This is a genomic window from Terriglobales bacterium, assembly GCA_035561515.1.
Taxonomy (GTDB): domain Bacteria; phylum Acidobacteriota; class Terriglobia; order Terriglobales; family Acidobacteriaceae; genus DATMXP01.
Genome location: DATMXP010000031.1, coordinates 1 through 57671 on the forward strand (window position 1 = coordinate 1; position 57671 = coordinate 57671).

The following is a 57671-nucleotide window of genomic DNA, read 5'->3' on the forward strand; positions in this document are numbered from 1 at the left end:
GATTCTCTGCGCGCCGGACGATTCCCGATCCCTCGCTGCCCACTCCGATTCAATCTCCACCACTCCCACTTGTCGAAACGCGTAATGGCGGAAGCTGCTCCACTTCCAATCGTCCGCGGCCTTCACCAATCCACGCTTTACTGGGTTGTTGTGAATGTATCCTAACTTGACCGCGAACTCTTCGGCATTGCGCACATTGCGGTCGTATCCGCGATCCTGCCAGAACCTTCCTTCCCGCAGCCGCTTGGTGAATGATAACTTCAGGTAGTGCATGGCGTCGGCCAGCGTTTGCCGTTCCGGTTCGCTGACCAGAAGGTGCACGTGCTCTGGCATCACCACATAGCCATAGACACACACGCCAAAGTTAACGCGCATATTCTCAAGACAGGTGAGGAAAAGGTCGTAAGTCGCGGCGGTATTGAATCGCTGCTCTCGGCGATAACAACTAAAAGTAAGAAAGTGCGATTGACCGGAGTAATGGTATCGCCGCAATCCGCTGGGCATACAGGAAAACCTAAACCCTGTTGGGTGCGGGCGTCTGTGATGCCCGGGTTAGCCCAAAAGCAGGGCGAACCCGGGGCACCCAATGACTGTTGGTAGGTGAATAAGAAACGCCAACTGCCGAGCTGCGCTCGCGCACACAGACAAGAATGTCTGTGCCACATTTTTGCGCACACAGACAAGAGTGGCTGTGCGCGTAACCCAGGGCTTCCGCCCTGGGCTAAGTTCGAGAGACAGAGCGGGACCGAGCGTTGCACCTGAAGGTGTGCCCTTTCAAAGATGCAACGTGCCCGATACGAGTCGGGCTATGGAATGTCGCGCCATCGGCGCTCAAACGGCATCGTCATTACATCAATACTCAAGTGGATCAACGAATAGAGGTCGCTCGGGGTGAGCGACCTCTACGTTCGTTTGCTGATCTATTTTGCAGTGGCGGATTGGGCGAGGATTGGGGCTGGTGAGCCGAGCGGCACGAAGGTCGCCTTGAAGTCCGGCTTACGCGTTGCGTACATGACCCAGGCTGCGCCGACGAGTCCGAAGAGGATGGATAGAAGGCCGCCCTTCGCATCGCTTTCAATCGCCCAGAAGTTTGACACGACGAAACTGAGCGATGTGGTGAACGGCAGCGCTTCCTCCTTGGCGAAAGAGAGGGCGTAGAAGAGGGCGTCGCCGAATGCGACGCTGGCAATGGTGAGTACGCCGATGATCGCGCGCGCGGGCCAGGTGACCTTGCCGACGCCGTACACGACTGCCTTACCGATGACGAAACCGATGAGGATCGCGCCGTAGAGGAAGATGTAGTGGATGGCGTAGGCGACGCCGCCCCAGAGGATGCTGCCGATGAGAGCGGCGACGATGCCGTAGATGAGGCCGAGGCCGAGGTTGGTATCGAGCTTGTCGTATTCGGTAGCGGCGGCGTTGAGTTCGTCGTTCACGCGGGACTGGCATCCGGAGCAGTAGTGAACGGGGATGCCGTTCATGAGGCTGACGTTAGGCTCGCTGGTCTGGCATTTCTCGCATCGTCCGGCGATGGGGGACGCGGTGTTCTTCAGAGCGGCGAAGAGGTTGTCGAAGTCTTCCTTGATGGAATCGGGCTTCGGTTTGCCCAGGGAGTAAGTACGCACGAGGCGTGCGGTGGATTCATCGGCTTTGGGCTTGGCGAACTTTCCTTTCGCGGCGCCGAGGGCCTCTTCGACCTGCTTGGGCGCGGCGTTGTTGGCGTAGCGGAAAATGATCTGGACGGCGTTGGCATTGCCTTCAGCTTTGCCGCTACCGAGGGCGACGATATAGCCGTCGCGGTTGCCGACGAGTGCGCCGGCTTTGTCTCCAAATATGTTGTGCTCCGGGTAATAAGGGATTCCTGTGAGCCGGGAAAGTTCCTGAAGCCACTCCTGTGAGTTCATTGGTGCGTCCTTGTATCAAAGGTGATTCGGGGGTATGCGGGAGGACTGTACCTTATTTTGGGCGATTCGAACGAGAAATAACGTTCATGTTCCTTGTGTGGAACGGGCATTGTCCAGAAGTCACCGTGGTATTTGGAGGCAGACCGTATAATCGTCGGTCTACTTCGAGGTTCTTATGCGCCAACTGCTGCTCGTTTTTCTATTTCTTGCACCCATGATGATTGCACAGGACCAGACGAAACAAGGCCCGCCACCGACACGCCGTGAAGACGTGAAAGATGTGATCCACGGAGTGACGGTAGAAGATCCGTATCGTTGGCTGGAAGACCAGAACTCTCCGGAGACGCGCAAATGGATCGATGCGCAAAACAAGTACACGATGTCGCTGATCGGGGATTTGCCATCGCGTCCTTACCTGAAGAAGCGACTGGGTGAGTTGCTGAAGGTGGATGCGACGAAGACGCCGGTGGAGGCGAACGGTCGCGTGTTCTTCCTGCGGCGTGCGGCGAACCAGGATCAGTATGTGCTTTACATGCAGGCGTCGGCGAAGGCGAAGCCGAAGGTGCTGGTGGATCCGCATCCGATGTCGGCGGACCACAGCACGAGCGTGGTCCTGGAGGATGTGATCAAGGACGGATCGCTGGTGTCGTATGGGATCCGGTTGGGCGGCGCGGACGAGGTGGAGGTCCGTTTCCTGGATGTGAATACCGGGAAGGAGTTGAAAGATGTGCTTCCGGCAGCGCGGTACTTCAACATCGCCATGACGCCGGATCGATCGGGGCTCTATTACGACATCTTCACGGACGCGGGGCCGCGGGTGCGCTGGCACAAGTTCGGCACGGACGTGAAAGATGACGTGCAGATCTTTGGCGAGGGACTGGGCCGGGAACTGGGCACCAGCACGGTAGTCAACGACGACGGTCGGTATGCGTTTACGACGGTGTTTTACGGGTCGTCGGCGGACAAGACAGAGGTGTATTACCTGGACCGCAAGTCGGGCGCGAAAGAGATGACGCCGCTGATCAAGGCGCAGCCAGGGCAGGACATGAACGCGCGGTTTATCATCGCGCCGGCCGGGGATCGGGTCTTCGTACATACGAATTGGCGGTCGCCGAATGGGCGTGTGTTGTTGATCGACATGAAGCATCCGCTGCGTCCGCACTGGCAGTTCGTGATTCCGGAAGATGCGAATGCGACGATTGAGTCGATTGCGGTGACGGGTGGGAAGCTGGCGGTTGCGTATCTGAGGAATGTTGTGTCGGAGATGAAGTTCTTCACGCCGGATGGGCGTCCGGCGGGAGAGGTGAGCTTTCCGACGATGGGAACGGTGAACAGCTTCTCGGGCCGCTGGGATGGAACGACGGCGTTCTTCCAGTTCAGTTCGTTCCATGTGCCGGCGACGATTTACCGGTTCAACTCGGCGACAAACACGAAGACGGTGTTCGCGCAGTCGAAGGCACCGGTGAATTCGTCGGCGCTGGAACTGAAGCAGGTCTGGTATACGTCGAAGGACGGGACGAAGGTGCCGATGTTCCTGCTGTACAAAAAGGGACTGAAGCTGGATGGGGCGGCCCCGGTGTTCCTGACGGGGTACGGCGGCTTTAACGTAAGCGAGACGCCGGAGTTCCGCGCGACGGCAGTAGTCTGGGCGGAGAATGGCGGCGTATATGCGTTGCCGAACCTGCGTGGAGGTGGCGAGTTCGGTGAGGCGTGGCATAAGGCCGGCATGATGGAGAACAAGCAGAATGTGTTCGATGACTTCATCGCGGCGGCGGAGTGGCTGGTGGCGAACAAGTATACGAATCCGCAGAGACTGGCGGCGTCGGGTGGGTCGAATGGCGGATTGCTGATGGGCGCGATGATGACACAGAGGCCGGATCTGTTCCGGGCGCTGGTGTGCTCGTATCCGCTGCTGGATATGATCCGGTACCAGGATTTCCTGATCGCGAAGTTCTGGGTGCCGGAGTACGGGTCGTCGGTGGATGCGAAGCAGTTTGAGTCGATCCTGAAGTACTCGCCGTATCACAACGTGAAGAAGGGAACGGAGTATCCGGCGGTGATGTTTGTGACCGGGGATTCCGATACGCGGGTTGCGCCGCTACATGCGCGGAAGATGGCGGCGTTGATGCAGTGGGCGCAGGGTGGGAAGAACCCGATCCTGCTGCATTACGACACCAAGGCTGGACACTCGGAAGGGAGGTCGGTGACAAAGTACATCGAGGACTACACCGACCAGATCAGCTTCCTGTGGTGGCAGCTTGGCGTGGACGTGAAGGAGCAGCCGGCGAAGGCAAAGAAGTAAGAAGCCTGGGAAATGAGAAGGGCGGGTCCAAGTGGCCCGCCCTTTCCTTATCGATAAAGTGAGCTGCTATTTCTTCGCGGTGGTTGATTTCTTGGCGGAGGGCGCGGACTTTGTCTGGGCGATCATGTCGTCGATCATCGCGAACAGGTTGCGGCGGTCCACGACTTCCACGAAGGGAGTGCCGGTCTGCTTGGTGCTGACGACATAGATGGTCGGCGTGTGCTGGATGTTGACGGAGATTCCCTTGTCCTTGTCTTTGCGAACCGCTGCCGCGAACTTGCCCTGGGGATCGACGACGAAAGGAATCGCGACGCCGTTCGCCTTGCCGAACTTCTCAATATAGGAGCGAAGGTTCTGCGGCGTAATGGCGGACTGGTTCTCGTAGATGAAGAGCCGGAACTTTCTTTCGATCGGGTTCTTCGGGGTGCTCTTGGTGCGCAGGTAATGCGCCATCACCGCAGCTTCAAACGACCAGTTGTGCTGAGGGAGCGGGAAGTCGTAAACGACCAAGGGGATGTTGTAGGTCTTGGAGGCTTCCTCGAGCAGCGGCGCGGCGTTGGCGCAGTCGGGACACTGAAGATCAGCGAACTCGACGAGCGCAACCTTGGCGCCAGCGGGCGGACGAAGGATGGAACTCTTCGTCAGCGGGGCCGAGGAGTCGGGAACGTTTTGAGCATGACCACGAGCGCGAAGTGCCATAGTTGCGATCAACGCCATGAGCAGCAGGACTGCAATCCTGAGAGCTTTGTTCTTCATCGTAAAAAGGGTGTTTCCTTATCTGATGCAGCTACCCGGACCAGAGATGCTGGGAAGCAGTGCTCCTGAACATCTTACCCGAAATGAACGATACCGCCATTCGGCAGCTTACATTGGCACGGCAGGGTTAGGGAAAGCGGCGGGGATTAAGGCTGTCGTCCCAGGCGGACGGCGGTGAAGGCAAAGCTCATGTAAAATTGGAGAAGCCACCCAGGTCCCAGGTTTTAAGTATCTATGCGAAAGTCTCTCGCTTCTATTCTGCTTTTCTTTGCTTTAGCGCTGACACTCCAGGCGGCGGACACCGTTGTGGAGGAGATTGTTGCGCGCGTTAACAACTCGATCATCACGCGGACGGATTTGGCGCGCTCGAAGGAGCAGATGACCAACGAAGCGCACCAGAAGAATGTCCCGCAGGATGAGATCGACAAGCGGCAGAGCGACATTCTGCGTGACCTGATCGACCAGCAATTGCTGGTGCAGAAGGCGGCCGACCTGGGGATTACGGGCGATAACGAGCTCATCAAGCGGCTGGACGAGATCCGCAAGTCGATGAACCTGAACAGCATGGAAGAGCTGGAGCAGGAAGCGGAGAAGAGCGGCGTATCGTACGAAGATTTCAAGCAGAACCTGCGAAACAGCATCCTCACGCAGTCGGTAATCGGACGCGAGGTGGGATCGCACATACAGATCACGCCGGAAGAAGTGCAGAAGTTCTACGAGGAACACCAGAAAGAGCTGGAGCGTCCGGAGCAGGTGGCGTTGAGCGAGATCCTGATCGCACCGGTGAAGCCGGCTCCGAATGCGAAGGAAGGCGATCCGTTGCCGGATCCGACACCGGAGCAATTGGCTGCCGCCGAACAGAAGGCGCAGCAGGCGCTGGATGAGATCAAGAAGGGTACGAAGTTCGAGGATGTGGCAAAGAAGTACTCCGACGGGCCGACGGCATCGCAGGGTGGCGCGCTGGGCGAGTTTGGACGCGGCATGCTGGCGAAGGAATTGGAAGAAAAGACGTTCGCGATGAAGCCGGGCGAGGTCACCGACCCGATCCGCACGCGGCAAGGGTTCGTGCTGCTCAAAGTGATCGACCACACGCAGCCCGGAATTCCTCCGTTGAAGCAGGTGGAGCCGAATATCCAAGAGGCAATTTACCTTCGGAAGCTACAGCCGGCTTTGCGCGAGTACCTGACGAAGCTGCGGGAAGATGCCTACATCGACATCAAGCCGGGATTCGTGGATACGGGCGCGAGTCCGAACCAGAAGAACCCCATCATGGTGGCACAGGACAGCAAGAGCGGCGACGAACAAGGCGAGAAGAAGAAAAAGAAGAGATTTCTGCTGTTCTAAGTCTCAAGCGGGCTTGACGCAGGAGCGGTAGAGTCCGCTCCCTTATTTGAAAAGGACGCGTGATGGAAGTTCCGTTACTTGTCCATTCTTTGTGATCAACAGGCTTCGCTCTTCAACGGTCGGAACGCCCGAAATTTTTGTCCGAGGGACAGTCAGACGGAAACCCTTAAAAGTGGTGGCGCCCACGATCCATCCCTCGTTTGATGCATGACTCCAGATGTCGAAGTTTGGTTTGTGGCCCTTTTTGAATCGGCTCCACCACACCTGAAATCTGTTATTCCATTCGCGAGAATATGCGGCGTAAAAGGTCTTCTGGGCTGATTGCAGAAGGTCAAATTCGCTATGAAGTGGAACTCCATCGCTCGGGCCCCAAACAAGAATTTGGTAAAGCATGGCGATGTTCCGAGCTTCCCAAGCGACAGTGGTTTTCGCTCCAGCATCAAGCATTAGCCTATTGAACTCGGATCCAGCATTATCGCCCGACCACAAACGGTAAGTTCCTTCATTTTGCGTGTTGACTACAACGTAGCCATAGGAGCCGGGATGACTTTCCGACTGGACGAACAGCGAGTTGCCCTCGACCTCGTAACATTTGTTCGCCATGACTTCGTAAACAAAGAATCTCTGGTTGAGTTTCCCATCTACAATCTTCGGGTTTACGGTCTCGAATAGTCGTGCCTCGATGTTTTCCTGTCTGCGTGTATCAAGGCAGCCCACTACCCCCACCGCCCTTATGGCGCTAACGGCACGCAGGCGAGCTACCTGATCAGTGATCGTCGACTGATTGTCGCCTGCCAAAGAAGGGATAGCCGTAATCACACTGAGGACAAGAGACAGAATCTTCATTAAGCGTCGCACTCCCGGAACGAAGTGCGAGTAGCATAGTCTTCCATTGCCGAAATTTGTAGTTACCTCTTGTTCAGTGCGCTGAGGCGAAAATGTGCCGTATAATCCGGCTGCTCTCATGACATTCAAAATGAACCGCCGCGCGTTTGTCGCGAGCGCCGCCAAGGTGAGCGGAGCCGCGGCTGTGTTTCCACTGCTGTTAGCTGAAGTCGCCGAAGCGAAAGCGGAGATCACGAAAGCGAACATCGCTTCCGCGGCCGCCCTTGCCGGACTGGAGTTCGACGACCAGCAGCAGGAGATGATGCTCGAAAACCTGCAAAACAGGTTGAAAGCATACGAGGAGTTGCACAACCTCAAACTGCCGAACAGTGTGCCTCCGGCGCTGGATTTCAATCCGGTGCTGCCGGGTATGAAGTTCGAGACTGCGCGAACGCCGATGGTGATGAGCCGTCCGCTGCAAATATCCGCGCCGAGAGATATTGAGGATGTGGCGTTCTGGTCAGTGCGAGACTTGGGCGAGTTGATCAGGCGGAGAAAGGTTTCGTCGCTGAACCTGACGGAGATGTACCTGGAACGCCTGAAGCGTTACGACCCGTTACTTCATTTCGTGATTACGCTGACAGAAGATCGCGCTACGGCGCAGGCGAAGGAAGCAGATGGGGATATCGCGCGTGGAAAATATCGCGGGCCACTGCACGGGATTCCGTGGGGTGCGAAGGACCTGCTGGCAGTGAAGGGGTATCCGACGACATGGGGCGCGGGCGGATTTGAGAAGCAGAGTTTCGAGGAAGACGCGGAGGTTGTGAAGCGATTGGATCGGGCCGGCGCTGTGTTGGTGGCGAAGACCACGCTGGGCGCGCTGGCCATGGGCGACAAATGGTTTGGGGGCATGACGCGAAATCCGTGGAAGCCGGACCAGGGATCGAGCGGATCGTCGGCGGGTTCGTCGTCGGCGGTGGCAGCGGGGTGTTTGGGATTTGCAATCGGATCAGAGACGCTGGGGTCAATCTCGTCTCCGTGTACGCGTTGCGGCGCAACGGGACTGCGTCCGACTTTTGGTCGGGTGCCGAGAACCGGCGCGATGGCGTTGTCGTGGAGCATGGATAAACTCGGTCCGATCGGAAGGTACGTGGAGGACTGCGCGATTGTGTTTTCGGCGATCCACGGACCGGATGGGAAGGACAGGACGGTCCACGACTATGCATTTAACTGGAATGCGAACGTCGACATAAAGAAGCTGCGGATCGGGTATCTGAAAGAAGACTTCGAATACAAAGCAGACGAAAAGGAAACGGCGGAACAAACAGAACGGCGGCTGCTGCTGAAGAAGTTCGATGAGGCCGCGGTGGACGTGCTGCGTTCGAAGTTGAAGGTGGATTTAATCCCGCTGGAATTGCCGAACATGCCATGGGGCGCGATGAGGCCGATCCTGGTAGCGGAAGCGGCGGCTGCCTTTGACGAACTCACGCGTAGCGGGAAAGACAAGCTATTAACCGAACAGGGAAAAGACGACTGGCCGAATACGTTTCGCGCGTCGCGATTGATTCCGGCGGTGGAGTACATCAACGGAAACCGCGCGCGTATGATCGCCATGCAGAAGGCGGCGGAGATGTTCAGCAAAGCCGACGTGGTGGTGGCGCCGACATTCAGTTCGCAGTTGCTGATGACGAACTTGACGGGGCATCCGGCGGTGATTCTGCCGAGCGGTTTTAGACCGAGTGATGGTACTCCGGTGAGCCTAACGTTTCTCGGGGACCTCTTCGGCGAGGCAAAGTTGTTAGCGGTCGCCCGCGCATGGGAGCAGGCGACCGAGTTCCACAAGAAGCATTCGACGCTCGAGGTCGGAAAGAAAGCTTAATCGCTACTGCTGCTTCTTCTTTCCGAATATTCCCTGGAGCAGTCCGCCGACGGGATTGGCAGGCTGCTGCTGCGTGCCTGTGCCGGACGAGCCTGCCAAGGCTGAGCCGACATCGGGCACAAACACCGGTTTGGCGGTGGTGCCTTTGACCGCGACGGGGATGGTCTTCAATCCACCTTTGATACCAGCCATTTGAGTCAACGACCCGACCACGCCTCCAGAGCCCGCAAGCTTCGCGACGAGATGGAAGTCGAGCGCGCCGTTCGCAGAGATGGTGCCATTGCCGGTAATGGTGCCGAGTTCGGGAGCGACGAGGTTCAGGTTGTCTGAGCGCGTGCCATCGGGCGAAATCCGAAGGTTCGAAGAGAAGGTTTGGATGGTGGTATCGCCGGTTGCGGGAAGTCCCGCGAGCGTGGCGACGCTAGAGAGGTTCTTATTCAGACTGAAGCCGGTGAGCTTCGTGTTCGCGATGTTGACGGTTCCGGTGGTGACCAGTTGTTCGAGAGGTCCGCGGAGGTTGAAGTTCGCCGCAATCGTTCCGCCCTGGAGCGTGGACCCGGTAGGCAGGATCACGCCGACGGCCGGGAGCAGACCTTTTATGTCTTCGACACCCAGGCTATTGCCGGTGAACTTGAGGTCGACATCGGTGCTTGCGCCACGAGACGCGTAAGAGCCGGCAAGTTGGGCGACGCTTTTGCCGGTGCGGATCTTGGTGCGTTCGATGGTGCCCTGTTCGCGGACGAGATCGTATTCAGAGTGGTAGTCAATCTCAACCGGCTGGGCGGCGGCAGAACCCGCTTTTACCAGACGCAGCTTGGTGGCTTTGGCGGTACCTTCGGAGATGACGCGACGACCGTCAGAGGAAATGGTGCCGTTGTAATCGAGAATGCCCGCAAGTCCGGAATCGCTGCCCATCATGCCGGTGGCGGTGAGATCGAGATTGCTAACGTTGACCTTACCGTTGAACGGCGTCCGCGACATATCGGTACGGTCGATTGGCCCGGCCTTGCCGTCGAGACTGAGCTTGCCCTGGCCGGCCGCCTTGGCACTGACAGTGAACGGAAACGCGGTGGTGTAAGAGAGGTCGCGGATGCTGACCTGAACGTCGGTGTATGCCTGCTGCTTGCCGGCGGTGCCGAGTTCGATGCGTCCGTTGGTGATGTCGATACGCCGGGCCTGGAAGTCACGGTTGGCACTGGTGGGCGTGGTTTCTTTCTTCGAGCCGAGGGTGGAGAAGTTCCACTTGCCATTGGCGCTTTGAAGCAACCGGACCAGAGGCTCGTCGAGTTGAACGGACTCGATGATCAGTTGCTTTTGAAAGACCAGTGGAACGAGTTGCACGCCAACGGCCAGCGATTTCGCCTGGATGAATGGCTTGTTGCCAAAGGCAGGATCATCGGCGATGGAGATCTGGTCGGCCTTGACGCCGCCGGAGAAGATGGAGAGTTTGAGGTCGCCGATCTTAACCTGTCGAGCAAGAGATTGGGACAGCCCCGCTTCGATGTCAGGCCGGAAGCGGTTGGCGTCGAACAACAGCGGAAGTAAAAGAACAGCCAGGAGAATGACTCCGACGACGATGCCGAGAGCCCAGAGGAGCTTGCGCCGCATAATCACCTCGCATTCGCAGCTATTGATTTTTGCTCAAAACGGACGAGAGCGACAGTAGTGATGTCGTTTTCACCGAGCGAATCACCTTCCACAGTAGCCTGAGGGCCGATCAGGCCCAGGAACCGACGACGTTTCTGTTGTTCCACGAATTCGCTCACGTGACGGAGGATGTCCGCGCAGAGATCGTGCGCGGAAGTTGTACGTGCCTGCTGGAATGCCTGTTTCAGGCGCTCGATCCCATACTCCTCACTTCCCGCGCGAACTTCAATGAGGCCGCGGGAAGCCAGGAGCAGCGCACCGCCACCGCCAAGCACGCACATCTGCGCGTCGTGAGTGGCGTGGGAGAAAAGACCGAGCGGAAGACCACCGGCTTCGAGAGAAGTGATCTGGTCGCCATCACGCACAAGCGCGGGAACGAATCCGGCATTGATGTAGGAAAGAAGCCCGAGCGTTTCGTTATAGCAACCGACGAACCCCGGAGCACAGCGGACGCCATCCGCCGCAGAGAGAATGAGGTCGTTGAGCTGGTGAACGAGCTCGGTAACGGCGTCGGCTTCGTTGAGGTCGGAGGCGGCAAATAACTTCGGCGTGATATTCCGCAGGTTTTCCTGAACGGAGGCGGCTATCGTAAGAGCCTGCTCGCGACGGCCCGCGATATCCAGCAGGACGAACACGAGGCGGTGATCGTTGATCTGGAAGAACTCGAAGAAATCCCCACCTACACGTGCCGCACGGTAAAGTGCAGCCAGCTCAGATTCCTTCAATTTAGGCGCCTTACACGGAGCCGGTTTGCGCGGCGGACTGGGTTTCGCAGTTTTGAAAAATGGCCAACGCATGGGAACGGGTGGGGGAACACAACGTTAGCACAACAAGGCGCAGATGCGTGGGACGAAATGAGGTGGGAGCTTAAGAACCGTAGCGAGTGGCAAGAAACTGGGTGAGGTCCTGTTCGAAGCGGCTGTAATCGGTATTCAATACGTCGCGAAGGGCATCTTCCATGGAGCCACCTTGAGCGAGGTGCTCGAGCAGGCGGCGAATGTCGTCGATACCGTAGGTGTCGCGGATGAAAACGGTGGCGGCCAGTGACTGCTCATAAGCGAGTGTCGCCTGGCTGGTGGTGAAGCCCATAAACGAGCGCTCGAGGGACTTCAGCGGGACTTGTGATTCCGATTTGTAGATACGGGCGAGCTGCGCTCCGCGGAAGGTGCGATTTTCAACGAGTTGTGCGATCCCTTCGTTGAGCCATTGCGGACAGCGTCCGGCAGAAGCCTGGTTGATAAACGAGTGTGCCAATTCGTGTTTCAGTACGCGCGCCATTTCCGGATTGATGAAGTCCACGCCCTGCACGGGGATGCGGAGCTTGCCGTCATTGAGGGCGCCGGTCCAGGACGGAGCCTGGGTCACGTCGAAAAACGCCTGCTCGGTGTAAAGGATGACAGGGATGTTCTGGTACGGGGTGATCCCGAGTTGCGAGGAGAGCTCGTCGTAATCCTTTTCAAGTGCGCCCACGATCTGCTGGCGGAGGGTGGTCTTGGTGGCCGATCCTTCGAAACGCAGGGTGAAACGACCGGTATCGTGCTCGGAGAAATTGGCTTCGGCAGAAAGTTCCCGGCGAGCCTTGGCGAGATAGGTCTGGATTCGCTTGTCGGGCCGCAGTTCGAGAGAGCGCTCCCACGCGGGGATGGCATCGCGAGTGCGATCGGAACTGAAATAGGCGTAGCCGAGGATGTTGAAGGCGTCGGCCGAGTCCGGTGCGGCGATGGTGGCGCGATGAGCGTAATTGATGGCTTCGCGGGCGCGGCCCATCTGAACCAGAAGCGACGCGTAAAACGACAGGATGACGGGATTATCGGGGACATTGCTCAGGGCGCGTTCAAGATAGCGGCGAGCAGTGTCGCGGTCTCCCCGTTCGAATTCGAAGCGCCCGGCGACAAAGTATCCGGCGGCGACGAGGTCGGAGTTGCCGGTTGTTTCGAGCGAGTTGAGCGCGTCGAGATCGACGCGGCCGTTGCGGATGACGTTGTTCAGGGCATCTTTGAAGCCGGGAACTTTGAGCGCTTCGTCGGAAGGAACCGGGAGGGTCGCATCCGGGTTGGGACGAGCAGACATCGTGCCGGGGCCGAACTCTGGATCGGGGAGGTTGGGGGTGGAGGTCTCGATTCTCTCCACGACCGATTTAGGGATACGATATAGATCGTCACCAATTTCGTATTCGATCCTGCCGTCCTTTTCACGGACGTTTTCCGCGACGATGGTTCGCCCATTCTTCAGGCGAATGGTATCGCCGGAGCAGATCCCGACCGAAACGAACAGGAAACTGATGAGTACCCGACGCACAGGCGCGAATTCTAGCAGAATCTTGCGAAATTCCGGCGTAACCGCCGTCATATGCACCTTATTACTAATCTTCGTATTACCGGGATTTGGGCAGGAAATCGGGCGTGAGGAAACGCAGTATCACAATGCAACACCGCCTGTCAGCCCACCCGGGCCGCTGCCTGAGCCGTTCCGGATCGGCAGCCCGCGCAACCAAAGTGGAACGCCATCCGCACCGAGCGCGTCGGCGGTGCTGTACCGGCAACTGCGGGAGATCCAGCTTGATCCGGACGCGGTATACAAGATTCGTGAGGCGTCGGTGGAGCGCGAGGACATCCACATCGTGCTGGAAGACGGCACCATCGGGTTCACGCACGCCGTGGATGGGCGTATCACAGGAGCATTCTTCGAAGGCGAAGGGGAGATTTTGCTGATCCCGCCCGACCGCGTGGAGAAGCGCTCGCTGGGCTTGTTCACCAACACCGGCATTCTGGAAGAGAAGTTTTCGTCGATCTACCTGCGGTTTAACGACGACCTGGCGAGTGAGTTGATCACGTACACGCGCGGGAAGGTGGAGGATCCGCAGGAATTCGTGAATCGTTGGAGTAGCGTGGTGACCAGCCTCTCGGAGGCGGATGCACTCCGGCTGATGACGTCGTTCCTGAATGGACACAAGACTGCCGATGGCAAGATCGTGACCCCGGAAGGCGATCACATGCTGCGGGCCAGGATCAACGGCGTGAATATGGGCGTCTTTGACCTGTTCTTCGATACCGATGCACGCGAGCAGATCAGCGTGGGGCAGTTATCGCGCGACAAGTACGGCCGCGGTTTCTTCAACGTGTGGACAGCGTTTCCCATGCGATCGATGCGAATGCGCGCGATTCCGCACCGGACGATGAAAGGACGGACTTCCCAGACACCGGCAGCATTGGGGTCAACGACCGACGAAGAGCCGGAAGACCGACTTCAGATCGCCGACTACAAGATCAAAGTGAACGTAAAGCCGCCGACCGATCTGGAAGTGGAATGCACGATGAACGCCGTGGTGGCGCAGGGCGGGCAGCGGGTGATCCTGCTGGAGTTGTCGCGTTTCCTGAAAGTAAGTTCGGTGGAATACAACGGTCAAGCCCTGGAGTACCTGCAAAACGAAGCGCTGGAAGGGACCGCGCTGGAGCGTCGCGGCAATGACCTGGTGGCGCTGGTATTTCCGCAATCATTACAGACTGGGCAGAAACTGGAATTACGTTTCGTGTACGGCGGATCGGTGATGTCGGACGCGGGCGGAGGACTGCTGTACGTGGGCGCGCGCGGTATCTGGTATCCGAACCGCGGTGTGGCACTGGCGAACTTCGATCTTGAGTTCACGTATCCGAAGGAATGGACGCTGGTGGCGACTGGGCACAGGGTTTCTTCGGATTCGACGGAGACATCGGTGGTGTCGCGGTGGGTTTCGGAGAGGCCGATCCCGATTGCCGGATTCAATCTCGGCAACTATCAACTTGCCGAGGCGAAGCTGGGCGATGTGCCGATCATGGTGTACGCGTCGGAAGGCGTGGAGAACACGATGCCTGTGGCGAAGGAGCAGGTGATGCTTCCGCCGCTGAATCCGACGTCGCGCATCGGAGCACCGGTGAGCACGATGGTTCCTTCGGCACAGCCGGCTCCGGCGGGAAATGCCAAGCTGGTTGCCGAGAGAGTGCAGACAGGATTGGAATCACTGGAGCATCAACTGGGACCGTATCCGTATAAATCGCTGGTGTTTTCGCAGATGCCGGGACGGACGAGCCAGGGGTGGCCAGGATTGATCTTCCTGTCGAGCTATTCGTTCCTGCATAAGGAGGAATTGGAGCGGCTGAAGATCTCTCCGGTGGACGCGTTCATGTTCAACCTGGTGATCCCGATTCACGAGTCGGCACACCAGTGGTGGGGCGACCTGATCACGTGGAAGAGCTATCGCGACCAGTGGCTGGTGGAAGCGCTGGCGAATTATTGCGCGCTGGTGACGCTGGAAAAATCGCATCCAGTGGAAGTGCAGGCGGTCCTGGATGAGTATCGCAGGCAGTTGCTGCAGGAGAATGACAGCAAGAAGATAGGCGCGGATGCGGGCCCCGTGACGCTGGGCGTGCGGTTATTCTCGTCGGCATTCCCGAACGGATATCTTTCCATCAGCTATGGCCGCGGCACCTGGCTGCTGCACATGCTGCGTCATATGTTGCGCGATGCCGAGGAGAGGGATGGGAAGACCGATCCGAAAGCGGCAAAGCGGATCTCGACCGGCGACGAGCCGTTCTTCCGGGTGCTGAGGAAACTGCGCGAACGTTACGAGGGCAAGTCGATCAACAACAAGATCGTGCAACAGATCTTCGAAGAAGAGGTCCCGGAATCGTTGCGGTTCGAGGGCCGGAAGTCGCTCGACTGGTTCTTTGACGAGTGGGTGAACGGAACGTCCATCCCGAAGATCGACGCGTCAGGCGTGAAGGTTACGGCGAGCGCGGGTGGAACGACCATTACAGGGAAACTGACGCAAAAGGATGCGCCCGCGGAACTGATCACGTCCGTGCCGATTTACGGCGTTAAGGCAAACAAGGACATGGTGCTGCTCGGGCGGGTATTCGCCGATGGGCCTGAATCGACGTTCCGGCTGAAGGCGCCTGCGGGTGTCCGCAAGATCGAAGTGGATCCGTACGAGACGGTGCTGCGCCGCAAGAATTAGCGAGGCAGCTCGGTTTCCTTCGCGGAAATCACCTGGTGAACGTGCCAACTGGTTTTGCGGACCTGATCGATGGTCTTGCGAAATTCGCGCAGAACCAACGGATCGACCATTCCTGCCGCGAGCATGAGCTCGAGTTTCTGAAGTTCCTGCGTCACGCGAGCTACCTGGCTGGTCACCAGGCGTTCAAACGCCTTTTCGGCTTCGTCCACGTGCTCAATCTGTATTCCTGTAGCCATGCTGTCCTCTGACATCGACGGGTTCGAGTCCGCCCGACGAGCCCTGCCGTATGCCGCCGATTATTCCGCTGTATTTCATCGAAGTCGAATGAACTTCGGTGTTTTGGCAAACGAAGGTAATGAGTTTGTTAGCCGTGCCCTTGACCGTGGTTCAAAAGGACCGAACCATCCCGAAATGGGACCGGGAGGGCGTCCCAAACTGGCACTTTGTTCCGGAAATGGAACAAATCTGACAATTTTTGTACCGCTGACGGTAGGTGCGGGTAAGATTCTGGCGCCCCGACAGGTGACTCAACCCTGGCGCGTCCGGGGAAGGAGAATGTATGCCGTATTACGCGAAATTGTGGGCCGAGAAAGACAAGGGGATTCGGGTTCGAACAGCGGAGAGCCTGCTGCGTTTGCGGAAGCAGCTAGGCGAGGAGATCCCTCTGCGCGCAGATGGGAAACTTCTGCTGGCAACCTGGAATATCCGGGAGTTCGATTCGGGGAAGTTTGGGGAGCGTTGCGCGGAATGCTTTTACTACATCGCCGAGATCATCAGCCGTTTCGACCTGGTGGCCGTGCAGGAGGTGAACGAGGACCTGCGCGCCCTGCGGAAAGTGCAGGGGATTCTGGGGGGCTGGTGGAATTACCTGGTGACAGATGTGACGGCCGGATCGAGCGGCAATCGCGAGCGATTGGCATTCCTGTATGACAGCCGCAAGGTGAAGTTCTCGGGACTGGCCGGCGAACTGGTGCTGCCGGAGGCAAAGAATCTGAAAGCGGTGCAGTTTGCGAGGACGCCGTTCGTGTGCGGCTTCCAGGCAGGGTGGACGAAGTTCAACCTGTGCACCGTGCACATCTACTATGGCACAGCGAAGAAGGATGATCCGCGCAGGGTGAAAGAGATCAACGACGTCGCGGAGTTCCTGGAAAAGCGGGCGAAGAGTTACGGCTCGCAACCGTTGCATCCGGGCGAGTCGGAAAAGGGTGAGCCGGAAAACCTGGTGTTGCTGGGCGACTTCAACATCTTTTCGCCGGAAGACGTGACGATGCAGGCGATCCTGAAACACGGATTCCAGGTGCCGGAGGAGATCCAGACACTGGAAGGCACCAGCGCCGACAGGAAGAAGCATTACGACCAGATTGCGTTCATTACGCGGAAGCACCGGTTCCAAAGCGCGGGGCACGCGGGAGTGTTCGACTATTACAAGTCGGTCTTCCGCGACGAGGACGAAGACGAGTACAAGAAGTCGCTGATGGGCGACTACAAGCAGTACAAGGCGTGGCGCACGCACCAGATGTCGGACCATCTTCCGATGTGGGTACAGTTGCAGACGGATTTCGCGCGCGAGTATCTGGAGGAACTGGCAAAAGGAGAGGCGCGAGGAGCAGTGGTTTAACTCAGCATACGCAGTTGCGATGCGTATCTATGCATCGACAATGAGGCAGGCCCTGCTCCGTCGCAAGGGCCTGCCTCTTGCGCAAGTACGACTCATCATCCCCCCAAACTCAACCGGTCTGAACGTGACGAGCAAAGCAACGGAACTCACCAGCAGTCGCCTGGCGCTGTGATTCGGGTCACTTCCTTTGTCCTTTTCTGGGAAAAGAATTAGGGGTTCCCAGAAAAGCGAGGCAGTGTTGTGAAGGTAGTTTCGTTCGTCGCCGCCCTTATCCTGTGCATTGCTCTGCCAACCTCCGCCCAGACCTCCTCGTTTGCGGTACAGCCGAAGATCGTCATCATGGAATCTGAAGACGTGAAAGGTCAGCTTTCGCTCAAACGCATGAACAACTGTTTGCTCAGGCTGGCGCGAGAGTGGAAGGTGAAGTACGAATTACTGCCGACGATCTTTGTGTTTCACGTGTCGGAAGAGATCGCCTCGGCGGCTCTGATCTCGGACGAACTGGCGGTCAGGGAAAATCGTTCTCCCCGGAAGGGCGATTCGTATTACGAGGTGTGGATAGTCGGGAAACCGAAGTTGAACTCCGACATGGTTGCATTTGAAAACATTCTTGAGGACTTCTTTCAGCTTCAGGTCACCAAGGAACAGCGGGAGCAAGTGATGACGAAAGTTGGCCGGCTCCAGAATGCAACTGTCGATGCGTATCAAGGCAACTAGAGCGAACGTCTGAGGGTGATGCGCCAGGACCCTCTGGGCTGCAAAGGTCTACGGGGACTGTTACCGAGTGCAAACTCGTATCTAACTTTCAGGCTGAGCGGCGGTTGCTGCGAGTTCACGAGCGCCACGGATGATTTCTTCCGCTATTGTTTTGCGGTCGTCTTCTGGCTGTTCGCTGTAGAACTCAGAGTCCTCGTACTCGGATGCGTTCCCCACGAAGCACAGCAGTTCCTCAGGCGGGTTCGGCCACAGTTCGACTTCGATTTCCCGCCAGATAAACCGTGCGCCGTCGTACGGCTTCACGCGACCGTCAACGATGGCCTGAGCAACGAGTCTCGCAAGTGCCATTCCTGCATTCCGCTGGGAAAGCTTCGACGTTACACCCAGTTCCGCTAAGAACCCCGGCATGAGCGGCTGCAAGTCGAAGCTGTCGGGCGACTCCAGACCCGCGATGCGCCTCGTGTACTTGCCGTCATAGCCGAGTTCCAATGCGTCCTGCGCGAGGCGAGGCAGTTCTTCGCTCGGCAGTTTCCCGAACTCCCATCGGGCTTGGATAAGCTGCGGCGAAAATGGCAGAAGGTCGAAGCGCATAAAAGTCGTGCGGGAACACTATACCCGCTGAGGGATTGGAGACACGTGAAATTGTTGTTCAGTAATGGTAAAGCGGATAGTAAAGCGGCAGGTAAGTCGCTGAAAGGAAGTTTCTGGCGGAGAGGGGGGGATTCGAACCCCCGATACAGCTTTTGACCGTATAACGGTTTAGCAAACCGCCGCCTTCAGCCACTCGGCCACCTCTCCGGCGGGGAACCAAACCTCGTATCGGAGGTCTGATCGCTTTGGCCATTATAGCTGAGCTTCGGGACTTTTGCCGGAAATAGCGAAACGCTCTAAATAACTCGTTCGGCGGCGGGTTGCTGCGTGCTCATGTCGCGCAGTTGGGTGTGGAAGGACGTGAGCGAGAAGCCAGCCTGGAGCGTTGCCAAAACACCGATGAGAAGAACCGGGAACGTGAGTATCGCGAAGGCGATCACCGACACGGCTGCGGCCGTTGATTTTTCCACGCCGAAGAACGTCAGGCCCAGCACGCAAAAGAGTTGGAAGGTGCCGACGTTTGCCGGGGCGTTGGGAATGGCGATGCCGAGGTGTACCACCAGAAAGACGGCGATCGATGCGAGCAGCGGGAGGTCAACTCCGCAGGCCTTCAGAATCGACAGGAACGCCAGCGCCTGTACGACGTGGAGCAGTCCGGAGACAAGACCGGAGGTCCAGAAGCGGCGTCCGAGGCCGATCTGCTTGAGTTCGACGCGGATCTCAAACAGCGCGAATCTCAGCTTCTCAACCAGGTTTTTCGGTTCGGCGTTGAGGTCGACTACGTTCTCGGCATAGTGTGTCTTCTTCACTACGTACACGAAGACGATGATGCCGAGTATGGCGGCAGCGGCCATGACATTGGTGCCGACGCGAATCTGCGGCGGAACATCGATAAGGAGCGCGGTGGCGATCATGGCTCCGGAGAACCAGAAGGCGTCAAACATACGCTCGACGGCCATGGAGGGAAGGACATCGTGGAACTTACGGCCGAGCCAGCGAGCAACGAGGATTCCGCGAATGATTTCGCCGGCGCGCAGCGGGAGGATTTCGCTGGTGAGTAGTCCGACGTAGATGGCTTGCGTGGTCCGCCAGTAGGAAAGTTTGCCCAGTGGTTGAAGAAGAATCTGCCAGCGGATGCCCTGCACGTAGAAGCTGAGCACATCCCAGAAGACAATGACGCTGACCCATCCCCAGGAGAGTTGCTTGAACTGGTCGACGAGGGCGCCCCAGTGAACGTCGTGGAATACCCAATAGAGAGCCAGCGCGGCGATGACGTAAGTCAGCCAGACCTTCGCTCGATGCTTCGACAAAACGCTGGGCTCTTTGGCCGTCATGATTCCTTAGATGCTACTCAAGGTGAGGCTCCGCCGAGAAAGACGAATGTCCTCACCCGATTACCAAGGTATCAGAGGGCGGCACCTTGTGCGAGCGAGGGCCGAACCTGAGTAGCGCGAAGCCGCCGACTCCGGCGATAAGCGAAGCGCAGAGTACCCCGATCTTTCCTGTTTCCACAATGGTCGGGTCAGTGAACGCCAAGTCGGTAATGAAAATCGAGACTGTAAAGCCGATGCCCGCCAGAGTACTTACACCGAGCATCTGGGACCAGCGAACATCCCGCACCATGGTGGCCAGACCGAATTTGACCGCCAGATAAGCAGCGAGCGTAATACCCAGCGATTTTCCGAGGATCAGTCCAAAGGCGATGCCTTGAGCTACGTGACTGCCGATGGCGTCGCGGAGGACAGTGGCGTTCAAATGTACACCGGCGTTGGCTAGCGCGAAGAGCGGGAGCACGACGTATCCGGACCACGGATGCAAGATGCGAATGAGGCGGTCGGCAGTGGCTTCGGTTTCGACGGAGAGCTGTTCCATGCTGCCGAGCAACGCTTCCGATGTTGCATTGTCATCGACGTCGACTGCTTTGCGGATATCGGAGACGATGCACTCAGCCTCATCGGCGAATTCCTTCTTAGGCAGAACGGCCTTCGTAGGGGTGAGGAGACCGAGTATGACTCCGGCGATGGTGGCGTGAACGCCAGAAGCGAGCACAGCCAACCAGAAGAACACACCAAGAGGGACGTACGAGGCGACGGATTGAACGCCGAGTCGTTGCATTACAACAATAACGGCGACGAGTACGACTGCCCAGACCAGTGCCATCCAGGAAAGTTGACTGGTGTAAAAGACGGCGATGACGAGAATAGCGCCGATGTCGTCGACGGTGGCGAGTGCCAGTAGGAACACTCGCGCGGCGCTGGGAATGCGGTCTCCGACGAGAGCGAGAACACCAAGAGCGAACGCAATGTCGGTCGCCATGGGGATGCCCCATCCCGACGAGGCGGGAGTGCCGGCATTGAACAGAGCATAAATTGTCGCGGGTACTACCATGCCACCAAACGCGCAGATGACTGGCAAGGCAGAACGTTTCCATCCGGAAAGCTCGCCATGTGCGAACTCGCGCTTGATCTCCAGTCCGACGACAAAGAAAAAGATCACCATGAGCGCGTCGTTGATCCAGTGGTGCAGGGAGTGCGACAACACAAAAGCACCAATCTGGAGAGCGATTTTCGTTTCCCAGAAATGCTCGTACGAGTCCGGGGCGAAGTTAGCCCAGACGAGTGCGGCGGCGGTGGCAGCCAACAGCATCAGCCCGCTGGTGGTCTCGGTATGAAAAAACCTTTGCAGCGGCAGAACGATCTTCTTCGCCGCATAAGACGTTTGCGCCTTTGCCAGGGTGGTGCCGCGGCTCCGCGGTGGGACGTGCATTTGGGTTCAACTCCAATTTTGTTGAGTGTATCAACAGAGTATGAATGTGAGGTTCACAATCGGGCAGAACTCGAATGCTGTTGTTGTGATCTGGAGTGACTTCCCACAATGCAGGGGCAGTCAATATCATCGACGTGAACGATTGGTTCTACATGGCAGATCAAAAAGTACTTTCGGCGCAGGGTTTGCGCAAACTCTACGGCCAAACGGTGGCCGTGGATGATATTTCGTTCGAGGTCAGACAGAACGAGATCGTCGGCCTGCTCGGTCCGAACGGAGCAGGGAAGACGACAACCATCAACATGGTACTGGGAGTGCTGGAGCCGACGTCGGGCAAGATTTCGATCGATGGCGTGGACCTGGCGCAACACCGGTCACGTGCGCTGGGGTGCACGAACTTTGCGGCGGTTTACGCGCCGCTGCCCGGCAATCTCACGGTGTACCAGAACCTGCGCATCTTCGGCATGATCTACGGGGTGAAGCATATCCAGGAGCGAATTGATTCTTTGCTGGAGCAGTTCGACCTGACGAAGTTCCGCAACACGAAGTGCGGTGTGCTGTCGTCAGGCGAGCAGACGCGAGTGGCACTGGCGAAATCGATGCTGAACCGTCCGAAGCTGCTGTTGCTGGATGAGCCGACGGCGTCACTGGACCCGTCGGTCGCGAGAGAAATCCGGATGAAGATTCGAGACTTCGCGACAAGCGGGACGGGCGGTGTGCTGTGGACGTCGCACAACATGTATGAAGTGCAGGAAGTGTGCGATCGCGTGCTGTTCCTGTCGCACGGGAAGATCCTGCTGGAAGGGAATCCGAAATCGCTTCCCGGCGAGCATGGGAAGACGTCGCTGGAAGAGTTGTTCATCACCGTAGCGCGCGAACCGCTTACGCTGGAGGTGGGATAGATGCGCACCTTGGCCATTGTGCTGCGGCAGTTTTATCTTGTGCGCGGGAGCGCGTCGCGGTTGACCCCGATGTTCATCTGGGTCGCGATCGACATGGTGTTGTGGGGCTTCATGACGAAGTTCCTGAACGCATTGTCGGCGAGCCGTTTTGATTTTGTCCCGGCATTGCTGGGGGCCGTGCTGCTGTGGGACTTCTTCACGCGCGTGATGCAGGGCGTGACAATGGCATTCTTCGAAGACGTCTGGTCGAGGAATTTCCTGAACATGTTTGCCACGCCGATTCGGATTTCCGAATACGTCGGCGGACTGGTGCTGTCGAGCATCGGGACGAGCGCGATTGGTTTGGTGATCATGCTGGTGGTGGCGACGTTTGGATTTGGACTGTCGTTCCTTAGCTACGGACTGCTCCTGATTCCGTTCCTGATGGTGCTGTTCCTCTTCGGGATTGCGCTGGGAATTGTAGGGATTTCGCTGGTGCTGCGGCTTGGGCCGGCATCGGAATGGTTCGTGTGGCCGATCCCGGCGGTCTTGTCACCATTCGTCGGCGTGTTCTATCCGCTTTCGACGTTGCCGGGGTGGATGCAGGCTTTTTCGCGGATCCTGCCGCCGGCTTATGTGTTCGAAGGAGTGCGGGCGATCGTGGCGGGAAAAGAGGTGCCGCTGGCGCCGCTGTTCTTCGGCATTGCTCTGTCGTTGGTGTATGTGCTGCTGGCGTCGTTGCTCTTTGCACGAATGTACAAGCACTCTGTTCGGACCGGATTGATCGCGCGTTACAGCGCCGAGTCGGTCAGTTAATCAGAGCGACTTGGACATTTTGATAACGTGGCATTCGTATCCGGGTTTGAGCGGCCGCGAGGGGCGGAACTCGTCGGTACCGGATTCGACGTATCCGAACTTGCGGTAGAGGGGCGGTAACTCGGGGCGAAGGCTGAGCACGGCGATGTCCATGAACTTGCAGCCTTTCGAACGACAGTGATTTTCCGCGGCCTCGATCATCACACGCCCGAGGCCCTGGCCTTTTCTGGAAGGGTCCACCGCCAGCATTCCGAAGTAGCCGCGTTCGCCGTGGAGTTCGATGTAGATGGAGGCGACGATTTCCCCATCTTTTTCGGCAACAAGGAATTCGCCGGTCTGGAGATATCCGGCCATGCGCTGGTCGTCCGTGCGTGTGCCGTCGAGGAATGACTCGACCGCAAACGCCGCGTTTACGATGCGGATAATTTCTGGTGTGTCTTTGGGACTGGCATGGCGAACCTGGGCTGGTGCTTGCTTCACGAAGAAATTCTAACAAGACGAAGAAAGGCGTCCCGCGTGAGGACGCCTTTGGCTCTTTGTGCAATCTATTTGGTTGCGATTTTCTCCGCCGTCCACTCGGTGTGGAATGTACCTTCGCGGTCGGTGCGGCGGTAGGTGTGAGCGCCAAAGTAATCGCGCTGAGCCTGCGTGAGGTTCGCCGGCAGGCGCTCGGTGCGATAGGCATCGAAGTATGCCAGCGAAGAACTCATGGCCAGCACCGGGATGCCCATGCCGACGGCTGTTTGAACGACGGTGCGCCACGCAGCTTGACGGCTTTCAACCGCTTGCTTGAAGTTCGGGTCGAGCATGAGGTTCACGAGATCGGGGTTGCGGTCGTACGCGTGCATGATCTCCTGGAGGAGGGTGGCACGGATGATGCATCCGGCGCGCCAGATCTTCGCAATTTTGCCGGGCTTCAGGTCGTACTTGTATTCGTTCGACGCGAGACGCATCAGCGCGATGCCCTGTGCGTAAGAGGTGATCTTGCTGGCGTAGAGTGCCTGTTCGACGGCGCTGATCAGTTTGTTCTTGTCACCGGAGAACGAGGGTTTCGGTCCGCTGAGGACTTTGCTGGCGGCGACGCGTTCTTTTTTCAGTGCCGACAAAATGCGGCTCTCGACGGCGGCATTGATCGTGGGAATGGGTGCGCCGATGTCGAGCGCGTTCTGGCTGGCCCACTTGCCGGTGCCTTTCTGCTGTGCTTCGTCGAGGATCACGTCGACGATCGGCTTGCCGGTGAGGTCGTCGGTTTTGGCAAAGATGTTGGCCGTGATTTCGATGAGATAAGACTTAAGTTCGCGGGAGTTCCATTCGTTGAAGATGGCGTGCAGTTCACTGGGCGGGATCCCGAGTCCGCGATGAAGGATGTCGTAGGCCTCGGCGATCAACTGCATGTCACCGTACTCGATACCGTTGTGAACCATCTTCACGTAGTGGCCGGCTCCACGCGGACCCATGTATTCGACACAGGGTTGGCCATCTTCGGCGCGAGCGGCCATGGCACGCAGGATGGGCGCCACGGCCTCCCAGGCTTCAATCTGTCCGCCGGGCATGATGGCCGGACCCCAGAGTGCGCCCTCTTCACCACCGGAAACGCCGGTGCCGATGAAGCGAAAGTTCTCGGCTTCGAGTTCTTTGTTGCGGCGTTCGGTATCGAGGAAGAAGGAGTTGCCGCCGTCCATGAGGATATCGCCGGGCTCGAGATGTGGCTTGAGGTGGGCGATGGCGGAATCGACGGGTGCGCCGGCGGGAACCATGATGAGGATGCGACGCGGTTTTTCCAGAGCAGCCATGAGAGCAGCAGGGGAATCGACGCCAATGACTTTCTTCCCCTTGGCGGGACCGTTGACCCAAGCCTGGGTTTTAGCCTTGTCGAGATCGTAACCGGCGACGGGGAACCCGTTGCGTTCCATGTTCAGCGCGAGGTTGGAACCCATCACGCCCAAACCCACCACACCCATCTTGTATTGCATGTCCGCTCCTAACTGTTGAGGCAACTGTCTATTTCTTCAGGCGATAGAGAACTTCTCCGGCGCGAGGCACGACGAGAATGCCCTCCGCTTCACGGCCCATCCACTCGGAAATGTTAATTGACTTCGGATCCATGTAGCCGAGATTCACCAGCCGGCAGCGCTCTTCCGGCACCGACGTTGCCAATGTGACGGTAATGCGCGGCTTTTCGATGCCGGTCTTCTCGTCGTAGGTGCCGAGTCCTTTTACATGAGTTGAATGTGCGAGCACGCCGCCGGGGAAGTCTTTGAACTTGTCCCACTGCTTCATGAAGTAGTCACGGCAGTGATAGCCAACCTGGTCGATGATCTTGCCGTGCGTGTAGCTAATCTCGTCGATGTTCGGGCTGTAGATGATGACCTCGCCGCCGTCTGCGACGATCGGCTCGATCTTGTACATGCCCTTGCCGGCGGTCCAGACGTCGTCGTACATCTCGGGCATCACGGAAAGCACGCGCCGGAATGGCTTGTCGAGATAAACGATGTGCTTCCTGGCCGAGAGTTGTGAGGCTGAGACCCAGGCCTGAGCGGGCTTGTCGAAAAAGAGTCCGCTGGTGCCTTCATGCGTGACCACCCAGGCGAAACACCAGGAAGGGGTGGGGATCATGGTGGCGGCGCGGTCGATGACGGCGCGAACCGGGGTGTATCCGGAGCCGATCACTTCGTAGTTGGTGATGACGGCGCCGAGCCAGTGAGTGAAATTGATGATCTCCGAACCGGCGATGCCGGGGAAGAAATACTTGTTGCCGCCAGAGAAGCCGACGACCTCGTGAGGGAATACCGGTCCGCAGATGATGATGTGGTCGTACTCAAGAACGATTTTGTTCAAGCGGACGGGGACGTCGCGGCTGAGAAGACCGTTGGTGATCTTCTCGATCTCGGCGGCGGGAATGGTGCCGAGAGAGACGAAGGTCTCTGGGGATTCCCAATGGTGATTGAAGATATTTGTCTCGCCGACTCTGCCGTTCACGACCGGCTTACCGACGAGCTTAGTAAGCTGCGCATCGGTCATCGGAGGATGGGTGCCGAGGGCGACAAGGTAGTCGAGTTTCGCGACCTTGGGACGCAGCAGTTCCTGGAGCAAGTCGAACATCTGCGGCATGGGCATGGTGCGCGTGCCGTCGGGGATGATCACAAGGACGCGCTTCCCCTGGAACGGAGCGGAAGCGATGGCTTCGCGAACGATGTCGCGAACTTCGTCAGACGTGAGGTACCGGTCGGTGTAGCCGGTACCGATGGTGGTGAGCTCTGCTACTTCTGCCATGGCGCTTTTTCCGGCAGGTACTTCTGGAAGTCAGCGATAAGGCGGGCTTCGTAGTCGCCTGCGAATTCTCCGGCGAGGAACTTGTGGATGCCCTCTTTATAGAAGAGCTCCCACGATGCTTCTTCGTGTCCGGGATTAATAGGGAAGAATAGGGCGTTGTTGCCGCGCGCGGCTTCGAGGTCGCCGTTGGCGTCGCCGATCATGAGGATGTTCTTTTCCGGATACTTCCCTCCCGCGGCCATGTGGAGGTGCTGCTTCTTGGTGCCAAGCTCCTGTCCGGCGATGGCGCGCACGTACTTGTCGATACCATGCTCTTCCCACTCACGGACGAGCGCCTCGGTGGGCGTTTGCGAAACGACGGCACAGTCGGCGAATTTCTGGAGAAGTTCCAGGCTTTCGCGAACGTAAGGGAAGGGCGGCAGGTCGAAAACAACGTCGGCGATGGACTTGTTCACCGCGACGCTCCACTGCATGGCCAGGTCGAGTTCGGGGTCCGGGTGCTCAGCCATATATTGCTTGAGGCCGTCGTTGCTCAGCGGCTTGCCGGAGGCGATGAATTCGCGTACCCGGTTCGCCATCGGGATGTTGCATTTGCGGGCGATGACTTCGGGCCGGTCGCGCAACAGATCGAGGACCCTGATCAGCGCAGGCCAGCGATTTACGCCGCGCCACTTGGAGTAGAGGTTCACGAACTCAATGGCTTCGCGGGCGTACTTGGCGACGGGCTGGAGATGCCAGTACTTAATGATGTTCGGACAGAAGCACTCTTTGTGCTTGATCTCCATACTGTCGAACGCGCAGCCATCGGAATCGATGCCGATAAAGAACTTGAACTGCGGCTTAAGGTCCACTAATACCTGTGCCGGCGAAGCGGTCACGCTCATCGGACTACCTCCAGTCCACTGCAACTTGATTATTCTAAACTCCGGCGAAGGCCGAAAACCCGCCATCAATGGGAATTACCGCGCCGGTCACGAACGAAGAGGCCGGCGACAGCAGCCACAGGACGGCGCCGAGCAGGTCTTCCGGTTGCCCAAACTTCGCCATTGGCGTGTGGGCGATGATGCTCTTACCGCGCGCGGTGAGTTCACCGGTTTCGCGATCGGTGAGCAGATAGCGGTTCTGGTTGGTGAGGAAGAATCCGGGGGCAATAGCATTCACGCGGATGTTGGTGGAGTATTCCTGGGCCATGTGAACCGCGAGCCAGCGGGTGAAATTGCTGACACCGGCCTTCGCGGCCGAGTACATGGGAACGCGGGTGAGCGGGCGGTCGGCAGACATGGATGTGATGTTGAGTATGCGTCCGAAGCCCTGGTTGGCCATGATTCTGCCGAAGACCTGGGTTGGCAGCACGGTCCCGACCAGGTTGAGGTCGAACACCCAGCGCACGGCATCGACGGGCAAGTCGAAGAATCGCAGGTCGTTGCTGGTCGTAGCTTTGGCGTCGTTGCCACCGGCGGCGTTGATCAGGTGGTCCACGGTGCCGAACCGTGTCCTGATATCGGTGGCGACCCGTTCGACATTCACGCGGTCGAGGACATCGCAGGGCACGACCGCGGCACGATAAGCGTGTTCGCCCATGCGATCCAGCAGGGCTTCTCCGGCCGCGACATTCTTGTCAACCAGGGCGACATTGGCACCGCAACCGACGAGAGCGAGAGCCATGGTGCCGGCAAGAACTCCGGTGCCCCCGGTTAACACTACTGTTTGCCCGGTAAAGTCATAAAGGGAGGTGAGAGCCTTCAAATCGAATAGTTCGAGACCCGTACTTTCGATAGCTGACATGGAATAACTCCTTGAAACACAGCTGCGGGGAAGCCTCTGAACGAAGAACGAGGCTAGTAATAACACCGGACGGCTACAGCCTTCGGTGACACAAATCACGAGGTGTGTGGTCATGCCGAAAGGACGGTTTGTAAACTGGGTGGATGAGTACCGTTCGAATTGCCCTTGCCAACCTGAGATTTCCGTCTACTCCACAGGAGTCTGTCGTACTGGCCGAGGCGGCCATTCATGAAGCAGGTGATCAGGCTGCGGACATCATCTGCTTTCCGGAATGCTTTGTTCCGGGTTATCGCGGCACGGGGCACCCGATTCCGCCGCCGGATCAGGTCTTCCTCGCCGATGCGTGGGCCGCAGTCGCGGCAGCAGCGAACAAGGCGAATGTAGCGGTGATTCTTGGCACAGAGCGGATCGTGAACGGGGAGTTGCTGGCGACCGCACTGGTCGTTGGGCGCGACGGCAGCATCGTGGGTCTTCAGGACAAAGTGCAGATGGACCCTTCCGAAGACGGCACCTACGCCGCAGGAACGCAAAGGCGGGTGTTCCAATCGGGTCCGATGACGTTCGGTGTTGCGATCTGTCACGAGGGCTGGCGATATCCGGAGACGGTTCGCTGGGCAGTGCGGAATGGCGCGCAGGTTGTATTTCATCCGCATTTCCATCCGGCCGAGCCAGGCGGCTTTGCGCCGGCGACGTTTGCCGATCCGCGAAATACGTTTCACGAGAAAGCTGCATTGTGCCGGGCCGCTGAGAATACCTGTTGGTTTGCAACCGTCAATTTCGCGAGCGAGGGTGCACCCACGACATCGGCGGTGGTACGACCTGACGGAACGTTGTTGTGTTATCACCCTTATGGGCAACACGGGCTTCTCCTGGCCGATATCGAACTGGCGGAGGCCACCCGGTTGCTGGCGATGCGTTGCAAAGCAGGCTACTAGCCTTCCGATTGTGACCTGCGACACAGTCATGTGCGTTTTCCGCGGCTATGATCGCGGGCCATGTTACGGCTCTCTACAACGTTAAGACGCGTCGTTTGGGTACAACTGTTGCTGTTTGGCGTGGCGGCGGCCGTGAGCGGGTTGCTGTGGGGAGTGGGGCAACAGGTGAACTTTCTGATGGTGTTCATCTGTTCGTTCTTCATCGGGAATACCGGGTTCCTGTTCCTGGTGCAGTTTTCCTCCCTGTTCTGCCGTTACAAATTCCCTTACGACTGGCTTGCCTTTCTCGCGCTGCTGATTGCAATTACTCCGTTCACTGTGGCCGGAGCAATCCTCATTGCGTTCTGGCTCGATGCGCCTTCGGGAACGAACTACTGGATGTACCTGTCGCAGGGCTGGAAGCTGCCATCGCTCGTCACGATCGTGTTTGGCGTTGTCTACAACCTGTTCTGCGACATGCGATCTCGGCTGGAGCGCCATAACCGCGAACTACAGGAAACCGTCGAAAAGCGTGAGGCGGAATGGCAGAAGCAGGAAGAAGACCTGCAACGCGCACGCGAGATACAGGAATCGTTGCTGCCGAAGAAAATCCCACAGATAAACGGGTTTGACATAGCTGGAGCGTGGGAACCGGCGCGGGTGGTGGGCGGCGACTACTTCGACGTAATCAAGCTGAGCGAAACGAAGGTGGCGATCTGTATTGCGGATGTGGTGGGTAAAGGAACATCCGCGGCGCTGCTGATGGCGAACGTGCAGGCATCGGTGCGTGCGTTTGCTTCGGAGTCGATGTCGCCGGCCTCGCTTTGTTCACGGATCAACGGCGTGTTGTGCAACAACATCGGCAGCGACAAGTTTGTGACCTTCTTCTACGGTGTGCTCGACGTTGCCCAACGCAGCCTTACCTATTGCAATGCGGGGCATCTGCGGCCGATTGCGATTCAACCTTCGCGCGCGCCGCTGCAACTGGACAGCAGCGGCGTGGTGCTTGGGGTGGTTCAGGACGGAAGCTACGAAGACTCGGTTCTGCCACTGGGCTCAGGCGACCGTCTGCTGCTGTTCACAGACGGAATCACGGAAGCCATGCGGGAAGACGGCGAAGAGTTCGGGGAAGAGCGACTGGTCGCGTCGGCGCGGAACTCCAGCCGTCACCAGGCCGATCAGATGAAAAGCTTTGTGATGGAAGATGTGCGTGCCTTTTGCCGGTCGCAATTTCACGATGATGCCACGCTGCTGGCAGTCGCTGTGAACTAGGTTAAGTTTTCACCGACGTTCGCCACTTCACGATGTTGTAGCCGTACAACGCAAGGCAGAAGAGGTTCGCCGGTATGAATCCGGTCTGCGACGTTTGGACGGCGATCCAGCAGATGATCACGCTGTTGATGCCGGCGACGATCCATCCGTGCCACATGCGGCGTCCAACCATGACCGTTGAGATCACGGTAAGCAGACAAGAAATGTAGTCGAGTCGAAAGAAGTTCAAAGCGCAACTTACCAAACAGGCTTGCCAGTGCGCCTTTTCATTGGTCACAGAACGAACGTGCTCGTCGTCACAAAATAGAGCACGGAAGGATTAGACCTCAGCCAACTTCCACTAATCCGTATCGTCGTTGCCAGCTGGCGCGAAGGTGTACCAAGGTGCGGCTCTTGTCCTCGGCCGGAATGTCGAGCTTGTCGTCGAGAAGGGCGCAGGCTTCCTTCTTGGCGACTTCGAGCAGATCGCGATCGCGAAGCAAGTTGGCGACACGGAAGCTGGGCATGCCGGCCTGCTTGGTCCCGAAGAATTCGCCCGGACCGCGGAGTTGAAGGTCCATTTCGGCGATCTCGAAACCGTCGTTGGTTTCGACCATTTTGTTCAGGCGCTGCTCGCCTTCGTCGGAAATCTTGTTGCCGGTCATAAGGATGCAGTAGGACTTGGCCGCACCGCGGCCGATGCGTCCGCGTAACTGGTGGAGCTGCGATAGACCAAAGCGCTCGGCGTGTTCGATGACCATGACGGTGGCATTCGGGACATCGACGCCGACCTCGATGACGGTGGTGGAAACGAGGACGTCGATTTTGCCGTCCTTGAACTGTGCCATGACGGAGTCTTTTTCGTCGGCGGACATGCGGCCGTGCAGGAGGCCTATACGCAAGTCCGGTAGGACGGTTTTGCGGATGGCCTCGTACATCTTGATGGCGGCCTTGAGCTCGCTCTCTTCGTTTTCTTCGATCACCGGGTAGACGACGTAGGCCTGGTGCCCGGCCTTTACTTGCTTGCGGACGAAGTCGAATACTTCGTCGGCGCGTTCATCGGAAACGCGGCGGGTGACGATGGGCGTGCGTCCGGGAGGCAGTTCGTCGATGACGCTGACGTCGAGTTCGCCGTATAGGGTGAGAGCGAGCGTGCGAGGAATTGGGGTGGCGGTCATGACCAGCACATCGGGCGTGAGAGCCTGCGGGTCGGCTGATTTCCGCATCAGCTTCAGGCGCTGCATCACGCCGAAACGATGTTGCTCGTCAACGATGACGAGGCCGAGGTTATCGAACTCGACTTTGTCCTGAATGAGCGCGTGGGTGCCGATTACGAGCTGGGCGTCGCCGCGAGCGATGTGGCGGCGGACGTCGCGCTTGCGATCCTGTTCGAGCGAGCCGGTAAGCAGAACGATGCGGTACCCGGCTTTCTCGAGGATGCGTCGCGCAGAAAGATAGTGCTGCGTGGCGAGAATTTCCGTCGGCGCCATGAGCGCGACCTGGAATCCGTTTTCGATCGCGATGATGGCAGCTTCAAACGCGACGATGGTTTTGCCTGCGCCGACATCGCCTTGGAGCAAACGCCGCATCGGCGTGGCACGCGCCATGTCTTCGGCGATGTCTTTCAATACGCGCTTTTGAGCGGCGGTCGGGCGGAACGGCAGAATTCGCTTAATTGCTTCGCGCACGCTGTCCGAGAGCTCGAACGAGATACCCGGCTGCCGTCGTAGCTTTCGACGCTTGATCTCGAGTCCAAGCTCGAGGAAGAAGAGTTCCTCGAAGATGAGTCGAATGTGCGCGGGGGTCCGCCAGCTTTGCAGTTGCAAGAGAGAAACGTCATCTTCCGGCCAGTGGACTTTCCAAAAAGCCTCCTGGCGCGGGATGAGACCGAGCTTCCTTTGAAGCGACTTCGGCAATATGTCCGGGGTATCGGAGGTCATCGCCTCGAGGGCGTTACGAATGATCTTGCGGAACCAACGGGCATTCAGTTTTTGCGGACCCTGGCCAGTGCCTTCATAGATGGGCACGATGTGGCCGGTCTCCATCGAGGCGGGCAGTTCGTCTTCATCGGATTCGCCGAGCACTTCAACTTGAGGTTGCACGATCTGCAACCCGCCGCGGTAGGAATCTTCTTCGACCTTGCCGTACAGGGCGAGGACCTGCCCGGCCTTGAAGCGGCCCTCCATGTAGCGGGCGTTAAACCAGATGCACTTGATGGTGTTGCGAACGCGTTTGCCGAAAACGGGGGGTGCCTGATCGCCGATGTCGCCGACGGTCATTTCGAAAATCGGCATGCGCTTGGTGCGCAGCAGGGCCGAACCGCGGACCTCGCAGATGAGGACGGCCATTTCGCCGGGCATTAATTCGGAGATTTTGCGGGGATTCGTGCGGTCTTCGTAGCGAAATGGCAGGTAATAAAGGAGATCTTCGAGGGACTCGAGTCCTTTCGCGCTAAGGGCTTCGGCGCGCTTGGGGCCAATGCCCTTTATGTATTGCACGGGACTGTCCATCTGGAGCATGAATGCCTGATGTTATCAGGCGGGATTTCGCAATTTCCATGCACCCGATTTGCGTTTTCCGGTGTCAAAACATATAGGCATGAATCTTTATACCTTTCAGAGGTCACTGGCGGCAGTGCTACTGGGGAACCTGATCTACTTTGCCCTACTCATGCCAATACTTCCGCCGGTCGCGAGACATGGGATTTACCGCATCGACCTCGGGTTACTGATCGATTTTGCGATCTGTGCGGCCTTGTACATCCTGTTTGGGCGTCTGTGGCCGGAAAAGAAGCGAACCCAGAGACGCACCCCTCTGTAGCAAAACAGGACAAAACCATCTAAATCAAGCGCTTAGACCTGCATTAGAATAGTTGTGCCACTGTTCTCGGGCGAAAGGACTTCGATGCCACACCTGCTGGACCGTTTGCCGGCGATGTCCAGGCTGGATTTTCTGGATATCCTGCTGGTGGCGGTATTGATCTACCAATTTCTGTTGCTGATCCGCGGAACTCGCGCGGTACCAGTATTGGTAGGTGTGGCCAGTCTTGGGGTGGCGTTCTATCTGGCCCACGTGGCTGAACTCCGGACCGTTAACTTCATCTTTGGCACGCTGCTGCCGTACGCGATCTTCGCCCTCATCGTTGTCTTCCAGAATGAGATCAGGCATGCGCTTGCCCGAATAGGACGAAGGTTTACGTTCTCACGCGCGGTACAGGGAATGCAGGAGGCGTACGACGACATCGTGCTGGCCGCGAACCTCTTTTCGCAGAGCCAGACCGGCGCCTTGATTGTCATTGAGCGCGAGATCGGGTTGCGTACGTACATTGAGAGCGGAGTCCCCCTCGACGCGAACCTTTCCTACGACCTGCTGGCAACGATCTTTCGTCCGAGCGCCCCTCTGCATGATGGCGCAGTTATTGTGCAGAAGGACCGCATTGCCGCCGCGGCATGCTTCCTGCCGCTATCGATGAATCCGGTGTTGTCCACGCAATTGGGAACACGGCATCGCGCCGGCATTGGCATCACCGAGGAGACGGATGCGATTGCGGTGATTGTCTCGGAAGAGACCGGCTACATCAGCCTCGCGGTCGGCGGAAATGTGGAGCGCGACATCACTGTCGAGTATCTGCGCGAGCGACTTAGCGAACTGTTACGGCGCTACGTGCCGCCTTCCGCGTTGCCCACGGTAACGCCGGAAGACGAAACTTCGCCGCGCGTGAAGCATGCCGGTGAAGAGCCGATGAGGGGAGACTGACATGGACTTTTTCCGGCGCCATGTTTTCAACCATCTCGGGCTGAAGATCACGTCGCTGGTGATCGCATTCGCCTTGTGGATGGCGATTGCGCGGGAACCGATGGCAGAAGTCGCAATCAACGTTCCCATCGAATTTCATAATGCTCCCGACAACCTGGAGTTGAATTCCGAGACCATCCCGCAGATACAGGTGCGTGCGCGGGGTCCGGTGGGGGTGATTCGGTCCTTGAGCACCGGGGATGTGCACGCCGTCATCGACCTGAACGGTTCCAACCCGCACGAGAAGACATTCGATATGGAGCCAAAGCGAATCCGAGTGCCACGGAATGTGGAAATCATTCAGGTGATTCCGAGCCAGGTGCGGATCAGCTTTGACCTTCGCGCCACGAAGCGGGTGGAAGTCCGGCCCAGGGTAGTGGGGGCATCGGCGCCGGGGTTCCGGATGCAGAACGTGAAGGTGGAGCCCAGTACGGTGGTGATTGCCGGTCCGCAGAAACGGGTGGATGTGGTGGATTCGGTGATCACCGATCCGGTGGATGCCTCGGGCGTTATGGGTACGGCGACGTTCACCACGCGTGTGTATGTTTCCGATCCGCTGATTCGGCTGGTCAATCCGTTACCCGTACATGTCACAGTAGTAACGGATTCGAAACCCAAAGCGAATCCTTCCGAAGGACAATAGGCGATAATAGTTTTTTCATTCCAGACAAATTGTGGGGCGGCGCATTGTCGCCGGGGGAAGGAATTTATCCATGGCACGAATGTTGTTCGGCACCGACGGGATCCGCGGAGTTGCCGGTGATCCGCCACTCGACCATTCCACCGTATTCGCTGTCGGCGTAGCACTCGGTCGATATCTGGCGAAGGGGCATTCGAATCCCAAGGTCGTGATCGGGCAGGACACGCGTGAATCGAGCGGGTGGATCTCTGATTCCATTACTGCGGGGCTCGAGTCAGCCGGAGTACAGGTGCGTAGCGCAGGCGTGATCACGACGCCCGCCGTGGCGTTCCTTGCACGGCAGGCCTTTGACGCGGGGATCGTTATTTCCGCCTCGCACAATCCCTGGACGGACAACGGCATCAAGGTCTTCGGTCACGACGGATACAAGCTTTCCGACGATGTTGAAGAGCAGATCGAGACCGTCATCTTCGATCTGCTTCACGGGCGCGTTGCCGGCTTTGACCCGAAATCGATTCCCGAGCAGAAAACAACAGAAGCGGCAGTTGCGGCCACGGATCCTGAACTGCTGAAGGATTATGTGAACTGGCTCGCGTCGCAGATCGCGGGCACGAAGTTGTCGCATCTGACTGTGCTGGTGGACTGCGCCAACGGAGCCTCGACTCCAGTAGCGCACGAAGTGTTTCGCGCTTGCGGCCTGAAAGCCGACTTCATGCACGACCGGCCGACGGGAAGGAACATCAACGAAAACTGCGGCGCGTTACATCCTGAGATTGTTGCTTCGCAGATTCGCTCCCACGTGGGCAAATACGATATGGGCATCACGTTCGACGGCGATGCCGACCGTGCGTTGTTCTCCGACCGGAACGGTCATGTAGTGAATGGAGATGCGGTACTGTTGCTCGCGGCGCGCGACATGAAATCCCGCGGCAAACTGAAGGCCGACACTGTTGTTGCCACCACGATGTCGAACATGGGCCTGGAACTCGCACTGCGCCAGTCTGGAGTCAAGATGCTGCGAGCCCCTGTCGGCGACAAGTACGTCCTCGAGGAAATGAACAAGAGCGGTTCCACGCTGGGCGGCGAGCAGTCCGGACACATCATCTTCCGTGACGGCGATGCAACAACCGGCGACGGGATACTCACCGCGCTACGCGTGATTGAAGCCATGACACATGCCGGAAAGGCGCTTCATGAACTGGTCGCAGACCTGAAGGTATTTCCGCAGACCATCAAGAATGTGCGCGTGAAAGAGAAGAAGCCGCTGGACACGATTTCCGAAGTGGTGACGGCGATGAAGCAGGGCGAGTCTGAACTCGACGGCAACGGGCGCATTGTAGTCCGCTATTCGGGGACGGAAGCGCTGGCTCGCGTGATGGTGGAAGCGGAGTCGGAAGAGAAGATGAAGCGCATTACCGAGTCCATTTCCGGGGCGATTCAGAAAGCTATTGGAGTTTAGTGGCGGCGCACATGCGTCGAAACCGGCGAAAATTTCCAAAACTTGCGTGGACAACGTACGCCATCATCGCCGGCTTGGCGGTCCTGTATTTCCTGCTACAAGAAAAGCTGTGGACGGCCGCCTACGCGGCGCTTTCCACGGTGCTCGCCATCCTGGTCGTCCTGGCGATATTCATTCCGCTGCTGTGGTACCTGGTAAATGTGGTGGGAGTGGCATTGTGGCGTGCGCGACGGTTGCGAATGCTCCGCTACCGTCGCGCACTTCGTGACATCAATTACCGAAACGACTGACTACTTCTTTTCTTCCACGAAGAACGGCATGTTTGTGGTTGCCACACTGCCCTTGCCGTCGCGCACCAGAACGAACAAGCGATACGGACCGGGCTTCGCCGGAGCCTTGAACTTTACCGTGTTACCGTTGACGGAAACGACGGCGTCCGAAACAGCCGGTGGAGCTTTCTCGGCGTCGCCGCCCTCGCGAGCGTCACTGGTTTCCTCACGGACTTCCCACGAGTACGCAAGCGGATCGTTGTCAGGATCTTCGGACTTTACCGTTGCCGTGTATTCGGTACCCGGGGCAATTCGCTTTTCCGAAGCATCTGACTGAATTCTCGCGATCGAAGGAGTGCGGTTCGACGGCCATTTACCCGTCCACTCGTAGCTCAGCATATCTACGGCTTCGGTCTTACTGACTTTCGAGTCGGTGCCGCGAACAGGGAAGTCAAGCTGCGGATTGTCGGGAAGCAGAAGGTTGAACCAGGTGTGCGTGCGCTCCTGCTTGGCGCCCCAGAGAAACGCGTAACTGCCGAATGAGAGAGGGCCGGCATCACGAACGGAATGCCGATAGCTGTCGCGGTAAGTCGCGGCTTTCTCGGAACTGGTCTGCTCAACGGGGACGTCCCAGCTCGTCTTGCGGATCTCCCACCAGCCAATCGGACCGAACTCGGTGGCGATGTAAGGGCGATCGAGTTTCGTGGCCTTCACTTCTTCAAGCAGGTTGGCCATGCCGCCATAGGAATTAATCCCGAGAATGTCCACGTCCGGGCAGTACTTCATAAAGTTGATCAGCTTGATGGAGTTCTTCCCGGACCCGGCGATGACGGTCATGGTGGGATGGTTCGGATCGCGCCGATGAATTTCGCGGGCGATATCGTTCACAGCCTTCCATATCGCCGGGTTATTGCCGTCGCCTTCCATCTCGTTGCCGATACCCCATACCAGGATGGGCGATTCGTTCTTGTACTTCTCGACCTCGGCAATGGCCCTGTCGAACTGCTTCTTTACAGCTGCGGCATCGTCATACTTGAAGCCATGCCGCTCGTGCTCGAGGCCAAGTCCGGCAGCTACGGTGAGGCCAAGATCTTTGGCCTGCTGCAATATCGGACCTTCCTCAAACGACTGCACACTCCAGGTGCGGAATGAGTTTCCGCCGAGTTGTTTCAGGAGATCGAGATGCCCGTCGCCGCCCACGCCTTTGACGTAATACGGCTTGCCGTTGCGCAGCAGTTGCCAGCCATTTTTGGCTTTCATTACCTGTACACGCACGGCTTGTGCGAATGAGAGTGACGAAAAGGAACAGATGAGCAAAAGAATGGTGAGCCGAATGAACATGCGGATATCATCCCACACGCGGCTATGAAATGTAGCTAAACTGTTGCGGTTGAAGATCGAGATAAAACCAAACGATCGCGTTTTTGTGTTGACCGGCGCCGGTGTGAGTGCCGAAAGCGGCATTCCGACGTTCCGCGGCGTCGGCGGTTTGTGGCGCGGATATCGCATCGAACAAGTTGCTTCTCCCGAGGCATGGGCGGCCGACCGTCGCCTGGTATGGGATTTCTACTCCATGCGCCGACAGGTAGCGGCGCAGGCGAAGCCTAACCCGGCGCACATGGCGCTAGCGGAACTTGAGAGGCGAATCGGTGACCGGTTCACGCTCGTAACGCAGAACGTCGACAATCTGCACGAGCAGGCAGGATCGCAGCGGGTAATCCACATGCACGGAGAGCTTTTCAAAAGCCGCTGTGACCGCTGTAGCAGAGAACCGTTCCCTGACACGAATCTTTACGAACAACCCGTCGAACTGCCGCGATGCGATTGCGGCGGATACGTGCGCCCGCATATCTGCTGGTTCGGCGAAATGCCGTTCGATATGGACCAGATCTATGCCGAACTGGCTACGGCCAGTGTGTTCGTTTGCATTGGCAGTTCGGGAGTGGTCTATCCCGCGGCAGGATTCGTGAAGGCGGTTCCCACGAGCACGCGCACTTACTACATCGGCCCTGAAGCTCCGGAGAACGTCGGTTTGTTTGATGAGGTGCTGGAAGGAAAGGCGGGAGAGGTCGTCCCGCTGGCCTTGCGGTAATCAAACGCTTCCTCCGGTGGCCCCTGCGTTTCGGTGGGAATCATCGCCGTGCTGCCATAAGGTCACGGGGAGGCCTAACAGGACAGGCGTTCCGGTTGCGGGCCTGGATTTTCTTGGCCGCCGACTCTGCCTCGTGTTCGTCTTTGGTGCCGCACACGATGTGCCCGAGTTCGTGTGCCACCACCCACCTTAAGCGATCGATCCCCGTGCGCGACGAGTAGGACTGCAGATGCTCATCGAGGCGGGTGTCGAACAGGACAAACCCGCAATGAATGTAAGTTGACTGAATGCCCAGGCTTGAGAAAGCCGGCGTAGTCGGGCTGATGCCAAACGACGTGGCAACCGCCTCCCATTTTTCGGCCGGAACAATTACCCAGCGCCAGCCGGGAAGTCCCGGAGAGAGTTGCTGGATTGCAACAGTCAGTGAACCCTTCGCGAGCTCACATGCGGTGGGCGTAAAGCCGTCGCCGCAACGGATCTCAAGCTCTTGCGCGTGACCGGAACCCGCCAGGCAAACCAATGTGGTCAAAATGAGCAGTAAGGAACGCATGCACCCCACCTGCCTCGTGTCGAGGTGGGGCGAAGATGAGGCGCGCGGGACGACATAGAAATGGAGCGGCCATTAACCGCCACGAAAATCCAAATATCGGTGCAAGTTGTAGAAAAGTAAGGGACGGCAACAATTTGTGAATTAACGTTTCTCGTGCTCGCCCGTCTGAAGTGTGAGAGGATGCGTTCAACGTGGGGTGATTTGTGGCTTCGTCAGAGTTAATGTATGGGTCGCGTCGGGTGCGATTCGGGATCTTCGAGTTGGACCTGCAAACGGGCGAACTTCGCAAAGCGGGCGTCCGCCTTCCTTTACAAGAGCAGCCGTTCAAGGTGTTGGCGATGTTGCTGGAGCGTCCGGGTGAACTTGTGACCCGGGACGAACTGAAGCAGCAGCTCTGGCCTGAGGCCGAGTTCGGTGACTTCGACCAGGGACTGAACGTTGCCATAAAGAAGATACGCACTGCACTGGGGGACTCCGCTGACAGCCCCCGGTTCGTCGAGACCCTGTCGCGCCGAGGGTACAGGTTCATAGCGCCCGTCACTGCCGACCACGTTGGACCGACTTTAGCTCCGCCACTTCCCGCGAGTCCGAAGGTCCTCAGGCGATTGCCGACCAAGGCCATCGTGGCAGGGGTTGTGCTTATGGTGATTGCGCTTGGCGCATGGTCGGTTAAAAGAAAGCCGCGAGAGTATTCGCTGGGAATTTTCGGTGTTGCGCCGAATTTCCGACTGACGCCGCTTACGAGCTCGATGGGCTGCGAGTTCGATCCGCAGTTTTCCCCCGACGGTAAGCAGATTGCTTACGTCTGGTCGCCCAGCCCGACTGTGCCTCCCGGCATTTACCTGAAGGTAGTAGGGGCGGGGAGTCCCGTAGCGTTGTTGCCTTCCAAGAAGGGTGTGGTGCACATCTTACCGGCGTGGTCCCCGGACGGAAGATACATCGCTTGTGTGCGCGGAGTGAAACAAGAGGGCTCCGAACTCCGTAACGTAAAGCGGACCATCACGGAACAGCTACTTGATGAAGAGGAAAATCGTAAGCCGGATGTAGGGGTGTATGTAATTCCGGCGATCGGTGGGGAAGAGAGAAAGCTGTTTGATGCTCCTCTGATCCTGGATCTGAAGTGGGCCCCGGACGGCCAATGGTTTCTGATCGGTCGCCGCCTGGTGAAAGAGGGGCCGGCCAGCCTCTGGCGTTACTCAATGGACGGAACGCCACAGAAGCAACTTACTTTTCCGCCGGAGGGATTCAACGGCGATACGCTGCCTACGTTCTCACCAGACGGTAAGCTGATCGCGTTTTCGCGGAACTTCAGTTCGGGCGGCTCCGACGTTTTCGTCATACCCGCGAGCGGAGGCGAGGCGCGGCGCATTACCCACGACGGCCAGCATGTTCGCGGACTGAGCTTCAGCGACGACGGCAAGGAAATCATCTATTCCTCGGCGCGTGAAGGAAGTGCGCGCACCGCGCTTTGGCGAATTGCGGTCGAGGGCGGCACGCCGAAGCGACTTCCGTTTGGTAACGACAACGTCGTCAGCCCAATCATGGCGGGGACTGGCGATCACCTGGCGTATGTGCATATTTCACAGTCGGCGAAGATATATGCCTTCGAAATCGACAAGCCGGGAATCGCTCACAGAGAGGATGCGACGGATGGCGTGCCCGTGATCTCGTCGCGGCTTATGCAAGTGGGGCCGCAGTACTCACCCGATGGCACTCGAGTCGCCTTTGCGTCTACACGGTCTGGGCCGTGGGAGATCTGGGTGTCGAACCCCGATGGCAGTAACGCGATCCAGTTGACTAACTTTGGCGACAGGCAGACGGGCACTCCTCGCTGGTCCCCTGATGGGAAGTTCATCGCATTCGATGCACGACCGGAACAGCACTCGGACATTTACGTGATCGATAGCCAGGGAGGTACTCCGAGAAGAATCACGGCGAGCAACTTCGATAATGTCGTGCCGAGCTTCTCCCGCGACGGCCAATGGATTTACTACAGTTCGAACGCAAGCCGCAGGTGGGAGCTTTGGAAGACGCGTGTGGATGGAACCGGACAGCCGATCCAACTGACAAAAAACGGCGGATTTTCCGGCTTTGAGTCAGTGGACGGGAGTACCGTTTACTACGTGAAGTGGGATAAACTCGGAATCTTCTCCATGCCGGCAGCGGGCGGGCCGGAAACGCTGGTGACGATCGAACTGTTCGCCAAATTGTGGGGATGCTGGTCGTTGCAGAAGAACGGGATTTACTTCATTCGTCCGGAACTTAAGAATGATGATGAGCGTGTGTTCCCGGCGCTGGCTTTCTACGACTTCGCGACCAAAGAGATCAGGAACGTGCGCGCACTGCCGGACGCGCCGAATCCGGGGCCAAGTCTCGCCATTTCCCCAGATCAGAAAACTATGCTGTACACCATGGCGGACGTCGGTGGTAGCGAGATTATGCTGGTGGAGAATTTCCGGTAGCTACTTTTTAGTGCGCTGAAGTTCGCGGTAGGCTTCGCTTTTCGAGACGCCCATCTCGCGCGCGACGCGTTTCAGCGCATCTTTTTCGTCCAGGGATTCGTCGCGCATGTAACGCTCCACCAACTGGCTGACCGACTCTTTTTTCGGCGCTTCGGGTTCGTTCTCATCTGCCTTGGCGATGAGCAACGTGATCTCGCCCTTCAGTTCGCCTCGCTCTTCGGCGATCCGCAACACATCTTCAACATGTCCGCGAAGGAACTCCTCATGCAGTTTCGTGACTTCGCGAGCGATCACGACGTGCCGCGTGGGTCCCATCACGTCCACGATGTCTTTCAAAGTCTCGATGATCCTATGCGGCGCCTCATAGAAGATGAGAGTGCGTGGCGCATGCTGCATCTCTTCGAGCAACTTTCTCCGTTGGCCCGATTTAGCCGGGAGGAAACCGCTGAACTTGAAACTGTCGCCGGGAAATCCGCTCGCAACGAGCGCCGAAAGGAACGCCGATGCTCCCGGTACCGGCACGACCTTTAGATGATGCCGGATTGCCAAGGTGATCAGGCGATATCCGGGGTCGGAGATCGCCGGCATTCCAGCATCGGTGACGAGCGCAATGCTTTCACCATCTTCGAGGTGGACGATCAGCTCCGGCGCGCGGGTCATCTCGTTGTGCTCGTGATAGCTGACGGTGGGGGTGTGAATCTCGTAATGATTCAGCAGTTTTTGTGTCTGGCGGGTGTCTTCGCAGGCAATGCGGTCCACGTTGCGAAGCACGCGTAGCGCGCGCAGGGTGATGTCTTCCAGATTACCGATGGGAGTGCCGACAATGTATAGCGCGGGATCCAGTCGCTCCTCATTCCGGGAGTTCATGGGCGCAGTGTAGCAGGAAAGCTGTGCGAAAGCTGCGACTCAGAAGTCGCTTGGGACCTCCTTGAATCCCATGAAAGCCGCGTCGTTCTCCGAGATTGTCAGGTTACGGATGGTGGCATTCCGGTGGTCACGAAGATCGGCAAGCGCCTGGTCAAGAAGATCGGGGCGGAGAGCGATGTCCTGCGATAGAAACTGGATAAGACTAGTTTCATCGAAGGTACGGCCATACGACTTGCCGCCATCATTAAAAGTGAACTGATACTGCGGTACGCGGATTCCGGCGGAGTCGCTTACAACGCCGAGCGAGATGATGTGAGCAAATCCAGTGGGCATACTGGATTCGATGAGAAGCGCAAAGGGGCGGTTTACTCGCCCAGCAGCCCACCGACAGGCCGGAGCACCTCGATATGGTCGCAGATGATCTTGATAGCAGCCGTAAGCGGAATCGCCAGTACCAGTCCGACCGCGCCCCAAATCCAGCCCCAGAAAAGCAGGGCAACGGTTACGGCGAGCGGGTTCAATTGCAGGCGGCTGCCGAGGAATTTCGGATAGAGCACATTCAGTGCAAACAAATGCAGTCCCACCACGGTGAGCACAATGATGAGAAAGCCGGTGGAGTGGATCTCGCCGACTCCCGCCAGCAGGGGAGGCACGGCCGCGAGCGGAACACCGAGATACGGCACCAGGCTGAGGAATCCACTGATGAACCCGACGAAATAGAAGTAGGGCAGGCCCATCAAACCGAAGACTGCCGTACTGATGGCCCCGATGAATATTCCGACCAGGAAATTGCCGACTATGAACCCGCGAATCATTTCTGTGATCGCGCCGAGAGTGGCATACGCGGTACTTCGGTTCTCAGTCGCAAACAGCAGCACCGTGTGCTTGCGGGAGTGCTCCTTCCAGGTCAGCATAAAGTACGCGAGAAAAGGAATGAACGAAGCTGCGAACACCATTTCCGTGGCAGTGCCGAGATTCGAAAACAGCTTATCGGTCCAGCTTGACTGCTGTTGGACTTTGATTGTTCCTTTTTCAGCGTTGTCCTTCGGCAGCACTTCCTCGGTACTCTTCTGAATCGTCTGCGCCTGTTGACGGTACTTGCCGACGACCCGGCCGATTTCCGATGAATACCGCGGCATTTGCTGTGCAAAGTCGACTGCCTTGTTGTATGAGAAGTAGCCAATCACGTAAAGAGCGGCACAGAAAATCGTGACGGCGATCAGGGCCGAAACGCTCCGCGGAAGGCGCATGCGCTCGAAGAGTCGGGTGAGCGGTTCCAGCACGAATGCCAGCAGCAACGCAATGGATATGGTGATGAAGACAATCTGCGCGAAATACATCGCTGCAAGCACTGCGATGACGACCATCGTGGTGTTTGCGGCCGAATTTTGGCGAATCAGTCCCGGCAGCGTTGTGGGCTTCGCCTCGGAGTTGGGAGCTTCTTTGGGAGCACGCGGTTCGAAGTCGAGAGGGTTCGCTGCCATAGATTCGTCCCATATAGGATGAGCGCCCCCTATAATTGCGCTGTGTCAGAGCGGAACAACCAGCAAGAGAATTCCCAGACAACCCGTATCATGGGGCTGGACGTGGGCACCAGGCGGATCGGGATCGCCGTTTCGGACCTGCTGGGTATTACCGCACAAGGCATTGAGACGCTGGAGCGCCGGAATAAGCGCTTTGACCTTCAGTACCTTCGCCGGGTGATCCGCGATTACAACGTTGCCGAGATCGTCGTTGGACTTCCGCGCCGCCTCAGCGGATCCGACAGTGCCCAGACGGAGAAGGTGCAGGCATTCGCTGAGGAATTGCGCCAGAAATTCGAGTTACCCGTGCATATGTGGGATGAGCGGCTCACGTCCGCTGAAGCAAATCGGTTGCTCCGCGAAACTGAGTTGAGCATCGAAAAAAGAGCCGCCGCCGTGGACAGGATGGCAGCGGTCCTCATCCTGCAGGGATTTATGGATGCAAGAGGAAACGCGACATAAAGAAAGAAACAGGAAAGAAATACAGCAAGCGGGATGAAAAGACTCTTCAAGTTCGTTTTTGTGGTGGTTCTGATCGCCGGCGTGTGGCTAGGGTGGACCTTGCTGGTGCCGACGCGTCCAGCGCAGCCGAAATTCGTGATGCTCATGCCAGGTTGGTCCACCCGGCACATCGCGCGTGAACTCAAAGCAAACGGTGTCATCCGGAGCGAGACAGCGTTTCTGCTGTATCACTTCGGCGTAAAACCGAAATCGCTAAAGGCGGGAGAGTACAAGTTCGAGAACTCCGCATCGGCGATGCAGGTGCATGAGCGACTGGTGCGCGGCGAGATCTTTGTCCATACGGTGACGGTCCCGGAAGGCTTCAACATGTTCGAGATCGGCCGAGTGATACAAGCGGCCGGCTTGGGAAAAGAAAGCGACTTCGTCGATGCTGCGAAGAAACAAGTGTCATTGATTCGCGACCTGGATCCAGAGGCAACATCGCTCGAGGGTTATCTGTTCCCGGATACCTACGGGTTTACTCGCACCCAAAGCATGCAGGACATGGTTGCGATTATGGTCCGGCGCTTCAAGCAGGAAGCGAAAGCGATTGGACTCAGCTCCGACGTGCATCGGGTTGTGACGCTGGCGTCCATCGTGGAGAAAGAAACAGCGGCGCCTGACGAGCGTCCGATGGTGGCAAGCGTCTACCAGAACCGGCTGAAACTCGGCATGCCGCTGGCAGCGGACCCGAGCGTCATCTACGCGGCACTGCTCGCGGGACGCTATCGTGGAACCATCTACCAGTCGGATCTGCAATTCGATTCGCCATACAATACGTATCGCAGAGCGGGACTTCCACCAGGGCCGATCGCAAATCCGGGTCGGGCATCGCTCGAAGCGGCCATGAAGCCCGCCGAGAGCAACTATCTTTTCTTTGTCAGCGACAACAACGGACGGCACCGGTTTGCCCGTAACTTCGAGGAGCATTCCCGTAATGTCGTGTCGTACCGCCGGGCCGTAGCTGCTGCAAACCGTTAGCCCCGAGTGGACATATACTAGACGTTTGGAATCTAACTGCTGGACTTACTTTTCATGCTCATGAATTTGCGGAAGACATATTGGCTCGCACTCATACTGTTCGTGATATCCGTCTCCAGCGGCTGTCTTTTCCGGTCTCACAAGGTGCCTGTCCGGACCACAGTTACATCTGTCCGCACAGCTACTCTGGACGAACTCGTCGACACCATTAACGCCCAGGGCAAAGCCGTGCAGACGCTGAACGCGACAGTGGATATCGACACGTCAGTCGGTGGCGCTAAGAAAGGCAAAGTCACCGAATACAAAGAAATCCGCGGCTACATCCTTATGCGGAAGCCTGCGCAGTTACGCATGATCGGTTTATTCCCGGTGGTGCGGAACCGTGCGTTCGACATGGTTAGCAACGCGCAGGGCTTCAAACTCTCGATTCCGCCGAAGGATAAGTTCATTGTCGGGCCGCCGGATGTGACCACGCCTTCCAAGAATGCGCTGGAGAACTTGCGTCCGAACGTGATCTACGACGCCTTAATGCAGCACGAACTCGATCCGCAGCAGGACATCGCGGTGCTTGAGCACAGTGCGGAAACCATGACGGATACCAACACCAAGAACGAAGTGGCGTTCCCGACTTATGTTGTGGACGTCATTAGCAAGGGTGACAAGGGTTGGTATCTTTCCCGGAAGGTTATCTTCAGCCGGCTCGATCTTTTGCCCAAACGCCAGTTGATCTACGACAAAACGGGGAACCTCGCAACCGAAGCAAGATACGATGATTATCAGGACTTTAACGGAACAAAGTTCCCAACCTCGATTACGATCGTCCGCCCGGCAGAGGAGTATACGATCGGCCTCAAGTTGCTGAAGCTCACCTTGAACGAGCCGCTCAAGGACGACCAGTTCGTGCTGACCCAGCCACCGGGCTCGCAACTGGTGCAGCTTGGAACGAATCGCAACACAGCCAGCGCGGTTACAGCAGGGGATTCCGAAAAGAAGTAGAGCAGCAGCTCTGATTTCCTCAGAACTGTGGAAAAACCTGTGGAGAAAAAGTCGCCTATTTCCGAATTAGCCTCTTTTTCTTAGAGCTTGGAGCACATTGCACCACGATTAAGCATCACCGATCTACTTCAATCACAATGGCTTGTGAGCTATTAACCAGAGTTGCAATTCTGCGGGGATCACTGCACGGCTGTTTACCGTCAGTTTGACGTTTTGCACACCTAGACACTCTTAGCCCCTATGGATTGCACAACTTTAGGGCATTGGATCGGGTGATTTACCTATGGTGTAATTTCACAGCTGGGGGAGAATTAACTAAGGTCCAAAAACAGTGTCTTCCACTCCCAAGGAAATCATTCTGGTCTGGGACGACGATCCCAGCGGTGCCCCCATCCGGATTGCGGTACTTGAGCACTCCGGCTATCAGGTCCTCAGTGCTTTCGACGCTGCCGATGTAAAGGCGGCGCTTAGTGCTCGCAACGACATACGCGCCATCATCGTAGCTACTTCGAAAACGGTCGAGAAGACCTACGAGACCTGCGCCGAGATCAAGGCCGCGGGCGGTCCGCCCATCATGTTGCTGGGTCACTCCAACTGGCATCCGAACTGGGGCCGCAAGTTCTTCGACGTACACGTCCAGAAGCTGGACGGACCGCCTCATTGGACTCGGGAACTACGGCACATGATCGAAAACCACGCGGCTTACTTGCGGGCTTCTTCGCGGAACATTCTCAACGTGGACGACAACGAAGTGCAGCGTTACGCCGTGTCCAGAATCCTCCAGAACGGCGGATATAAAGTCATGGAAGCCGGCACGGGACGGCAGACGATCGAGCTGGCGGCAAGAAAGCCGGATCTGATTCTGCTCGACATTAATCTTCCAGATATGAGCGGATTCGACGTATGCCGGGTGCTGAAGACGAACCCGAAAACGTCCACGATTCCGGTCGTTCACCTCTCGGCGACTTTCACCAAGCCTGAGGCTCGCGACAGAGGACTTAAGAACGGCGCCGACGAGTACCTGTTCCAGCCCATCGGCCCGGAAAAACTCCTGAAGACTCTGGATTCGGTACTCGAGCGTCCGCGCGCTTAACTCTCTTCGCCAACCTTCAAGAGGGCGAGGAAGGCTTCCTGTGGGATGTCCACTTTGCCGATGCGCTTCATGCGCTTCTTGCCCTCTTTCTGCTTTTCCAGCAGCTTACGCTTACGCGAGATGTCGCCGCCGTAGCACTTGGCAAGAACGTTTTTGCGAATGGCCGCGACGGTTTCTCGCGAAATGATCTTTGCTCCGACAGCCGCCTGGATTGGTACCTCAAACATCTGACGCGGAATGAGTTCGCGCATTTTGGATACCAAGGCACGCCCGCGTTCGTAGGCGAAATCCTTGTGAACGATCAGTGAAAGCGCATCCACCGGATCGCCGGCGACAAGAATGTCCATCTTCACCATCGGCGACTCCCACGTGCCGGCAAGGTGATAGTCCAGCGAGGCGTATCCGCGCGAAACAGTCTTCAGCCGATCGTAGAAGTCGAGCACGACTTCATTGAGAGGAAGTTCGTAGCTCAGCATCACCCGCGTCGGGCTCACATATTCGAAATTCTTCTGCCGTCCGCGCTTGTCTTCCACCAGTTTCAGGATGCCGCCGACGTACTCCTCATTCGTCAAAATCGTTGCCAGGATCACCGGCTCCTCGATTTTGGCGATTTCACCCGTTGGCGGCCATTTCGACGGGTTGTCGACGTCCAAAACCTCACCGTCGGTCTTGGTGATGTGATAGCGGACGCTGGGCGCGGTGGTGATCAAGTCGAGGTTGTACTCGCGCTCCAGCCGCTCCTGGATGATCTCCATGTGAAGCAGGCCGAGGAAGCCGCATCGGAAGCCAAACCCCAGGGCAGCCGAACTTTCAGGTTCGAAGAAGAACGACGAATCGTTAAGCCGAAGCTTTTCGAGCGCGTCGCGTAGGATGGTGTGCTCGTGCGCGTCCACCGTGTATAGGCCCGCAAACACCATCGGCTTCAGTTCTTCAAAGCCGGGCAGTGCCTCAATCGCCGGGCGCTCATCGTCCGTGATCGTGTCGCCGATCTGGGTATCGGAAACCGTCTTGATGTTGGCGATCAGGAACCCGACCTCACCGGCCTCGAGTTTGTCGATGGGAACGGGCTTCGGCGTCAGCACGCCAAGCGCCTCCACTTGAAAGACCTTGCCGTTCGACCACAGGCGGATCTTCTGTCCCATCTCGAGCGTGCCTTGCATGACGCGAGTCAGCACGATCACGCCACGGTAGGGGTCGAACCAGGAGTCGAAGATGAGTGCCTGTAACTGATTTTCAGGCTCGCCTTTTGGCGGAGGCACGCGCTTTACGATCGCCTCCAGAACCTCCGGCACGCCGATCCCCGTCTTGGCGCTGATCGGCAGCGCATCATGGGCGTCCAGTCCGACCGCGCTCTCGATCATTTCCTTGGTGCGTTCGATATCGGCGCTGGGCAGGTCGATCTTGTTGATGACCGGGATGATCTCCAGTCCGTGATTGATCGCCAGATAAGCATTGGCCAGTGTCTGAGCTTCGACGCCTTGAGAGGCGTCAACGACGAGTAGCGCGCCTTCACACGAGGCCAGCGACCGGGAAACTTCGTACGAGAAGTCCACGTGGCCGGGAGTGTCGATCAAGTTGAGCTGGTAGGTTTTGCCGTCCTGCGCCTGGTAATTCATGCGCACGCAGTGCGCCTTGATGGTGATGCCGCGCTCGCGCTCAAGATCCATGGCGTCGAGCACCTGTTCCTGCATCTCCCGGGCGGACAATGCCCCCGTAAGCTCAAGCAGACGGTCGGAGAGCGTGCTCTTGCCGTGGTCGATATGAGCAATAATGGCGAAATTACGAATAAAAGCGCGGTCCATCTTGTACTTCGATTCTAACAGGTGAAGGCCTTTCCCACTCGCGGCCGACGCCAGTGCAAGCTGCTCATTTAAGATTCCAACTATGCACTTGATCCTCGCCTCTTCGTCGCCGCGACGACAGGAACTGTTACGCCGCGCGAACCTCGAATTTACCGTTCAGCCGTCAGATATTCCGGAAGATCTGCGTCCCGGAGAATCGCCGCGCGACTTCGCCGAGCGGCTCGCGTTCGAAAAGGCTAATGCGATCTTTCAAACGAACCGGGCTGACGGGACCGTCGTTCTTGGCGCCGACACCATTGTGGTGGTTGACAACGAAGTTCTGGGGAAGCCGACAAATGCAACCGACGCCCGTCGAATGCTGAAGATGATTTCCGGACGCGCGCATCAGGTAATGACCGGAGTGTGCCTGTTGGGTAAAGGCATCCACGATGTGCGGTTGGAAACAACCGTGGTACACGTCATCCGTATCCCCGAGCAGGAGATCGAAGATTACATTGCGCACGGCGAGCCGATGGACAAGGCCGGAGCATACGCGATTCAAGGGATTGCATCGCGCTGGATCCCCCGAGTCGACGGGTGTTTTTTCAACGTGGTCGGGCTGCCCGTCCCACTCGTTTATGGAATGCTCCGCGATCACAAGCTTCTGTAAAGTCGGGCCCTATAACGGATCTACTCAGTCGCGGGCACCAATTTCCAGACCTCTGGTAAAAAGTACATCGGCGGCCTTAAGCAGCTATGCGTAACCCCTTGCCTGTCAATAATTCTGAGTGGCCTTTCGACTGCACCTTTGTACTGCGCCGGGTACCCGGTCGCCGAAACTGGCGAACCAAAGAGCGGAGGTCCCCCGATTGGCCGCTGACAATCCTCAACTCCTGCTGGTTGACGACGACGTACAGTGTCTCTCCGTGCGCCGTATGTTGTTTGAAGCTTTCAAATTCCGGGTGGTCACCTGCACGAATCCCAAACAGGCACTTCGCCTCTATAAGCTCCAGCACTTTGACGCCGCCGTGATCGACTTCCAAATGCCCGAAATGAATGGCGGGGAGCTGGCCAAGGCGATGAAGGAAACTCACCCGGGCACGCCGGTCGTGATCCTATCCGGGCTCCCCTATCTGCCTGAAGACACACCGGTTTTCTATGACCGCTTCTATTGCAAGACAGAACCGGGATTCAAGATTGTGAAGGAAGTCCAGGGGTTGGTCGAAAATTCCGATCATAATGACGGAAACGGCCACCCCGTGGGCTGGTCTGCCCGCGTGATGGCCGCCGCCGGAATCGTCGTTGGCATGGCGACGGAAGCCGGGAAAAAGGTTCTTCCGTCAACTAAACCGTTGACTGCGTCAAATTTGACCGCATCATAACTTCAAAGACTAACTTTCCTGCTCCGCGCCCCAGCGTCGAGCCGTCTGGTCGGCATAAAGAAGGGCTGCGCAAACTGCCGAGCCCACCAGCAATAAAGCCCCAAGTCCGGGCTCTTTCATTAACAATTTGCCGATTCCGAACAGAGCCATGTAAACCATGCCGCACCCGAGCACCCAGGCGATCAGGTTTCGACCCAGGTCGCGGGTCTGTCGTATTTGCGGCTCGAGTGCCGCAATGGGCTTCCACCCGCGTACATCCGGGCGCACCTTCCGGTAGAACTCGCGCAGGACTTTCTCCGATTCCGGTTGGGTAAAGAGCGTTACAGCCAGCGAGATAACCGTCGTGAAGAGCGTGGTTGTCAGTGCCGACTTCGCGAAAACAACCGGGCCGCTGCCGGTGAAAGGTGCCGAAAGCGTTCCTTGCTCGCCCAGGTACTGCCACCCGCGTAGCGTCAGCGAAACTATCATGGCTGTCGCCATCGCGGAGATTTCGCTCCAGGCATTGATGCGCCACCAGTACCAGCGCAGCAGGTAGATAATGCCGGTGCCTGCGCCGAGTTCGAGGACAAATTCCCAACCGGATTTGATCGAGGTCAGAAGAGCGGCCACGATTGCCGCGCAAATGACGAGAATGACCGTCGAGAGTCTCGACACGTTAACGTAGTGCCGTTCCGAACCATCCCGTTTGACGAACCGGCGATAGAAGTCCGCCACAAGATAGGAGGCGCCCCAGTTCAGCTGAGTCGCAACCGTCGACATGAACGCCGCCAGGAATCCAGCGATGGCAATGCCGCGCCACGCATGAGGCAAATGCTGATTCAGGACGAGCATGTAACCCGATTCGGGATTGGCGCCCGGAGCGGCGAGCTCCGGATGCAGCACGATGACGGCCAGTCCCGTAATGATCCACGGCCAGGGACGCACTGCGTAATGCGCGATGTTGAACCACAACACCGAGAGCAACCCGTTCTTCTCGTCCTTCGCGCTGAAGATGCGCTGTGCGATGTATCCGCCGCCACCCGGCTCCGCTCCCGGGTACCAGAACGCCCACCATTGCACGGCCATGAACACAACGAAGGTGATCACCGGCAACGTCCACAAGGTTTCGACCGTGAAGTCGCGCGAGAAATCCGGGAACAGGGCAACGGGATTGGCTGCTCCGCTTTCCGTTTGCATGGCGCTGAGCTTCGCCAGCATCACGTCCATGCCGCCGATGGCTTTCACGGCGTAGAAGGCTACCGCGATCACGATGCCCATCTTCAGGACGAACTGGAACACGTCGGTCCAGAGCACGCCCCAAAGTCCGCCAAGTGAAACGTAGAATCCGGTGAACGGAATCAGGAAGAAGATACAGATGAACAACGCTGCTTGCTCGCTGACCCCCAGCGAAACGCTGGTGATGCTGACCATCGCCTTGGTCACCCATCCGAGGATGAGGCAGTTCATCAGCAGCCCGAGATAGATGGCGCGGAATCCACGTAAGAACGCCGCCGGCTTTCCGCTGTAGCGCATCTCGGCGAATTGCACATCGGTCAGAAGTCCCGAACGCCGCCACAGGCGAGCGAAAAGGAATACCGTCATCATTCCGGAGAGCAGGAAGCTCCACCAGAGCCAGTTCCCGGCCACGCCCTGCCGGAACACCAGGCCTGTTACCAGCAACGGCGTGTCGGCGGCAAACGTCGTTGCCACCATGGAGGTGCCGGCCAGCCACCAGGACACGTTGCGCCCGGAGACGAAGTATTCATCCACAGACTTACCGGATCGCGATTTGAAATAAAGCCCGAGAAGTAGGGTGATGGCGAGATACGCAACAATGGCAGACCAGTCGAGTACAGTGAAGTTCATATGATTGACCGTGAGTGGCGGCAACAGTGTTCCGAAGAACGGGTGAGGGTGTCAAACTTTTCTGAAGAAATGAAATCGGGCAGGCGAGCGCCTGCCCGGAAGAAAACTACATCAACTTGCCCATGCCCTGGAGAGCGGTGCGGATTTCCATGACTCGATCGCAGTCTGTGGGCGACTCGGTTAGAAACTCAAACCCGTACCGGTACCCGTTGCGATTGCGCACAATCGCACGCGCGCGGATCGGTTGTCCCGTGTATGGGGGAGTGAATTCCACTTCCACCTTTTCATCGAGTTGCAACTCGACCCCAGCCTGTACGGCCAAGCCACCTTCGTTCAGTTCGTTGCCTCGACCGTCGATGATCCGGGTCTTGTCCTCGGTCTGTACGACCACCCGTACAGGGACGTCGAGTTTGAACCTGCGGAACCTGCGCGTATTCAAAATGTGCGCTTCCGTCACCACTGTTTCCGTTGCCATATTCTCCCTTACTTCAATGACTTCTGGTCGGATAAATTTCTTGGCGTCTTTTGGTTCAGTACCGACACCAGGAGTTGCCCTGCTGCCGGTGTTCCGACCTTGCGGTCGCGAATGATGTCCGTGGCGCTCAACTCGCGGCCGTAAAGATTTTCGTTAGCACCACCATCCGAGCGCAGGGTGCTGCCTTCCAGCGATACGCCCGCAAACAGTCCGCGCGCACGCGAATACGAAAGCACCTCAGCCTTCATGACTACGTCGGTGGCCGCCTGTGCGCTACGCCCCTTCGGTCCGGCTGCGGCAGCGGCATCGGCACCAAGTTTCACTTTGCTGCTCAGCAATGACCTGGCGCCCTTCGGATTCATCACCAGCAGAACGAAATCAGTTTCCTGTCCACCCAATTGGAGTCCGATATTGGCGCCTTCGAGAGCGTACATTGCCGGAGGGCCCCAGGACCCCGTGAAGTTTGCACCCGAGCGGCAGATCATCACGCCACGGCCGAAGCTTCCGCCCAATCCGATGGCGAATTTCTTCACGCCAGGCAGCACGACCACACACTCGGCTTTGTCGAGCAGTTCTTTGGGAATGTTGTCGGGAATATCGAGGATCTCTTTGAGGACTTGCCCTGCGGATTGCAGGCGTTCTTTCTCTTTGTCGCCCTTCTCGGCGAAGGAACTAGCAACGAGTGACACTACGACGGTTGCAACTAAGAACCAACGTTTCACGGTACTACCTCCTACCAGCAGCCCTGTTTTATCAGAAAAACGAGAAACACGGGGCCATGACGGCCCCGTGCGGTTTGAGCAGCGCGCAAAACCTAGTCGTTGCCGCCACCGGGTTCGCTTCCGGCGACGTGCCGATTGCGTTCATAGTTTACCGTCATCACACCGTCGAAGGTGGTTCCGGCGAACACTCGATCATTGGTTAACGCAATACTGCGAACCGGTACGCCAGCATTGAATACCGACCGCCAGTTGCGTCCATCGTTGCTTACGAGCACTCGGTTCGCCTCGCGCGTAATGGCGATCATCGAACTCGAGCGCCGGTCAAAATCCAGCGATGCCACCTTTTCCTGCGGCAGTTCGCGGGCTTTTTCCCATCCGTCCGAAACCTGACGATATACGCCGTTCGGAGAGTTGAGCCACACGAAACCATTCGCATCCAGGGTCATGCCGCTGATGAAAGAGACCAGTGGGATACGAACCTGCTGCCACGAGGTCCCGTTCGTCGACGCATACACCTTATTGTTGGTAGCCGCCGCCGTGATTCCGCCCTGCGACTTCACCGCGATGAAACGGTCTTTCGCGATGCCGGCGACTGGCGTCCACGTTGCGCCACGGTTCTTGCTCGAGAACAGTCCGTTCGAAGTTGCGATGTACCAGACATTTCCGTTCAGGTCCATGTCCGCCACGCGGATTTTCTCGGCTACACGGGCCGGAACAACCTTCATCCAGAGCTTGCTCTTCGCGCTGTACTTGAAGAGGCCGCCATTCGTGGCTGCATACAGATTGCCCTGATCGTCCTGGCGAACCTGGAACACATCATTTCCGCCAAGACCGGAGCTGATCTGCTGCCAGCGGTTGCCGCCGTCTTCCGACACAAACACGCCACCCGCTTCACGATCATTCAACGTGCCCGCGTAAAGACGGTTGGGTGATTTCTGGTCAACCAGGACAGTGGCGACCTGGCGGTGAGAGTATCCACGGTTCGAGGCTGCGAAGGTCTTTGCGCCGTCCTTGCTCATCAGGACGCCGGTGCGGTCCGTCGCCAGCAGCACCATGTTCGGATCGCTGGCGTTCAGCAGAACGTCATTGATGATCACCTTGTCAGAGGTGACGCGTTTCCAGGTCTGGCCGAGGTCGGTGGTGCGCCACAAGCCTTCTGTGGTTCCTGCATAAACGATCTTCGGGTTGTTGGGATCCTGCTTCAGGACACGCGTACGGCGCGACGAGAAGGGAATGCCCGGGACCTTCTGGAAAATTTCGCCGGCGGTCTGGCTCTTGTAGATGCCGGAGCAGGCGCTCGCAAAAACGACGTTCGGTTCGTTCGGGTCCACGATGATCGAGAACACATCGGAGTCGTCGATCATGCCGCGGTTAATCAGCTTCCAGTTCTTGCCGCCGTCCTGCGTCTTCCAAGCCAGGTGCCAGGTGCCGGCGTAAACGGTGTTGGGATCTTTCGGATCGATGGCGATCGATTCGATGTTGCGGATGTCTTTGTGTCCCGCGGGCGAGATCAGCTTCCAGGAATCGCCGCGGTCGTCGCTGCGGTAAACGCCATCCAGCGTCCCAGCGACGAGAACTTTCGAATTGGAATGCGCCATACCCAGCGCACGAATCGACTTGCCCTTTATGCCCGGGAGGGAAGCCCAGCTTTTGCCACCATCACGCGAACGGAACAGTTCGCCCGTGTGACCTTCGATGCTCCATGCGGCCACGTACATGATCTTGCTGTCGGTGGGGTCGATCTCGATGTTGTCGAGGATGTAATCGAAGCCCTCACCAAGGTGAGCGAAAACAGCCCAGGACTGACCACGGTCTTCCGATACATAAAGACGGCCAGAACTGGTGCCGAGGAAAATGCGATTCGGGTTGTCCGGAGCTGCTGCCAGGCGGCGAACGTCGCCACCCTCCGGTCCAGCAATCCGGACATCGGATGCCGCGGCGGCCACCGCGAGCCATCCCATCAGGAAAAACCCAACGACAAGACGAAGCTTGCTCAAACTCAGCATGGAACCTCCTTGTATGGCGAAGAGGCGATTGGGGGGAGGTAAAACTTAACGGTGAAACTTTGCCAGCAGGAGGTAACGAAGGCCAGATTACCTAAGCCGCGTCAGACGAGGGGGCGGGGCATGTCCCTCCGGTTTTGAAGGTACATGGACGATCGGCTGAAAGGCCGGTCTTGACGGGCGGCGCGAAATACCCACACTTCGATGGCAAGGTGAGTTGCTGGGTTGTTAGCGGTGGAGATGCGGACGCCAACCCAATTGAGCCGATATCTTCCGGGCTGCTTCCTTCACCATTTCCGAATAGCGCGGAACCGCCTCTCGCGGCACCTGGTTCACCGTGGCACTGACGCCTATGGCGGCCTCCACCCGGTCGCCCTCGCCGAAGATAGGGGCGCCCAGGCAGCGGACACCCAGGCTGTTCTCTTCGTCATCTATGCCGTAGCCGACTTCGCGCACGTGCTCGAGCTCTTTCATGAAGCGCTGAACGGCCGTAATCGACTTCGGCGTTACCTTCCGCAAACCGCGTTCCTGGGCGATTCGGTGAACCTTTTCTTCCGGCTCATACGCGATCAGCGCCTTGCCCACACCGGTCGTGTGGATCTCCATGCGCTTACCCACCCAGGTGTCCATCTTGATGAAACCGGGCGAATCTACCTTCTCGATGTACACCGCTTCGTCGCCATCAAGGATTGCCAGGTGCACCGTGAGCTGGCTGCGATGCATCAGGTCGCGCATCACCGGCAGGGCAATTTCCCGGACGTCAATTCCTGCCAGCGCGTGCCGGCTCAGGTTCAGGACCTTCAGGCCGAGGTGATACCGGCCATCCTCTCCTCGCCGGACGTAACCATTCTTCTCAAGAGCGCGAAGAATATAGCTGGCGGAGCTCTTCGGAATCTCCAGACGGCGGCTGATGTCCGCGTTCGACATGCCTCCGGAACGCTGCGCCACTGCTTCCAGAATACCCAGGGCGCGCTCCACCGCGGTCGCCGGAGTCTCTTTTTCGGATCTGGTCACCACGGAATCATCGTACATTAGCCTGAATTACTGTTCAACATTTTGAACAACAAAGTTGACCTGCGGGAAACCTGGGCCTATGGTCTGTCCATCATAGTGAATCTGTGTTCAATATATTGAACACACTGCGATTCGCTTCGTGGGGGATGTACATGGCTGTTATCACCGCAATCGACCCGCGCATGAACTGCGCACCGCAGGACTTTGCTCCTGAACGCGACCTGCCGCAAGGTTTCCTGGAATTCTTCGTTCCACTGCATGAGCGCTTCACCACGCGTCAGCAGCAGTTCATTGCGCGCCGCGCTCATTGCCTGGAGCGTTCGCACAATGGCGAACGTCCCGACCATATGCCTGAATCTGACGCGTCAAAGAATTGGAAGATCAAACTTCCCGAATGGTGCCAGGATCAGCGCAACCAGATGACCGGCCCGGCCGACGATGCCGAACTCGTCGTCAAGATGCTCAATTCCGGCGCGCCCGGAGTCATGCTCGACCTCGAAGACTCCACGGCGAATCAGTGGGAAAACATCACGCGCGGCGTCACCAACATCCTCAAAGCGCTCCGTGGCGAGCTCTCGTACTTCGACAAGAAGCGCCAGCGCACCGTTACGATTCAACCGAGCAAGACGGTCATCTTCACGCGTCCGCGCGGCCTCCATATCTCGCAAGCCGGAGTGCTCGACGAGATCACGTCCGCCTCGCTCTTCGACGTCGCCTTGGTCGCTTATCAGGTTGATCCCTCGAAGCTGAAGCATCCCCTCTGCTTCTATATCCCGAAGTCCGAGTCGGCGCAGGAAGCCACCTGGTGGTGCGACGTGTTTCAAGCCATCGCAAAAGCGAAAGGCTTTCCGCGCGATTACATCAAGTGCATGGCGCTGGTGGAATCCCATCCGCTCGCATATCAGATGGAGGAGTTTGCTTACAACCTGCGCGACCACATTCTCGGCCTCAACCTTGGC

The 57671-nt window shown here is 57.8% G+C and carries 53 protein-coding genes and 1 tRNA gene (1 of these 54 running past the window's edge); 24 read left to right on the plus strand and 30 right to left on the minus strand.

From position 1 onward, the window contains the following. Window positions 1-504: transposase (locus tag VN577_14810; GenBank protein ID HWR16096.1), on the minus strand; the 504-nt coding region annotated here is incomplete at its 3' end. A gap of 416 nt (window positions 505-920) precedes the next feature. Further along, window positions 921-1904 (minus strand): hypothetical protein, encoded by a 984-nt coding sequence (locus VN577_14815; GenBank protein HWR16097.1) that lies wholly within the window; start codon window positions 1902-1904, stop codon window positions 921-923. 175 nt (window positions 1905-2079) lie between these two features. Between VN577_14815 and VN577_14820 the strand changes: the two genes are divergently transcribed. Continuing rightward, entirely contained in the window at window positions 2080-4206 is a 2127-nt protein-coding gene (locus VN577_14820) for a prolyl oligopeptidase family serine peptidase (protein HWR16098.1), read from the plus strand. A 66-nt stretch (window positions 4207-4272) separates the two neighbouring features. On the opposite strand, the gene VN577_14825 is transcribed toward VN577_14820, so the two are convergent. Then, a complete protein-coding gene (locus VN577_14825) occupies window positions 4273-4962 on the minus strand; it encodes a thioredoxin domain-containing protein (protein HWR16099.1) in 690 nt (229 codons plus the stop codon). 234 nt (window positions 4963-5196) lie between these two features. On the opposite strand from VN577_14825, the gene VN577_14830 reads away from it, so the two are divergent. Continuing rightward, the gene (locus VN577_14830; protein ID HWR16100.1) at window positions 5197-6306 is read left to right on the plus strand and encodes a peptidylprolyl isomerase; all 1110 of its coding nucleotides are present in this window, start codon (window positions 5197-5199) and stop codon (window positions 6304-6306) included. Between the two features lie 42 nt (window positions 6307-6348). Here VN577_14830 and VN577_14835 read toward each other — a convergent pair whose 3' ends face one another. Further along, entirely contained in the window at window positions 6349-7152 is an 804-nt protein-coding gene (locus tag VN577_14835) for a hypothetical protein (GenBank protein HWR16101.1), read from the minus strand. A 118-nt stretch (window positions 7153-7270) separates the two neighbouring features. Here VN577_14835 and VN577_14840 point away from each other — a divergent pair, with 118 nt between their 5' ends. Beyond that, a complete protein-coding gene (locus tag VN577_14840) occupies window positions 7271-9010 on the plus strand; it encodes an amidase (GenBank protein ID HWR16102.1) in 1740 nt (579 codons plus the stop codon). Between the two features lie 3 nt (window positions 9011-9013). Here VN577_14840 and VN577_14845 read toward each other — a convergent pair whose 3' ends face one another. From VN577_14845 to VN577_14855, 3 genes are all read right to left on the minus strand, one after another. After that, window positions 9014-10618: an AsmA family protein gene (locus VN577_14845; GenBank protein HWR16103.1), complete on the minus strand. Its 1605-nt coding sequence runs from the start codon at window positions 10616-10618 to the stop codon at window positions 9014-9016. A 2-nt stretch (window positions 10619-10620) separates the two neighbouring features. Further along, window positions 10621-11382 (minus strand): SpoIIE family protein phosphatase, encoded by a 762-nt coding sequence (locus tag VN577_14850; protein ID HWR16104.1) that lies wholly within the window; start codon window positions 11380-11382, stop codon window positions 10621-10623. A gap of 142 nt (window positions 11383-11524) precedes the next feature. Beyond that, entirely contained in the window at window positions 11525-13006 is a 1482-nt protein-coding gene (locus tag VN577_14855; protein HWR16105.1) for a tetratricopeptide repeat protein, read from the minus strand. Here VN577_14855 and VN577_14860 point away from each other — a divergent pair. Further along, window positions 12978-15650, plus strand: coding sequence for a M1 family aminopeptidase (locus VN577_14860; GenBank protein ID HWR16106.1), 2673 nt, complete (start codon window positions 12978-12980; stop codon window positions 15648-15650). The genes VN577_14855 and VN577_14860 overlap by 29 nt on opposite strands. On the opposite strand, the gene VN577_14865 is transcribed toward VN577_14860, so the two are convergent. Further along, the gene (locus VN577_14865; GenBank protein ID HWR16107.1) at window positions 15647-15886 is read right to left on the minus strand and encodes a hypothetical protein; all 240 of its coding nucleotides are present in this window, start codon (window positions 15884-15886) and stop codon (window positions 15647-15649) included. The genes VN577_14860 and VN577_14865 overlap by 4 nt on opposite strands. 323 nt (window positions 15887-16209) lie before the next feature. Here VN577_14865 and VN577_14870 point away from each other — a divergent pair, with 323 nt between their 5' ends. Continuing rightward, window positions 16210-17268, plus strand: coding sequence for an endonuclease/exonuclease/phosphatase family protein (locus VN577_14870; GenBank protein HWR16108.1), 1059 nt, complete (start codon window positions 16210-16212; stop codon window positions 17266-17268). A 240-nt stretch (window positions 17269-17508) separates the two neighbouring features. Then, a complete protein-coding gene (locus tag VN577_14875) occupies window positions 17509-17985 on the plus strand; it encodes a hypothetical protein (GenBank protein HWR16109.1) in 477 nt (158 codons plus the stop codon). Between the two features lie 81 nt (window positions 17986-18066). Here VN577_14875 and VN577_14880 read toward each other — a convergent pair whose 3' ends face one another. The 4 genes from VN577_14880 to nhaA all read right to left on the minus strand — a co-directional run bounded on the left by VN577_14880 (window position 18067) and on the right by nhaA (window position 21342). Next, complete coding sequence (locus tag VN577_14880) at window positions 18067-18576, minus strand: hypothetical protein (protein HWR16110.1); 510 nt, start codon at window positions 18574-18576, stop codon at window positions 18067-18069. Window positions 18577-18690: 114 nt separating this feature from the next. Continuing rightward, window positions 18691-18783, minus strand: a tRNA-Ser gene (locus tag VN577_14885). An 89-nt stretch (window positions 18784-18872) separates the two neighbouring features. Continuing rightward, entirely contained in the window at window positions 18873-19910 is a 1038-nt protein-coding gene (locus tag VN577_14890) for a lysylphosphatidylglycerol synthase transmembrane domain-containing protein (GenBank protein HWR16111.1), read from the minus strand. A 52-nt stretch (window positions 19911-19962) separates the two neighbouring features. Beyond that, window positions 19963-21342 (minus strand): Na+/H+ antiporter NhaA, encoded by a 1380-nt coding sequence (nhaA, locus tag VN577_14895; protein HWR16112.1) that lies wholly within the window; start codon window positions 21340-21342, stop codon window positions 19963-19965. Between the two features lie 152 nt (window positions 21343-21494). Here nhaA and VN577_14900 point away from each other — a divergent pair, with 152 nt between their 5' ends. Together VN577_14900 and VN577_14905 are read left to right on the plus strand one after the other, a co-directional pair. Then, entirely contained in the window at window positions 21495-22244 is a 750-nt protein-coding gene (locus VN577_14900) for an ABC transporter ATP-binding protein (protein ID HWR16113.1), read from the plus strand. Continuing rightward, window positions 22245-23039: an ABC transporter permease gene (locus tag VN577_14905; protein HWR16114.1), complete on the plus strand. Its 795-nt coding sequence runs from the start codon at window positions 22245-22247 to the stop codon at window positions 23037-23039. Here the strand turns inward: VN577_14905 and VN577_14910 are convergent, their stop codons facing one another. The 5 genes from VN577_14910 to VN577_14930 all read right to left on the minus strand — a co-directional run bounded on the left by VN577_14910 (window position 23040) and on the right by VN577_14930 (window position 28097). Continuing rightward, window positions 23040-23519, minus strand: coding sequence for a GNAT family N-acetyltransferase (locus VN577_14910; protein HWR16115.1), 480 nt, complete (start codon window positions 23517-23519; stop codon window positions 23040-23042). It lies immediately after the preceding gene. A 65-nt stretch (window positions 23520-23584) separates the two neighbouring features. Beyond that, window positions 23585-25012 carry an NADP-dependent phosphogluconate dehydrogenase gene (gene gndA, locus VN577_14915; protein ID HWR16116.1) on the minus strand — a complete coding sequence of 476 codons (1428 nt, stop codon included), beginning with the start codon at window positions 25010-25012 and terminating at the stop codon, window positions 23585-23587. Window positions 25013-25040: 28 nt separating this feature from the next. Continuing rightward, window positions 25041-26312, minus strand: a complete 1272-nt coding sequence (locus tag VN577_14920; GenBank protein HWR16117.1) for a lactate racemase domain-containing protein — start codon at window positions 26310-26312, stop codon at window positions 25041-25043. Then, window positions 26300-27196: an HAD hydrolase-like protein gene (locus VN577_14925; GenBank protein HWR16118.1), complete on the minus strand. Its 897-nt coding sequence runs from the start codon at window positions 27194-27196 to the stop codon at window positions 26300-26302. The genes VN577_14920 and VN577_14925 overlap by 13 nt, the downstream gene beginning before the upstream one ends. Window positions 27197-27230: 34 nt before the next feature. Beyond that, a complete protein-coding gene (locus VN577_14930) occupies window positions 27231-28097 on the minus strand; it encodes an SDR family oxidoreductase (protein HWR16119.1) in 867 nt (288 codons plus the stop codon). Window positions 28098-28240: 143 nt separating this feature from the next. On the opposite strand from VN577_14930, the gene VN577_14935 reads away from it, so the two are divergent. Both VN577_14935 and VN577_14940 read left to right on the plus strand, forming a co-directional pair. After that, a complete protein-coding gene (locus VN577_14935; protein ID HWR16120.1) occupies window positions 28241-29032 on the plus strand; it encodes a carbon-nitrogen hydrolase family protein in 792 nt (263 codons plus the stop codon). A gap of 60 nt (window positions 29033-29092) precedes the next feature. Next, window positions 29093-30283 carry a PP2C family protein-serine/threonine phosphatase gene (locus VN577_14940; protein ID HWR16121.1) on the plus strand — a complete coding sequence of 397 codons (1191 nt, stop codon included), beginning with the start codon at window positions 29093-29095 and terminating at the stop codon, window positions 30281-30283. A gap of 1 nt (window position 30284) precedes the next feature. On the opposite strand, the gene VN577_14945 is transcribed toward VN577_14940, so the two are convergent. Together VN577_14945 and recG are read right to left on the minus strand one after the other, a co-directional pair. Beyond that, on the minus strand, window positions 30285-30512 hold the full coding sequence (locus VN577_14945) for a hypothetical protein (protein ID HWR16122.1): 228 nt from the start codon (window positions 30510-30512) through the stop codon (window positions 30285-30287). A 97-nt stretch (window positions 30513-30609) separates the two neighbouring features. Next, window positions 30610-32781: an ATP-dependent DNA helicase RecG gene (gene recG, locus VN577_14950; protein HWR16123.1), complete on the minus strand. Its 2172-nt coding sequence runs from the start codon at window positions 32779-32781 to the stop codon at window positions 30610-30612. Between the two features lie 79 nt (window positions 32782-32860). On the opposite strand from recG, the gene VN577_14955 reads away from it, so the two are divergent. The 5 genes from VN577_14955 to VN577_14975 all read left to right on the plus strand — a co-directional run bounded on the left by VN577_14955 (window position 32861) and on the right by VN577_14975 (window position 36446). Beyond that, a complete protein-coding gene (locus tag VN577_14955; GenBank protein HWR16124.1) occupies window positions 32861-33082 on the plus strand; it encodes a hypothetical protein in 222 nt (73 codons plus the stop codon). A gap of 84 nt (window positions 33083-33166) precedes the next feature. Beyond that, window positions 33167-34018, plus strand: coding sequence for a diadenylate cyclase CdaA (gene cdaA, locus VN577_14960; GenBank protein ID HWR16125.1), 852 nt, complete (start codon window positions 33167-33169; stop codon window positions 34016-34018). A gap of 1 nt (window position 34019) precedes the next feature. After that, on the plus strand, window positions 34020-34700 hold the full coding sequence (locus VN577_14965; GenBank protein ID HWR16126.1) for a CdaR family protein: 681 nt from the start codon (window positions 34020-34022) through the stop codon (window positions 34698-34700). 70 nt (window positions 34701-34770) lie between these two features. Further along, window positions 34771-36156 carry a phosphoglucosamine mutase gene (glmM, locus tag VN577_14970; protein HWR16127.1) on the plus strand — a complete coding sequence of 462 codons (1386 nt, stop codon included), beginning with the start codon at window positions 34771-34773 and terminating at the stop codon, window positions 36154-36156. 11 nt (window positions 36157-36167) lie between these two features. Then, window positions 36168-36446, plus strand: a complete 279-nt coding sequence (locus VN577_14975; GenBank protein ID HWR16128.1) for a hypothetical protein — start codon at window positions 36168-36170, stop codon at window positions 36444-36446. On the opposite strand, the gene VN577_14980 is transcribed toward VN577_14975, so the two are convergent. Next, window positions 36447-37766, minus strand: a complete 1320-nt coding sequence (locus VN577_14980) for a hypothetical protein (GenBank protein ID HWR16129.1) — start codon at window positions 37764-37766, stop codon at window positions 36447-36449. A gap of 43 nt (window positions 37767-37809) precedes the next feature. Between VN577_14980 and VN577_14985 the strand changes: the two genes are divergently transcribed. After that, the gene (locus VN577_14985; GenBank protein ID HWR16130.1) at window positions 37810-38517 is read left to right on the plus strand and encodes an NAD-dependent deacylase; all 708 of its coding nucleotides are present in this window, start codon (window positions 37810-37812) and stop codon (window positions 38515-38517) included. Between the two features lie 40 nt (window positions 38518-38557). On the opposite strand, the gene VN577_14990 is transcribed toward VN577_14985, so the two are convergent. Further along, window positions 38558-39067 carry a hypothetical protein gene (locus VN577_14990; GenBank protein HWR16131.1) on the minus strand — a complete coding sequence of 170 codons (510 nt, stop codon included), beginning with the start codon at window positions 39065-39067 and terminating at the stop codon, window positions 38558-38560. A gap of 203 nt (window positions 39068-39270) precedes the next feature. Here VN577_14990 and VN577_14995 point away from each other — a divergent pair, with 203 nt between their 5' ends. Beyond that, a complete protein-coding gene (locus VN577_14995) occupies window positions 39271-41529 on the plus strand; it encodes a winged helix-turn-helix domain-containing protein (GenBank protein HWR16132.1) in 2259 nt (752 codons plus the stop codon). On the opposite strand, the gene rsmI is transcribed toward VN577_14995, so the two are convergent. The 3 genes from rsmI to VN577_15010 are packed head-to-tail and all read right to left on the minus strand — an operon-like array spanning window position 41530 to window position 43880. Next, window positions 41530-42396 (minus strand): 16S rRNA (cytidine(1402)-2'-O)-methyltransferase, encoded by an 867-nt coding sequence (rsmI, locus tag VN577_15000; GenBank protein ID HWR16133.1) that lies wholly within the window; start codon window positions 42394-42396, stop codon window positions 41530-41532. A gap of 39 nt (window positions 42397-42435) precedes the next feature. Further along, window positions 42436-42729: a hypothetical protein gene (locus VN577_15005; GenBank protein HWR16134.1), complete on the minus strand. Its 294-nt coding sequence runs from the start codon at window positions 42727-42729 to the stop codon at window positions 42436-42438. 32 nt (window positions 42730-42761) lie between these two features. After that, window positions 42762-43880, minus strand: coding sequence for an AI-2E family transporter (locus VN577_15010; GenBank protein ID HWR16135.1), 1119 nt, complete (start codon window positions 43878-43880; stop codon window positions 42762-42764). Window positions 43881-43922: 42 nt separating this feature from the next. Between VN577_15010 and ruvX the strand changes: the two genes are divergently transcribed. From ruvX to VN577_15030, 4 genes are all read left to right on the plus strand, one after another. Then, on the plus strand, window positions 43923-44381 hold the full coding sequence (gene ruvX, locus VN577_15015) for a Holliday junction resolvase RuvX (protein ID HWR16136.1): 459 nt from the start codon (window positions 43923-43925) through the stop codon (window positions 44379-44381). Between the two features lie 33 nt (window positions 44382-44414). Beyond that, on the plus strand, window positions 44415-45401 hold the full coding sequence (gene mltG, locus VN577_15020) for an endolytic transglycosylase MltG (protein HWR16137.1): 987 nt from the start codon (window positions 44415-44417) through the stop codon (window positions 45399-45401). 54 nt (window positions 45402-45455) lie between these two features. Then, window positions 45456-46397 (plus strand): DUF4292 domain-containing protein, encoded by a 942-nt coding sequence (locus tag VN577_15025; protein ID HWR16138.1) that lies wholly within the window; start codon window positions 45456-45458, stop codon window positions 46395-46397. A gap of 331 nt (window positions 46398-46728) precedes the next feature. Further along, window positions 46729-47490, plus strand: coding sequence for a response regulator (locus VN577_15030; GenBank protein ID HWR16139.1), 762 nt, complete (start codon window positions 46729-46731; stop codon window positions 47488-47490). Here the strand turns inward: VN577_15030 and lepA are convergent. Further along, a complete protein-coding gene (gene lepA, locus VN577_15035) occupies window positions 47487-49292 on the minus strand; it encodes a translation elongation factor 4 (protein HWR16140.1) in 1806 nt (601 codons plus the stop codon). The two genes, VN577_15030 and lepA, sit on opposite strands and share 4 nt — an antisense overlap. Before the next feature lie 82 nt (window positions 49293-49374). Between lepA and VN577_15040 the strand changes: the two genes are divergently transcribed. Both VN577_15040 and VN577_15045 read left to right on the plus strand, forming a co-directional pair. After that, window positions 49375-49941 carry a Maf family protein gene (locus tag VN577_15040; GenBank protein HWR16141.1) on the plus strand — a complete coding sequence of 189 codons (567 nt, stop codon included), beginning with the start codon at window positions 49375-49377 and terminating at the stop codon, window positions 49939-49941. A 199-nt stretch (window positions 49942-50140) separates the two neighbouring features. Then, a complete protein-coding gene (locus VN577_15045) occupies window positions 50141-50653 on the plus strand; it encodes a response regulator (GenBank protein ID HWR16142.1) in 513 nt (170 codons plus the stop codon). Between the two features lie 9 nt (window positions 50654-50662). Here VN577_15045 and VN577_15050 read toward each other — a convergent pair whose 3' ends face one another. From VN577_15050 to VN577_15070, 5 genes are all read right to left on the minus strand, one after another. Further along, window positions 50663-52498, minus strand: coding sequence for a sodium:solute symporter family protein (locus tag VN577_15050; GenBank protein ID HWR16143.1), 1836 nt, complete (start codon window positions 52496-52498; stop codon window positions 50663-50665). Window positions 52499-52604: 106 nt separating this feature from the next. Further along, window positions 52605-52973, minus strand: a complete 369-nt coding sequence (locus tag VN577_15055) for a PilZ domain-containing protein (protein ID HWR16144.1) — start codon at window positions 52971-52973, stop codon at window positions 52605-52607. 8 nt (window positions 52974-52981) lie between these two features. Next, entirely contained in the window at window positions 52982-53695 is a 714-nt protein-coding gene (locus VN577_15060) for a lipid-binding SYLF domain-containing protein (GenBank protein ID HWR16145.1), read from the minus strand. A 92-nt stretch (window positions 53696-53787) separates the two neighbouring features. Continuing rightward, on the minus strand, window positions 53788-55701 hold the full coding sequence (locus VN577_15065) for a hypothetical protein (GenBank protein HWR16146.1): 1914 nt from the start codon (window positions 55699-55701) through the stop codon (window positions 53788-53790). A gap of 225 nt (window positions 55702-55926) precedes the next feature. Beyond that, entirely contained in the window at window positions 55927-56712 is a 786-nt protein-coding gene (locus tag VN577_15070) for an IclR family transcriptional regulator (GenBank protein HWR16147.1), read from the minus strand. A gap of 152 nt (window positions 56713-56864) precedes the next feature. Between VN577_15070 and VN577_15075 the strand changes: the two genes are divergently transcribed. Beyond that, window positions 56865-57671, plus strand: the 5' portion of a protein-coding gene (locus VN577_15075; protein HWR16148.1) for a hypothetical protein. 759 nt of this gene lie beyond the right edge of the window; the window shows 807 of its 1566 coding nt (coding positions 1-807); its start codon is at window positions 56865-56867; the stop codon falls past the right edge of the window.

Excerpts from the sequence above, each read along its gene's own strand:
- VN577_14820 (HWR16098.1), top strand. The coding sequence starts at position 2,080 with ATGCGCCAACTGCTGCTCGTTTTTCTATTTCTTGCACCCATGATGATT.
- gndA (HWR16116.1), bottom strand. The coding sequence starts at position 25,012 with ATGCAATACAAGATGGGTGTGGTGGGTTTGGGCGTGATGGGTTCCAAC.
- recG (HWR16123.1), bottom strand. The coding sequence starts at position 32,781 with ATGCTCCAGATGGACAGTCCCGTGCAATACATAAAGGGCATTGGCCCC.
- VN577_15050 (HWR16143.1), bottom strand. The coding sequence starts at position 52,498 with ATGAACTTCACTGTACTCGACTGGTCTGCCATTGTTGCGTATCTCGCC.
- VN577_15055 (HWR16144.1), bottom strand. The coding sequence starts at position 52,973 with ATGGCAACGGAAACAGTGGTGACGGAAGCGCACATTTTGAATACGCGC.
- mltG (HWR16137.1), top strand. The coding sequence starts at position 44,415 with ATGAAAAGACTCTTCAAGTTCGTTTTTGTGGTGGTTCTGATCGCCGGC.
- VN577_14840 (HWR16102.1), top strand. The coding sequence starts at position 7,271 with ATGACATTCAAAATGAACCGCCGCGCGTTTGTCGCGAGCGCCGCCAAG.
- VN577_14925 (HWR16118.1), bottom strand. The coding sequence starts at position 27,196 with ATGAGCGTGACCGCTTCGCCGGCACAGGTATTAGTGGACCTTAAGCCG.
- VN577_15010 (HWR16135.1), bottom strand. The coding sequence starts at position 43,880 with ATGGCAGCGAACCCTCTCGACTTCGAACCGCGTGCTCCCAAAGAAGCT.
- VN577_14940 (HWR16121.1), top strand. The coding sequence starts at position 29,093 with ATGTTACGGCTCTCTACAACGTTAAGACGCGTCGTTTGGGTACAACTG.
- VN577_14900 (HWR16113.1), top strand. The coding sequence starts at position 21,495 with ATGGCAGATCAAAAAGTACTTTCGGCGCAGGGTTTGCGCAAACTCTAC.
- VN577_14870 (HWR16108.1), top strand. The coding sequence starts at position 16,210 with ATGCCGTATTACGCGAAATTGTGGGCCGAGAAAGACAAGGGGATTCGG.
- lepA (HWR16140.1), bottom strand. The coding sequence starts at position 49,292 with ATGGACCGCGCTTTTATTCGTAATTTCGCCATTATTGCTCATATCGAC.
- VN577_14975 (HWR16128.1), top strand. The coding sequence starts at position 36,168 with ATGCGTCGAAACCGGCGAAAATTTCCAAAACTTGCGTGGACAACGTAC.
- VN577_14930 (HWR16119.1), bottom strand. The coding sequence starts at position 28,097 with ATGTCAGCTATCGAAAGTACGGGTCTCGAACTATTCGATTTGAAGGCT.
- VN577_14825 (HWR16099.1), bottom strand. The coding sequence starts at position 4,962 with ATGAAGAACAAAGCTCTCAGGATTGCAGTCCTGCTGCTCATGGCGTTG.
- VN577_14905 (HWR16114.1), top strand. The coding sequence starts at position 22,245 with ATGCGCACCTTGGCCATTGTGCTGCGGCAGTTTTATCTTGTGCGCGGG.
- VN577_14965 (HWR16126.1), top strand. The coding sequence starts at position 34,020 with ATGGACTTTTTCCGGCGCCATGTTTTCAACCATCTCGGGCTGAAGATC.
- VN577_14835 (HWR16101.1), bottom strand. The coding sequence starts at position 7,152 with ATGAAGATTCTGTCTCTTGTCCTCAGTGTGATTACGGCTATCCCTTCT.
- VN577_15040 (HWR16141.1), top strand. The coding sequence starts at position 49,375 with ATGCACTTGATCCTCGCCTCTTCGTCGCCGCGACGACAGGAACTGTTA.
- VN577_14990 (HWR16131.1), bottom strand. The coding sequence starts at position 39,067 with ATGCGTTCCTTACTGCTCATTTTGACCACATTGGTTTGCCTGGCGGGT.
- VN577_15005 (HWR16134.1), bottom strand. The coding sequence starts at position 42,729 with ATGCCCACTGGATTTGCTCACATCATCTCGCTCGGCGTTGTAAGCGAC.
- nhaA (HWR16112.1), bottom strand. The coding sequence starts at position 21,342 with ATGCACGTCCCACCGCGGAGCCGCGGCACCACCCTGGCAAAGGCGCAA.
- VN577_14855 (HWR16105.1), bottom strand. The coding sequence starts at position 13,006 with ATGACGGCGGTTACGCCGGAATTTCGCAAGATTCTGCTAGAATTCGCG.
- VN577_14980 (HWR16129.1), bottom strand. The coding sequence starts at position 37,766 with ATGTTCATTCGGCTCACCATTCTTTTGCTCATCTGTTCCTTTTCGTCA.
- VN577_14880 (HWR16110.1), bottom strand. The coding sequence starts at position 18,576 with ATGCGCTTCGACCTTCTGCCATTTTCGCCGCAGCTTATCCAAGCCCGA.
- VN577_14815 (HWR16097.1), bottom strand. The coding sequence starts at position 1,904 with ATGAACTCACAGGAGTGGCTTCAGGAACTTTCCCGGCTCACAGGAATC.
- glmM (HWR16127.1), top strand. The coding sequence starts at position 34,771 with ATGGCACGAATGTTGTTCGGCACCGACGGGATCCGCGGAGTTGCCGGT.
- VN577_14935 (HWR16120.1), top strand. The coding sequence starts at position 28,241 with ATGAGTACCGTTCGAATTGCCCTTGCCAACCTGAGATTTCCGTCTACT.
- VN577_14830 (HWR16100.1), top strand. The coding sequence starts at position 5,197 with ATGCGAAAGTCTCTCGCTTCTATTCTGCTTTTCTTTGCTTTAGCGCTG.
- VN577_14955 (HWR16124.1), top strand. The coding sequence starts at position 32,861 with ATGAATCTTTATACCTTTCAGAGGTCACTGGCGGCAGTGCTACTGGGG.
- VN577_14845 (HWR16103.1), bottom strand. The coding sequence starts at position 10,618 with ATGCGGCGCAAGCTCCTCTGGGCTCTCGGCATCGTCGTCGGAGTCATT.
- VN577_14920 (HWR16117.1), bottom strand. The coding sequence starts at position 26,312 with ATGGCAGAAGTAGCAGAGCTCACCACCATCGGTACCGGCTACACCGAC.
- VN577_14890 (HWR16111.1), bottom strand. The coding sequence starts at position 19,910 with ATGACGGCCAAAGAGCCCAGCGTTTTGTCGAAGCATCGAGCGAAGGTC.
- rsmI (HWR16133.1), bottom strand. The coding sequence starts at position 42,396 with ATGAACTCCCGGAATGAGGAGCGACTGGATCCCGCGCTATACATTGTC.
- VN577_14865 (HWR16107.1), bottom strand. The coding sequence starts at position 15,886 with ATGGCTACAGGAATACAGATTGAGCACGTGGACGAAGCCGAAAAGGCG.
- cdaA (HWR16125.1), top strand. The coding sequence starts at position 33,167 with ATGCCACACCTGCTGGACCGTTTGCCGGCGATGTCCAGGCTGGATTTT.
- VN577_15065 (HWR16146.1), bottom strand. The coding sequence starts at position 55,701 with ATGCTGAGTTTGAGCAAGCTTCGTCTTGTCGTTGGGTTTTTCCTGATG.
- VN577_15025 (HWR16138.1), top strand. The coding sequence starts at position 45,456 with ATGCTCATGAATTTGCGGAAGACATATTGGCTCGCACTCATACTGTTC.